Consider the following 54,265-nt stretch of genomic DNA (forward strand, 5'->3'; position numbering starts at 1 on the left):
TTGTTTATAATATACTTCACCGATCTGTCTGTATAAAAGCCCTTTGTAATAAGATTCATCGGTATCTGTCAGTTTCTCTTCTATTTTGAGAAAAAGACGTAATGCTCCAGGTTTATCACCTGTGCGTAATTTAATTCTTCCCCAATAATATAGAGTTTTACACTGGTGACGTAAATCTTTGGGGTAATGTTTATAATATTGCCAAGCCTGGCGGATCAATGAATCGTCAGTAACTTTCATTTGTTTTTTTTCCAAAGCTTCGGAATAGAGCAATGCATATCTGGCCTGTTCAGCCCGGTTGCCTTCTGGTTTGAGTTTTTGTAGTATTGCTAATGCACTATCCGGGTTGTTCTGCATTAGCTTTTCAGCCTCACTAAGGCGAGGGGTCTGTTCCCTGTTATAACAACCTGTAAAATAGAGAATAGCTGATAGTCCAATTATAATCTTACATTTCATATTGCGAATATAATAATGTGTTTTATTTTTTGCATGGGCGATTAGGAATATTTTACCAATATAAATTATTCTTTAACTTATATGATTATCGCTCGCTATTTATATATATTTTTTATTGGGCCTAACAATATATAATTGCTTATTAGCATATTATATAATATGTATAATCGTAATAGTACAAAATAGCAGTAAGTTATTGCTATTCAGAGTAAAAGTATCAGTTCACTCGTTGTTGTTAAAAAATAAACTTGACTACCCTAAAGGTGTAAGTGTAAGTGCTTTTTTGAATTTTATCAAGGGTGTTAGATATGTGTTAGATTATTAATTGAACCATTTTTGCAAACTACTGATTATAAGTAAAATAAAAATCAATGTATTAGATTTATTCTTTTGTCCTACAACTAAAAAGCTCTGCAATCTTTTTACTTTTGCATTCGAAAAAAATAAAACAATAGATTATGAAGAAAATTGCTATTTTATTAGTTTTTACTTTGGGAACATTTATTGTAAATGCCCAATCAGTTGTAGAAGGAACAAAGTTTATGGACAATTGGTCTGTAGGAGTGAATGCAGGAGCAGTTACCCCTCTCACTCACGCCTCTTTCTTTAAAGGGATGCGTCCCGGTTTCGGAGTTGGAATATCCAAACAATTAACTCCTAGTTTTCGGTTTGGAATTTCAGGGAATGGGATATATCAATACAACTCCGAGTAAAACAGCTTTTGATGTTTTAGATGTCAGCTTGTTAAGTAAAATTAACTTAATAAATCTATTTGCAAGCTATCGGGGCAAACCTCGTTTGTTTGAGATAGAAGCTATTGCCGGAATGGGGTGGTTGCATTATTATGTAAATGGTAAAGGAGATGACAATTCATGGTCTACCCGTCTCGGATTGAATCTTAATTTCAACCTCGGTGAAACAAAAGCATGGACATTGGGAATTAAGCCCGCTATCGTATATGATATGCAAGGTGATTTTAATCAGGCAAAGAGTCGTTTCAATGCAAACAATGCAACATTTGAACTGACTGCCGGATTGACTTATCACTTCAAGATGAGTACTGGGAATCATTACTTTACTAAAGTAAAAGTCTACAATCAGAGCGAAATTGATGATTTGAATGTTGCTATTAATGCACTTCGCGAACAGGTGGGCAGTCGTGACAGAGAACTAAACAATGCTAACCAAAGAATTAGCGGTTTGCATAAAGAGTTGGAAGAATGTCGTACAAAGGTCGTTCCCATTGAAACAGTAGTCAAGACTGCCCGCGTTCCGGAATCTATCATTACTTTCAGACAAGGTCGCTCATCAGTGGATGCATCACAGCTACCGAATGTGGAACGTGTAGCCTCCTACATGAAGAAATATCCCGATTCAAAAGTCATTATTAAAGGGTACGCTTCTCCAGAAGGCAATGTTGAGATCAACGCAAAAATTGCTACCGCACGTGCAGAAGCTGTAAAAACAATCCTTGTTAATAAATACAAGATTAATACGTCTCGTATTACTGCCGAAGATCAGGGAGTAGGTGACATGTTTACCGAACCGGATTGGAACCGTGTAAGTGTATGTACTATCGAAGATTGATGTAATAAGAATATTTGGAGTTGTTGAAGGTAAATAAAAAAGGAAGCCCGAAATCTGAGGGCACTGAAAAAGTTCTTTTTCTCCGTTAGCTCCTCTTCTTATGAATTGGCTCCAAAGTTGCATGGCGTATGATAAATTTCATTTGCATGCAACTTTTCCTTATATTGGTAGTGAGTAATCGTCTATTGGTATACATGCACGCTGGCAACGACACTCTCAAAGGAGACTTTGAAAGAATGCAACTTCAGTCCGCTTTTCCCATCTGCTCCGACTACGGCTCGGAGGCTATCGTCCTTCTGATCTTTGACCAAAAGAACTTCTTGGTCTTTGATTTTTTTGCTCATATTACTATGTATTTAATGACGTCAGTAGCGGTTTACAGACAAAAGTAAACAAAAAAAAGTGAGTGCTAGAGATTGTAAATAAGTGAGTATTTGTAGCTTTGATATGATTAGGAGTAGCATATTGAAAGTTATAAATTTCATTTGCTGAATTACCATAAATGGGGAATGGTAAGTAAAAAAATCATCATTTTAAGGTATTGCAACCGAAAAAATATGTGACTAATTTTGCGTTATAAAATAAAGAATTATGTTCTGACCTATGCAAACAACGAAGGATTATATACGTAAGCTATTGCTGGAAACAGCGCAGAAAGCTTTTTTCGAAAAGGGCTTCAAGTCGGTGTCTATGCGTGAGATTTCTAAGTTGTCGGGCATTGGTCTGAGCAATATATACAATTACTATCCCTGTAAGGACGATTTACTGGTTGATGTGTTGCGTCCTCTTTTGGCTGCTATGTACAGGATGCTGGAAGATCACAACCGACCGGAGAATTTCTCCCTTGACATATTTATCTCAGATGAATATCATCGTGCATCTTTGCAGGAGCTTATGGGCATTATAACTCGTTACCGAAGTGAATTAAATTTGCTGTTTTTCTCTACGCAGCATTCTCGCCTCAAAGATTATTTGGAAGAGTGGATTGAGAAGAGTGCCACAATAGGGATGGAATATATGGAAAAGATGAGAAGACTCCATCCGGAACTACATACCGATATTTCTCCGTTCTTCATGCACTTCACCTGCTCTTGGTGGATTAATATGATGAAAGAGGTGGTGCAACATAAGGAACTTTCCTGCGAAGAGATAGAGTGTTTCATCAGTGAGTATATTCGCTTTAGCACGGGAGGATGGAAGAAACTCATGAATGTAAAGAATGAAAGATGAAGGCAGAACTATTGAAACATCCTGTCTGTCAAGAGATAACTAATCAAAACATCCGTTTCTCGTCTTGTCTGCAATGCAAGCCTTGCGGAAATGATTGTACGATTGTAAACAATCGAATCTCTTTTGTATTTGATTCCGAGACAATAGGCATCAGCTACCTTCTGCTCGACTCCACACCTATAGCCTGCATGGACAGATGCTGCAATCTTGTCAGGCAGCGTTTCGTTTGATGCAGGAGTTGGAACGCCGAGTCATTCCAGAAGAATCACTAAATAATAATCAGCATATGAGTATCATCAACATCATCAGCAACGACGAATTAACACTCGTACAAGGAGTCAACGGGCTTTTCTTCTGCGAGGAGTCATGGGTTACGCAAAGCAGGGCAGTCTCCCGTATCGGAAAGGTTTTGCCCAAAGAAATTATTGGGACGAAAGATCAAAGTACCAACATCGTACATCCGCAGACTGACCGAACTAAACTTAGTTGCCAAAAGCATGAAACGTCTTATTTCTAAATCTAACTGTTTCTCCTACCGAGCGAGCCGCCTGCAAAGAGCGGCTCGCTTTGCTTCTGAACAAAACAAACTTTTGTTCTCTTTTGACGCACTAACTTCCAATCCATCATAGCCATGTCTCAACCAGTACTTATAGCATTTTTCCTAACATCGTTTGCCGGTATATCCACAGGGATAGGCAGTGCGATTGCATTTTTTGCTAAGCGCACCAATACTTCATTCCTTTCTCTTTCATTGGGATTTTCAACAGCAGTAATGATTTATATGTCTTTCGCCAATCTGTTTGCCTCTTCTTTGCAGACTCTTGCCAATATACATGGCAAGGACGACGGAACTCTTCATTCCACACTTTCTTTTTTCGGGGGAATCGTATTGATTCTACTTATTGATAAGCTAATTCCTCACTACGAAAATCCACACGAAATGCATCGGGTGGAAGAAATGAGCTTAAAGGAAGAACGAAAGACTGAAATAAAGCCTCAATTATTACGCGTCGATGTAGTGACAGCCTTGGTGCTGGCAATACACAATTTCCCGGAAGGTATGGTTACGTTTCTTGCAGCATTGAAGGATATAAACATTGCTATACCTATTGCCTGTGCCATCGCCATACATAATATACCCGAAGGCATTTCCGTCTCCGTTCCGATCTATTATGCTACAGGTAATCGTAAACGGGCCTTTTGGCTTTCATTTCTATCGGGATTGGCCGAGCCGGTAGGAGCCGTCATCGGCTATCTTATCTTGGCACCATTCCTCAATGACCATGTTTTCGGCGTTATTTTCGGGATGATTGCCGGTATCATGGTATTTATCTCGCTTGATGAGTTACTACCCGCTGCCGAAGAATACGGTAAGCACCATCATACTATCTATGGTTTGGTAGCAGGCATGGCGGTTATGGCACTCAACCTGCTGATGTTGTGTTAGCAAGACTAAGTAATATAAAAAACATAAGTAAAAAAAAGAAAGAATATGAACACTTCTCACTCCTGCCGTTGTCACGTGCATGATGCCCACAAAGAGCATTCTTGTGTCCACGCACATTGTCACCATTATCATATGTAGCCCCAAAGTGGAAAGCTATTTCTCGTCACGCTGCTGAATGTGTTGAAATGAATGAACTTACCAATAACAAACGATATGAAAATAGAAAGAATCAATGACTGGTTTGCCCGTCAGGGCAGATGGATGGTACAAAAACGATGGCTTGTACTAAGCTTGTTTATCCTCGTCTTCGCCATAGGATTTACAGGGTTAAGATATTTCAAGGTGAGTGCTTCGTGGGAAAACTACTTCCTCGAAGACGACCCGATGCTTGTCAAGACCAAAGAATTCAAGGATATATTCGGCAATGACAATTTTGCCGCCGTACTGACCCAATGCGACAATTCGTTTATGAAAGAGAACTTAGAGCTCATCCGCGAACTCACGAACGAAATGATGGATAGCATTTCATACGCCGACAAAATCACTTCGCTCACTGACATCGAATTTATGGTAGGGAATGAAGAAGGAATGACTATCGAGCAGATAGTGCCTGACCTTATTCCCACTGATGCGGCAAGTCTGGAAACGATACGTCGCAAAGCCTATATGAAGCCACATATTGCCGAGCGGCTTGTCTCCAAAGATGGTACGCTCTCGTGGATTATTCTCAAGTTGCGTACCTTTCCTAAAGATTCAGTGTGGAATAAAGGTAAGAATGCCGTTTCTCCTGAAGTGCTAACGGGGAATGAGCTGGAGCATATCATCACTAAAGACAAATACCAAAAGCTCCATCCCAAAGGCACAGGCTTGCCCTACGTTACCGCCATGAAGATGAAATGGATTGGCAAAGAGATGCCCCGTGTGATGGGCATTGCCGCACTCGTTTCCATTCTTATTTTGTTACTCATAACACGCTCCCTACGGGGCGTTGTCGTTCCACTTATCACGGCGGCAGGCTCAATTGTGATTGTGTATGGACTGTTGGGATATGTCGGCATGACGATAGACAGCGGTATGATGATGATACCTATGCTGTTGGCGTTTGCCGTCTCGATAGCCTATAACATACATATCTTTTCCTATTTCAAACGGCAATTCCTTCTACACGGAGAACGTCGACGAGCCGTAGAAGAGACCGTGGGTGAAATGGGCTGGCCTGTGTTGTTCAGTGCACTCACCACCTTTGCCGCCCTGCTGTCGTTTCTCGCTATTCCGATGCAGCCCATGCGGTTCATTGGTATCGCTACCTCCTCGTGCGTGATGCTGGCTTTCTTCATTGCCATTACACTGATGCCCGTGCTGTTGAGTTTTGGCAAGAACGGCAAACCTCATCCCAAAGTGCAGGAAACCGGCGGACGGTGGCTCGACCATCAACTGGGGCGTTTGGGAGAAAGCGTACTCCGGCATGGCACATTGATCCTATGGATTGCAGGGCTGCTTACCGCAGCACTCATTTATCAATTCACCAAGATAGAGACCGCCTTTGACATAGAACGCACCATGGGACGTAAAATAGCCTATGTAAACAATCTGCTGGAAGTAGGTGAAAGCGAACTGGGATCCATCTACACCTACGACGTCATGATAGACCTGCCCGAAGACGGCTTGACAAAATCGCCGGCAATGCTTGTACGCTTAGACTCTCTGGCACAAAAGGCCGAAGGCTATAAGCTAACCAAGCGAACGACTACAGTGCTGAATATCCTAAAAGACCTGAATCAAACCCTGCACGAAGGAGATGCGGCTTATTATCGTATTCCGACGAATCCGGAAGAGGTGGCACAACTGCTGCTCCTTTACGAGAATGCAGGCGGTAGCGAAGCGGAATATTGGATCGATTACGACTATCGACGTTTGCGCCTGATGGTGGAGATCAGCAGTTTTGACTCCGGCGAGGTAGAACGAGAGTTGAACGATATTGCAGCCAATGCCGCCAGGCTCTTCCCCGAAGCTTCTGTCACTACAGTGGGTAGTATTCCGCAATTTACCGTGATGATGCAGTACGTGGCTCGCGGGCAGATGGTTTCATTTGCCATCTCTCTCCTTATTATCGGCATCCTAATGATGTTGGTCTTTGGCAGTGTACGCATCGGGCTTATCGGTTTGATACCCAATATCACTCCGGCTTTGGTGGTCGGCGGACTGATGGGATGGCTGGGCTACCCGTTGGATATGATGACCGCAACCATTATGCCGATGATCCTCGGTTTGGCTGTCGACGACACCATTCACTTCATCAACCACGGGCATTTGGAGTTCGACCGTCGAGGTAATTATCGGGATGCCATTCTCCGCTCGTTCCGTACGATCGGGACACCAATCATTCTGACCAGTGTCGTGATATGTGCGAACTTCGCTATTTACATGACTTCCGAAGGCCTCTCTTTTATACACATGGGTCTGCTCTCCGTAGCGGGTATCGTATCGGCACTCGTGGCCGACCTCTGCGTTACACCCGTGTTATTCCAAAAGTTCCGGTTATTCGGGAAAGAGATAGAAACCAATGAAACAATCAATTAATATGAATACATTAAAGAAACTTCAATTTTACATGGGCAAACGCAAGGTGCTTATGCCCATAGCCCTGACACTGTCGGGATTAAGCGGTCTGCTCTCGCTTATGCCGTTCATCTTCATTTGGCTTATCGTACGCTCGCTACTATTGACTGGCAGCGTTGCCTCAGGAATCCCTATCAACGTCTATGCATGGTGGGCGGTAGGCACAGCCGTTGCCGGCCTTGTCATTTACTTTGCCGGGCTGATGCTTTTGCACTTAGCGGCGTTCCGGGTAGAAACCAATATGCGACGTACGGCTATGAGAAAAATCATGCAGATGCCGCTTGGCTTCTTCGACCGGAATACCAGCGGACAGATGCGTAAGATTATTGATGAAAATGCTTCTGAAACCCACACGTTTGTCGCACATCTCTTGCCCGACCTGGCGGGGAGTTTTATAGCCCCGCTGTCGGTTATAATATTGATCTTCGTCTTCAACTGGCAACTTGGTCTGGCGTGCCTGATCCCCCTCACGGCGGCTGTCTTCATCATGACACGGATGAATACAACTGCTCAGAAGGCGTTCCAAAATGAATACCTCGGAGCACAAGAGCATATGAGCAGCGAAGCGGTGGAATACGTACGTGGTATTTCGGTGGTGAAAGTGTTCCAGCAAACGATATTCTCTTTCAAACGTTTTTACGACAGCATCATCGCCTACCGGGATTTAGTTACCAAATACACGCTGGGTTGGCAAAAGCCGATGTCACTCTACACGGTGGCCATCAATAGCTTTGCTTTCCTACTTGTCCCCGTAGTCATATTGCTTATCGGCAACAAAAGCGAAAACATTGCCCCCATCATCACCGATATGTTCCTGTATGTGCTGATTACTCCGGTGATAGCAACCAATGTGATGAAAGTGATGTATCTGCAACAAGATATGTTTCTGGCAGATCAAGCCATAAGCCGGGTGGAAAACCTGACGAGTAGCGAACCACTCCCAATAGCCGAAAATCCGGAGAAAATCACCGCTTGCGATGTGACATTCGAGAACGTTTCGTTTGCCTATCCCAATGCCGGTCAAAATGCCGTAGACGGTATCAGCTTCCACCTCCCCGAAGGGAAGACTTTTGCCCTTGTGGGGCAATCGGGAGGAGGGAAGACCACCATTGCCCAACTCATTCCCCGCTTTTGGGACGTATCAGCAGGTAGTGTGACGATTGGCGGAATAAATGTGAAAAACATTGCCAAAGACAACCTGATGAACCACATCGCTTTCGTCTTCCAGAATACAAAACTCTTCAAGACCTCTTTGCTGGAGAACATCAAATACGGTAATCCGGCAGCGAGTGATGAAGCCGTGCAACGTGCCATAGACCTTTCCCAAAGTCGGGAGATCATCGACCGGCTACCCAACGGATTGAACACGAAGATAGGAGTAGATGGAACATTCCTTTCGGGAGGGGAACAGCAACGCATTGTCTTGGCCCGGGCCATCTTGAAAGATGCGCCGATTGTTGTCCTGGACGAAGCAACAGCTTTTGCCGACCCCGAAAACGAACACCTGATACAAAAAGCCCTGCACGAGCTGAGAAAAGGAAAGACAGTGTTGATGATCGCCCATCATCTGACTAGCGTACAGGATGCCGACAAGATACTGGTGATAGCACAAGGCAAGATTGCCGAAGAAGGCACACACAGCGAGTTGATAGCCCGAAACGGCATCTATAACAGCATGTGGAATGAATATCAACGAACCGTGACATGGACGGTATAAACCTCAGGAGACAACATTATGAATATTAGTAAATATTTTCAACACAGATTCACCTTATCGGAAGACGGGGCAAAGACCTTTATAAAAGGGGTTATAGCTTCTCTTTTTCTCAACCTGGCACTGATGCTGCCGGTAATCTTCATCTTTCTGTTCATCACCGATTACCTGCACCCTGTTATCCAAGCCGGGAACAGCACGACGCACGGGCTCTGGTACTACGTGCTGACGGCTCTCTGTTTTATGACGGTACTCTTTGTGATTGCGATGATACAGTACAAGAGCACCTACACGAAAATCTATACCGAGAGTGCCAACCGTCGTATTGGCATTGCCGAGAAGCTGCGTAAATTGCCTTTGGCTTTCTTCGGAGAAAAGAATCTTTCGGATCTCACCGCTACGATGATGGAGGATTGTAACATGTTGGAAACCCTCTTCTCTCACACAGTTCCACAACTCTTCGCCTCTGTCATCAGCATTATCTTGATTGCCACCGGGATGTTCTTCTACAACTGGCAACTGGCCCTTGCTCTCTTTGGGGTCGTACCGGTAGCGACAACGGTCATCTTCTTAGGAAAAAGGCTTATGGATAAAGCTAATAAGGAGTACTATCACGTAAGGCGTGATACGACCGAGCAGATACAGGAAGGGCTTGAAGCGGCGCAGGAGATTAAATCGTACAACGGAGAGGCAGCCTATTGCGACCGTTTAGACAAACAGCTCGAGATATATGAAGCCACTCTGCAGCGAGGCGAATTTCTCGGAGCGGGGCTTGTGGGCAGTGCACAGTCTATCCTGAAACTTGGTTTGGCAAGCGTTATCATTGCGGGAGCTTATTTACTTGGTTTGGGCAGCATCGACATGTTCACTTACTTGGTCTTCCTGCTCGTTGTAGCCAGCATCTACAACCCCATCATGGACGTGTTCAACCATATGGCGACACTGATACTACTCGATGTGCGTATCGACCGCATACGTGAGATGAACGACATGCCCGCACAGCAAGGCGATGAGGATTGCACGGTAGAGGGTTACGACATCTGTTTTGACAAGGTCGATTTTGCTTACGAGACAAGCAAGCAGGTGCTGCGCAACGTCTCTTTCACTGCCAAGCAAGGCAAAGTAACGGCACTTGTGGGACCTTCGGGGGGAGGCAAAAGCACTTCGGCAAAATTAGCTGCCCGCTTTTGGGATATTCATGGCGGAAAGATCACACTTGGCGGACGGGACATCTCAAAAATAGATCCCGAAATGCTCTTGAAAAACTATGCCGTAGTCTTTCAGGACGTGTTGCTTTTCAACGCTTCCGTCATGGACAACATCAAAATCGGGAAGAAAGACGCTACCGAGGAAGAGGTGAAAGCGGTAGCACGTCTTGCCCGTTGCGATGAGTTCATCGCCCGGCTGCCCAACGGTTACGACACCTTGATAGGCGAAAACGGAGAATCGCTATCGGGAGGCGAACGCCAACGCATATCCATTGCCCGTGCGCTTCTCAAAGATGCTCCTGTCATCCTCTTGGACGAAGCAACGGCAAGTCTGGACGTAGAGAACGAAACGTTGATACAGGCCGGTATATCGGAGTTGATCAAGAACAAGACCGTCGTCATCATCGCACACCGTATGCGCACCGTTGCCAACGCTCATCATATCGTGGTGCTGAAAGACGGAACCGTCGCAGAACAAGGAGCACCCGACGAACTGCTTGCCCGAAACGGCGAATTTGCCCGCATGGTAGCACGGCAGAAGGAGACCGGAATATAAATCGAATCAATCAGAATCAATTATAAAGAAAAAGGACAAATGAAGAGATCAATCGCAGTAGTAGCCATGCTTGTGGTGGGGTTCGCTGCCACAACATGCGCACAAACGGGCAGAGAGATTGCCCAAAAGGTAAAAGACCGTCCCGACGGCGATACCCGTCGGTCTGAAATGGTTATGACGTTAATCAACAAACGCGGAGCGGTGCGCGAACGCAAGCTCATTTCCTACTCCATCGATGTGGGCAAAGAAAAGAAAGACCGCAAGAGCATCATGTTCTTCCAATATCCCGGCGATGTAAAGGGGACGGGCTTCTTGACGTGGGATTATGATGAGCTAAACAAGGACGATGACAAATGGCTCTATCTGCCCGCCATAAAGAAAACGCGCCGTATCAGCGGTTCGTCTGCCAAGCAAGACTACTTTATGGGTAGCGACTTTACCTACGACGACATGGGCAGCCGCAACGTGGACGAGGATACGCACACGCTCCTGGGCGAAGAAACCGTCGACGGACAGAAGTGCTGGAAACTGGAATCCTTGCCTAAGGACAAGCGTGATATTTACTCCAGGAAAACGGCCCTGATACGTCAGGACTGTCTGATACCTGTCAGGGTGGAATATTACGACAAGATGGGCAAGCTGCACCGTCGTCTCGAGATGTCGGATATTGCCAAGGTAGAGGGCTTCTGGGTAGCCCGGAAGATGCACATGACCAACGTGCAAACCGAGCATCAGACGGTTCTCGAAATCAAGAATCCGACGTACAACATTCCCATGGAGGAGAGCAAGTTTAACGTGACCACGTTAGAGAAAGGCAGGTTCTGATGAAAGCGTTCAATCGTCTTTCCGCGGGGCTTTGCCTCTCGGTCTTTCTGTTTTGCCCCGTGCATGGAGTTTGGGGACAAGGAGCGGGCGAATCGTCGTGGCAGCTCAAAGGCCTTGTCGACACCTACCACGCCTTCCGCTCCGAAAAGCCGAACGATTGGATGTCTTCCCGTACCCGACTCAGGGGCGAGGTCGGCAAAAACTTCGCAGGCTCTTCGCTCTTCGTCTCGTTCAACGCTACCTACAACGCCTTGCTGAAAGAGCGCACCGGCTTTGAACTGCGGGAAGCATACCTTGACCATCGGCAGGAGCACTGGGGCTTTCGTCTCGGGCGACAACTTGTCATCTGGGGTGCGGCCGACGGCGTACGTATCACCGACCTCGTCTCACCCATGGATATGACCGAGTTCTTGGCGCAAGACTACGACGACATCCGCATGCCCGTCAATGCCCTGCGGTTCTTCGTCTTCAACGACAAGATAAAGCTCGAACTGCTTGCCGTTCCCACTTTCGAAGGATACAAGCTGCCCACCGATGCCGCCAATCCGTGGAGCGTGTTGCCTAAAGAAACACCCCGGTCCCTTGTCTGGGACGCGGAGGGAAGCCGCCCCGAGCTACGCCTCTCCAACGTAGAATACGGGGGCAGGCTCTCTTTCGCCCTGCCGGGGGTAGACTTCTCGCTTGCCGCGCTGCATACGTGGAACAAGATGCCCGTCATCGAGTACAAACCATCGGGCTCCCAACTTACGGTTTCGCCCCGATACTACCGCATGGGATTCGTCGGAGGCGATGTCTCAAAGCCCTTGGGACAGTTCGTGCTGCGCGGCGAAGCGGCCTTCAACCTCGGGAAGCATTTCAGCTACATACAGCAAGCCGCCTCCACCCCTCAAAAAGGATTCAACACCATCAATTGGTTGGTGGGGGCCGACTGGTATGCCCCTCATGAATGGACAGTGATGGCTCAGTTCTCTTCCGAGAGTATTTTCAAGTACGAAAGCTACGTCGCACAGCCCCGCCATAATTCGCTCCTTACGCTCTGCGTGTCGAAGAAGTTACTGGACAGCAACTTACAGCTTTCCGACTTCACCTATTTCGACCTCAACCACAAGGGCTGGTTCAGCCGTTTCACGGCTGACTATGCCCTGAACGACCACATCCACCTCTTGGCAGGCTACGACTGGTTCGGAGGAAGCGAGGGTATGTTCGGCCCGTATAAGCACAATTCGGAAGTATGGGCAAAGGCTAAATACTGCTTTTGAGATCCACACCATTTTAATAACCATAAACAAAATTTGAAAAGATTATGAAGAAGACATACGACAGCAGTTAAAGAGAATGCGGACTTAAGCAATCGGAATCGTTTAAGTTAAACGGTGAAAGACGTTCCAATGGAGCGATCAAAGCCGTTTACTGAAGCTGTTTAAGTAGAACAGCAAAATTATTCAAAGTATAACCATCAAAAACATCAAAAGTCATGTTACTATACAACGTAAAAAAAGAAGAGATGCGCATCGGTAAACACAAGGGCAAAACCATGTATTACGCCTCTCCCATTGCACAAGACAAGATTACCACCAAGCAGCTAGAGGATCGGATTGTCAATGCCACAGCCCTGAGCCGTGCCGACGTGCGGTCAGCCATCACCGCCTTGGCGAAAATCGTACGTGAAGAGATGCTCAGCGGCAGAACCGTTGACCTGGCCAACCTCGGGTCATTTAAGGTTGTATCCAACGGGAAACGCGTGGAAACGGAAAAAGCCGTTACCGCCGAAACTCTCAAAACACCACGCATTCAGTTTTTTCCCAAACTCGAAATGCGCAATCAGGCAAAAAACGTACAGCATGTGGTGATACGTGAAAGCGAGGCCGGATCGGCTAAACCGAGTCCGAATCCCGGAGATTTGCCCGAAGCACCCGATTCTGCTCTTTAATATTCATAACAAGAAACAATGAAGCAGCAAGTATTATTTTTCTTTTTCACGCTGATGCTCACAGGTATCAGCGTGTCCGCCCAAACAGGTGGAGGACGGATTGCAGGCGTGGTCATCGACAATGCAGGCGAAGAACCACTGCCCGGCGCAACCATCTTCATCGAAGAGCTGAAAAAGGGCATTGTGACAGACGGGCATGGCGAGTTCTTACTTTCCGATGTTCCCGCAGCCACTTATACGCTTACTGTAAGGTTTATAGGCTACCACACGCAAACCCGCAAGCTCACGGTGGGTAAAGAGAGAGGGAAAAAAATCATCATCCGCCTGAAAGCCGAAGCAAAATCGTTGGACGAGGTGGTAGTGATGGGTAAGAGCGAAGCCCGTAAGTTACGGGAGCAGGCCATGCCCATATCCGTTATCAGCATGAACCAGATACAAGGAACGGTTAACAATGTACAAGACATTCTGGCAAAAACTGCCGGAATCACCGTGCGTGCCACGGGTGGAACGGGCAGTACCTCTCGCATATCGGTGCGCGGACTGGAAGGCAAACGCATCGGGCTTTTCATTGACGGGAATCCGATGAACGACAATTCCGATTTTATCGACATCAATGATATTCCGGTCGAAATGATCGACCGCATCGAGATATACAAAGGAGTTGTCCCTGCCAAGTTCGGAGGTTCTGCCGTAGGTGGTGCGGTCAATATTGTCATCAAAGAGTATCCGCCTAAATATTTGGACGTGAACTATTCTTACGGCAGTTTCAATACGCACAATGCATCCGTTGTGAGCAAGATGAACATTGCCCCAAAAGGAATCGAGTTCGGGCTGGGAGGTTTTTATACCTATGCCGACAACGACTACAAGATGAAGTCTCCTTTTCAAGAGGGGCTTACTATAACCCGCGATCACGACAAGTTTAAAAAAACAGTCATCGGCGGTAGCTTTAAGGCACGGAAGTGGTGGTTTGACTTGGTGGAGTTTGAACCCGTTTTCATACATACTTACAAAGATATACAGGGGATAGAATCGAACATCCGGCATGCACACAGCCATTCCAACGCCTTTATTTTCGCCAATAAGATGGAGAAAGAAAACTTCCTCTTAGACGGCCTGGACTTGGACTGGCAGCTGGGGTATATCTATACCGACTATCATTTTGCCGATACCGCCTCGCACCGCACACATTGGGATGGAACGCATTATCCGGCAGTTTCCGAATTCGGCGGCGAAATCGGCAAATGGGCTTCATTATTGACGAATGAAAAGCATCAATTGCAGCACAAATTGAATCTCAACTATCTTGTCAATGAGAACCATTCGGTAAACTTCAACTCTTTGCTGAAATACGCTCATGCCAACCCTCGTGATGGGATGAAGGACAAGGTCATAGGTTATCGTACCGACTTTCCAAGCAATATGTTCAGTTGGGTGGCAGGCTTGAATTACGACTATCGCACCTCGAACGATAAGTTCCTTAACTCTTTCAACGTCAAGTATTACTACTACTCGATGAAAACGCGGATGGCAAGTGTCCTGGTAAAGACAGCAGAGGATATAGACACACACAAGAATGATTTCGGCATCAGCAATGCACTTCGCTACCGCATCACACCCAGTCTGATGGCAAAAGCTTCGTTCGGATATGATGTAAGGCTTCCATCGGAAGAGGAACTGTTGGGTGATGGATACGTGATAGCTCCTGCCGGCAATCTCACTCCCGAACGCAATATAAGTGTCAACATAGGAATGTTATTCGATTTAACTGGAAAAGCCTCCTCTAACTTACAGATTGAACTGAACGGATACTATATGCATCTCAAAGACATGATTCGCTTTACGGGCGGATTCTTGCAGTCGCAGTATCAGAACTTCGGCGAGATGCGGACTCTTGGTATGGAAGCAGAGGTGAAAGCCGACATGACACGGTGGCTCTATGGCTATGTGAACGCCACTTACCAAGATCTGCGAGATGTGCGTAAGTATGAACAAAATACAACTGTTGCCAACCCTACCAAAGGTAGCCGTATGCCCAATATACCCTATCTGATGGCAAACGCAGGATTGGAGTTTCACAAAGAAAATCTGTTCGGAGGCAGCGGGATGAATACGCGCATATTCACCGATGCTTCATTTGTGGAAGAATATCTGTACGACTTCGAACAAAGCCAATTCCAGCAGCATCGCATACCTCGAGCCCTCTCGTGCAATATAGGCTTTGAGCAAAGCTTTGGCAATGGGCGCTACTTCATTATGGGAAAAATAAACAACCTGACCGATACAAAAATGATCAGCGAGTTTAACCGTCCTTTACCCGGACGTAGCTTCACTATCAGATTCAGATACGTATTTAAGTAACAAATTAACAATCATTAAACAAAAAAAGAAATGAAAAAGAATGTATTTTTTGTAGCAGCGATATTCGCTGCATTGTGCCTTAACTCATGTGACAAGAATGATCCGGACAATCCTATTGCAGGAGGTTCGGGAAAGATTCTCCTAACAACAGCCCTACCCAATGCAACAGGTATGGATGGAACGGTTTATATGCAACTCATTGATGAGCCTGTATTAGGCAAGACGATGGCTACCAATAACAACAATGGTATAAATGTTCCCTTTGGCAGTTCTTATCCTATGATAATAGGTCAGGAAGTCTATGTCTTCCCAAGCTATCATTTGACAATGGACAAAAACGAACTGATTAAATACCGTCGCACGAATGGAATTTTACAAAGAGAGGGAAGCTTGCAATTGCCTGCCAATAACAGTGCCAACAATCTTGTCAAACTATCTTCCACAAAAGCCTATCTATCGCTTGCCGGACTAGGACTGATTTACATATTTAATCCCGAAACGATGCAGAAGACAGGAGAGATCAACCTGACCTCTTTGGGTATTCAAGATAATAATCCGGACATCGGAATCATGATTGAGCGTGACGGATATGTGTTTGCTGGTCTAAGCCAGATGGTGGGAGGTTGGACAAGCCCTGAGAATTACAAACAAGCAGATGTAGCCGTCATTGACACCAAGACGGACAAGTTGGTCAAGATGATTTCAGAGAAAACCAGTGGTTTTTCTCAAGCCACACGTCCGATCGACCCCAAGTCTTTATTCATGGATGAAAAAGGCGATATATACATTTCTTGTCTCGGGAACTTCGGAATGGTGGCAGGTCATAAGGCCGGCATACTTCGGATTAAGAAAGGAGAAACAGACTTTGATCCAACATACCATTGGACGATAACCGGAGCTTCTATCGAAGGAGAAGAGAAAGTAGCTGGTTTTGCCGCTTCAATTTGTTATGCAGCCAATGGCAAAGCCTACGGATACATTGATATTCCCGGTTATTACAAACCAGGAGAAACGGGACATGGCGCTATAGCGAGCCGAGCTGTAGTCTTTGATTTATACAATCAGAAGATGAAGAAAATAGAAGGATTGGATTTGTCCAATGGCTATGGCGTGTTAGTGTCTAAATATAAAGACGGTTTGGCAATCGCCAATGCTTCAACGACAACAAAAGGCATCTATTATCTCAATCCTCAGACAGATAAGATTAATCCTATTCCTATGATAACCACCATAGGAAATCCCATGGCTATAGAGTGGTTCGGCAACTAAACTTATAACGCGAGTTCGGGATAGCCTCCTTCCAAAAATAAAGAGGGTGTCCGACTGATGAAGTGACCCCAAAAATTTGGACTGGTTAAACACTATCCAGTTATAGAAAGAGTTCGGTATTGTACTGGACTCTTTCCTTTTAACCGGGACTTAATTCTTTTATTATTATAATAATCTATATATCCTTCCAAAGCCTTTGTGAAGTCTTCCGGAGACTCGAACTTTTCAGCGTATAGAAGTTCAGATTTCATAATTCTGAAAAAATTCTCCATCATAGAGTTGTCCAGACAGTTTCCCTTTCTCGACATACTTTGAATTATATGATGCTCTTCAAGCCTTTTCCGATATCCGAAGTGTTGGTATTGCTAACCTTGATCAGAATGAAGTACGAGTCCGTCAAGGTTATCACACTTATCAAATGCTTTATCGAGCATGTCATATACTTGTTCAAGATGAAGTGCACCCTCTTACATTTTATTTTTTTAGGAATATCCCCAAATAACTTGATGTCTGCTTTAACGATAGAACCTGTTAGGTGTTTGCAGCGGACATCACCATAACCCATTGCCATTACCACTACTTCTTGCAGTTGTTGTGAGCCCTCTCTTAAGTTGATGAAAAACTTCCGCTAATTGTTTACCGGAACTTCTTGTGTTTGATAACCAATGAATGAAATGACCAAGGTTTCTTCGGAAGATACATTGGCTAATGCAGTCGGTGATACAACCGTTGCTGGTACCTTTTACGAAGACTGACGCACCGGTAACCAGACCGAAATCATCATTCACGGTACCGGAAATGCTTAGCTAGAAATAGCTTGTGAGCTGATTCTATTTTAAAATATAAATGTTAGTTTTATGTTAGATAATTCCGGATACTTTAATCTTAAGAATTTGATTATAATACATATATAAATTTATTTGTTAGATTTAAAGTTTTTTTTATAACTGTAAAATACAGATTTAGCCTTATATTTACAATATGATATTATTGATTTTATCTAGTAAAAAAGCTTTTGCATTATAAGGACATTCAATTCTTCTTCCAGAATTGTAGTATATGTTTTATAATCATACCAATAAGATAAAAAAGATAATGGTCAAAATAAAGCTCTCAAAACAAAATACTTGTTGTTCAATTATCTTATAATAGTAAAAATGAATTTGTTGATTCCGCAAAAGAGTTTGTATCAGATGTTGAGGTTTCAACAATATTAAATATTACTTTTATTTATAGTAACTAATTTGCATTAATATGAGAAAGGTATTTATTCTTTTGTTTATTTCTTTAGCATTGTTATCCTGTCAAAAAGAGGAAAACAATAGAAAAACAGAGTATCAAGTATTAACAAGTAAGGACGCATCCAAACCGTTTAGCTGTCTTGGAGAGAAACGTATTATTACGATTACGATTATAAAAAAAACATTAATAGATGATGTTTTAAGTTCAGAGGTTCCGATTATTCCCAGGGATGTTTCGGTAGAATTTGATAAAACTCTTTTTTCTGATATAGAAACAAAAGTGGAGGGCGATCAGGTAGTATTAAATATAACCTCAAATATTAATAAAGAAGATAAAATTTTGAATGCTGATTTACAGATTTCTTACTCTACTATTAATGGCATAAAAGTAGAAAAAATTCCACTAATTATAGATAAAGGAAAGTTGACATTTGTGTATAAAATCCATTCGGAACAGAATCCTTTTATTCTACCAGCTGAAGGTGGTAGATTTGAGTCACCTTTTACTTGTAAAAAACAGACATATTTGAATGGCCAGTTTATAGAGGAAACTTATTCATCATTAAACGGATTGAGATTTAAAACGATAAGTAGTGGTAATGTCTGGTTCCTTACAGTCAGAAAAGACGGAGAAAAAATTGGTTTTTACAAATTTTCTTTTGTGGGAGAAGGACCATATAACCAAAAAACAGATCCAGAGTGCTATTTTAACATATATACCCATGATGCAGATTTAATTACAGATAATCCTACAGAAATATTCAGACAAGATTTTATACAACCCCAGACCCCGGGTGAGGATTATTATAAACCTTCCCGGTCCTCTTATAAACATGGCACTTTTGACTTTTAACGTATTCAGTATTAACCTTAATTATATTAATTATAAAACAGTATACACGTTTGTTGATTTTGACAATTATGTTTTTAACTTCATATTTCGATGACAGAGAAGTAATGAAACAAGAATCTTCGCCACCATCTTTAGTAAAAAAAACTCGGCTTATCGTAACTAGTGTATATTCACTACTTTCTATATACTAATGCACTTCTTAATGTAGGTTATGTAGTAATTCATTATTTGAAAGCTGATAAAATATTTTTTTTTGAATATTTTATCAGCTTTGTATATTGCATAATATGATATAAATGAGATTTATTTTTGCTGCCTCTTGGCACGCAGCATTTCTGCCGCCTTCATTTCCGTCCAACGCTCGAAGTCCTCCACCTCTTTCCTTATTTTCCGTATCAGTTTCCTGTCCCTGTTCCACTCGAAGCAGTTCTCCAGTATGTCAAGCACCTTAGCGTCCATTCCCCCGTCACAGACAGCTTCCCCAACAAAACCCGTTAAATCATTGTGTTAATATATATTTCATGTATCTTTGCGGCATAGATATCTGTTGTGAAACAGGAATCTGCTTATATTATTCTTGCTTGTGACAAGCCGGAATCTTATAACTTAGTACAAAATAAAAAAATAAAAGAGGAGAGCTTCCGTTCTATGGAGCTCCTCTCACTTTTTATCTCTAGTGCCCGACTGCCTTTTATCTTTCTACTTTCCCAAAAGGAGTATCCTTCCCGCCAGCATACAGCACAGCGAAAACAGTATAGCCACTAAATTCTTCTCATTTGTGCAACCCCTTCTGTATTCATCTTCCAACCTTGTATATCGCTACCGAGATAGAAAATGGACAGATGCACAGCTGGTACGTCAATTATCAATACCAATATATACCAGTTCATACGTTCTCCCCAATAAAAAGATCCCCTAATTTATTTCTAGTTCACAGTCCAAATTTATACTTTCCTGTAAAATACAGGATATAGTCAAGTCTTCAAAGTTTTTCCCCTAAAGACACAGAAATATTACAAAAATCAATTATCACATTATATCTTATTTCTGATGATACAAAAGGAGATGGCAATCTATTTTTTAATTCTTTAGATGACATAAAGAATGCCTTTAAAATTAATTATTCAGAATCTAATTTGGGACTTCCTATTTTTTGTAAGGGATATTACAAAAAACAATTCCGTTTTTACTTTAACTATAAGTTCTGGTAGGGACCATCCAAACATGTTACCAGACCAACAAGACCAAGGGGAAGAGTTTAGAAGGATGTATTACAGCTACTAAAGATGATAAATGCCAAAACCAAATTCATTGCAATTGGAATTGGGGTAACAGTTATTTTTTATTTTTAGTTCAATCAAGCCGGGAAGAATGATTAATAATAAAAGAATCAAGTCTTTAAAGGAAGATATCAATAAATAACTCTTGCAACATGCAGTTTCTTTCTGGCTGAATTTGCGACTCTGGAGCTATATTCTGAGGAACGGTTTGGCGGCGGAATATGCCGTTAAACCGTCCGGTTTTCGTTAAACGAAAACACAACTTGCTGTCCCCTCTACGGGGACAACGTTTTTAAGTAGAACTGTAGATTGCCCCGACTGGTGCCTCCCTCCCGATGGCAACCTCTCCCGATTTCGGTCTGCTTCTTCAGGAAAGTTGGCGTTTTTTACCAATATTCCGGAGGCGGAATAGGCTGTAGCTTCCTGTAATAGTAGAGCATTCTACGATTATCCGACACATCAGATGGCTTCTTTTTCGTGATAATTGAATATTCAGAGAACTGAATATTTTGATAATCGGATAATCCGAATACTATTATATCTGTAGTCTCTTGGAATGTTACACAGTGACAACTGAATAATTGGCGTTTTGGATATTGCTATATTTGTATAATGGATAAGCAATTATAAAAGGCTACAATTATAATAGGCTGTTATTATACATTCCCCATCAGAGAGAAAGTTCCTTGAGCCTGCTGCCGTCCAGCCGGTGAACGGATACCGTACCGTCACAGTAAATAGCGAATGTTGGCATGTTCCCGTCCTTCGGGAAAGTGATGGAGCCGGTATTGCAGACCGCTGTATGCTCAGTCCGTTCAAGTTTCCACCGGTGGGTGTGACCATAAAAAAGACAATCGAACCTTCCCTTCGGCAGTCTGTCCTCATTGTAGATATGTCCGTGGGTGAGAAAGAAACGTTTTCCATTATCCACCAACAGGGTGTAATCGGACAGGATGGGAAAGTCCAGCAGCATCTGGTCCACCTCCGAATCACAGTTTCCACGGATGGCGACAATCTCACCGGCCATCGCATTGAGACGTTCTGCGATCCCTTTCGGGTCAAGTCCTTGAGGTATCCCGTTCCGGGGACCATAATTCAGGATATCTCCCAAAATACAAAGCATTCCGCATTGCTGCTCCCTGTAAAATGCCAGCACTTGTTCCAGTGCCGGTAACGAGCCATGTATGTCGGACACAATCAGGTATTTCATCATAATCTATTCGTTACGGGTTAAGTTTTCAATGCACAAAAATAAGCATAATTATCTAATCTCCCTAACCGGGGAAACGATGAGAAAAAAAGACAGGTTCCCTGAACTGTAGATTGCTGTATTGCTGTCCTTGTAGATTGCTGCAATGTTATAATCGGATACATAAAATAAGGGTATTTAGCCTTAGCTAAACTAAGCTAACAGTCTGACAATAAGGCTTCTAATACTATGACATGTGGGTTTATTATGCTACCTTAGTGGTATAATAATAAAGGATAAAAAGCTATGAACGAACAAGTTAGAAATATCTTAGAACAGAGTACCACCAAGACGAGCAAGATTGAGCAGCTGCTCCGTCTGGGCCTGATGCGCAGGGAAATTGCCGATTTGGTGACACGTGGCAACTATGGTTTTGTATATAATGTTGAGAAGAAAATGCTTGAAAGAGAAGGTGGAGTCTTGCTGAACAGGGCAGCAACCACCCTGATGGATTACACCTTCACCCACAAGTTCGGTATTGAGATTGAAGCCTATAACTGTAATATGGAAAGACTGGCACGCGAATTGAGGGAGGCCGGTATCCATGTTGCCGTTGAGGGTTATAACCACACGACCAAGGATCATTGGAAGCTGGTGACGGACAGCAGCCTGCAGGGAAATAATACTTTCGAGCTGGTCAGCCCGATACTGGTGGGTGAGAATGGCCTGAAAGAGCTGGAAACGGTATGCTGGGTGCTTGACATCTGTAATGCAAAAGTGAATGACAGTTGCGGGTTCCATGTCCATATGGATGCGGCTGGTTTCAATCTGGACACCTGGAAGAATCTGACTTTGACCTACAAGCATCTCGAACACCTGATTGATGCCTTTATGCCAAGGACACGCCGGAACAATACCTACTGCAAAACCCTCTCCGGTGTTTCCGACGAGAGAATCAAATCGGTAAGGACGATAGACGGCCTGCGGGAGGTCTTTAATAATGACCGATACCACAAGGTCAATTTTGAGGCTTATTCTAGGCACCGGACCGTTGAGTTCCGCCAGCATTCCGGTACGACCAATTTCACAAAGATGGAGAATTGGATCCGGTTCTTGAACGGATTAATTACCTTTGCGAAAAGATCCAGCCTTCCCAGCCGGATGACATTGGAGGAGTTACCCTTCCTGGACGGGAAACAGAAATTATTTTTTAAACTTAGAACTAAAAAGTTAGCGGTATGATACAGACTTATCATTTGCTGGATGGCGGTCAGATAACCGCCGCCAGCCCGGAAGAGTTCGTCCGGCTGCTCCGTGAGGGGAGCCGGTTCGACTATGATTGCACGGATCAGGAGTATATGGAGAACTTTGCCCGGCGTTACGGGGAGCTGCATGGCGTGTCAGTTGCCACCGATACCCCTGAACATTTCCTGACGGACTTGCAAGCCGCCGGTTACGTCCGGTAACCGGTATCGCTCCTTTATTATTAGTCCCTGCTTCAAAGATGAGGCAGGGATTTTTCTTTTTTCATTGCAACCTTTCCTGTCTGCCTGACGGCGTTTCCTCCTGTCAATTCCTGACTATCCATGACTATCCGTGACAGGGTATTTCATCTTTTCCCGGCATTCCTTTCTTTTGCAGTGTAGAACGATATACAATTATAAGCATTACAGTTTTACAGCATTATATTTTTATCTGATTATATAAAGAAAGCGTATGAAAAAAGAACCGTTATTAATTGCCTTTGCCAGCCAGAAAGGAGGAGTCGGAAAGTCTGCCTTCACAGTTCTGGTGGCCAGTATCCTTCACTACCAGAAAGGTTTGAAGGTGGGTGTCGTGGATTGCGACTCCCCCCAGCACAGCATCTCCCGGATGCGTGACCGGGACATAGAAAGCGTGCAGGAAAGTGATTTTCTCAAAGTGGTCCTCTACCGGCAGCATGAACAAATCCGGAAACGTTCCTATCCGGTAATCAAAAGCAATCCGGAGAAAGCGATAGAAGACCTGTACCGCTACATCGAAGAGCAGGATGCCGTCTTTGATGTCGTACTGTTCGACCTTCCGGGAACCCTCCGCAGCGAAGGGGTTGTCCATACCATTTCCGCAATAGATTACATTTTCATCCCCCTAAAGGCCGATAATGTCGTCATGCAGAGTTCCCTCCAGTTTGCCGAGGTGGTGGAGGAAGAACTGATTGCCAGGCACAACTGTAACCTGAAAGGCATCTATCTTTTCTGGAACATGGTCGACAAGCGTGAACGGACAGAAAGCTACGAGTCCTGGAACCGTGTCATACAAAAAGCGGAGTTACACCTGCTGGAGTCACGGATACCGGATACCAAACGCTATAACAAGGAGTTGAGCTCCCTGAAGAACAGTATCTTCCGTTCCACACTGTTCCCTCCCGACAACCGCCAGATAAAAGGTTCGGGTCTCTGTGAACTGATAGAGGAGTTATGTGCCGTAACACATCTGGATGCCTCCCATACCTTATAATAAAAGGAATTATGGACAGCGGAAAAAAGAAATTTGACCCTCGGAGCATTGATGAGAAGGCCATATTGGATATTGTCGCCAGGAAAGGGACGATACGACCGGACTCCCCTGCAACGAGTGTATCCCCTAAGCCGGAGGATACGGCAGAGGAGATTGCCGGGAGTAGCGAAGCTCCGGTCTTTACCACCGGGGAAATCGACGCTTACAGGGCATCCTTCCTGAATACGGTCAGGACCAAATCCCGTAAATCATTGCATATCGATGCCGACCTGCATCGCCGCATCTCTTCCTTGGTATGGGCGGTGGGACGTGGCGAGGTGACCGTAGCCGGTTTTGTAAACCAGGTGCTGGCACATCATTTCGAAGAGAACGGCGGATTGATAAACGCTGTGCTGGAGAAGTATTACCAATCACTAAAATCATAAGGACATGGAATACCTTTTTATTATCCTGTTCATCTATGCCTCTTACCTGAGCATTGAAAAGTATGTGCATACAGGCAGCATTTTCACATGGAGAGGCAGAAAGGACAAGAAGGAACGTCGGACTGCACCTGCCGCCATCCATCCGGCAATTGCTCCGTCTCAGGCGGGAATAATAGGCAAAAGCCGATACCAAATGCGACATTCACTGACAATAGATGACAATAGCGGACAGCCTGAATCAGGCATAGAAAAGAGTGATACCTTTACTCCCGAAAAGAAAACAGAGCCGGTTCTCCGAGTACACGAACCCCTTGATAAGAATACGAAATTCCCGGAAGTTCCGGCTCTTTTTCAAAAACTGAATTATCCTGAAATTGATTATATGCAGGAGCCCTCTCCTTCTTCCGGTGAAGAAAAAGAGGAGATTCCCGAACGCTACGAGATTACGGGATACGTACAGCGGAGCAATCCCCACCGGGCAACCGGTGTCACCTTTGACGATATGGATATGATTGAGAAAGCAATGGCATCGGACGAACTTACGGAAGCGGAACAGGAACAGGCCCGGCAGACTTTCCAAAAGCTGGAAGGCACGAACATGGAAAGGGTACTGCAGGCGAGCGTCTTGGGAAGCAGCGATAAACTGAAACGCTATATGCGTTTGTATGTAGACCGGGGTGAACCCCATTTATTGACTGGAAAGAATAGGGACGACATTCTCCGGGAATTTGATATTACGGAGCATGTGCCCCAATAAAATAGAACAAGTAAGGAATATGAGACAGTATTATGATTCCGGTTGATCCGGGTGCAGCGAGTTTTAAAACAGAATGTATAACCTAAAAAGACGAAAAAGCATGATAGATTTCTTTGACTCCGGTTGATCCGGGCAGGACGGGTTCTTGAAACGTAGTGTATAACCTGTTAAAAGGAAGATATAGATATATGAGAGGCTTCTATGATTCCGGTTGATCCTTACCCTTTACCGGAGCGAACATTAAAAGAGTGATTAACCCCTTAAAAACGGAGGTATCTATGATTGGTTACTATGACTCAGGTTGATCCTAAAAAGACATCGTGGTTGCAAGGACAAATCCGCAGGCAGGAAACTTCCTGCGGTTTGTTTGAAACAAGGTTTTTATTCACATTAAAAAATTAGATTGTATATGAAAAGACATTTTAAAAAGACGGTTGCTCTTATCGCATGAATAGCTGTTTCCACCCTGAGTGCCTATGCCGAAGGGGACGGAAGTGCCGGTATAACAAAGGCCACATCCATGCTTACCGGTTATTTTGACCCCGCCACCAAGTTGATATATGCGGCAGGGGCTATTGTGGGGCTGATAGGTGCCATTAAGGTATATTCGAAGTTCAGTAGCGGCGACCCCGACACCGGTAAAACCGCCGGGAGCTGGTTTGGAGCCTGCGTCTTCCTCATCGTCGCGGCGACAGTCCTTCGTTCCTTCTTCCTGTAATATAGCAGGCTATGGAATACAATATCAACAAGGGAATCGGACGCAACGTGGAATTCAACGGCTTGCAGGCACAATACCTGTACTTTTTTGTCGGGGGCTTGCTGGCCATTTTCCTGCTGTTCGTCATCTTCTATATGATAGGTATTGACCGGTGGTTCTGTATCGGTTTCGGTGTCCTCTCCGCTTTCTCTCTGATCTTCGGGGTGTTCCACCTGAACAAGAAGTATGGTCCCAACGGCTTGATGAAGCTGGCCGCAGTCAAGTACCACCCGTCCTATATCATCAATCGCAAACGTATATCTTCCTTATTTAAAAAACGCATTCATGAGAAATATATTAAAAGCCGCAACGCTGGAAAGTAAGTTTCCAATCCTGTCCGTGGAGGAAGGGTGCATTCTCTCCAAAGACGCGGACGTGACCATCGGCTTCAAGGTCTTTCTTCCGGAGCTGTTCACGGTCACTTCCGCAGATTATGCATCCATGCACGGCACATGAACAAAGGCAGTCAAGGTACTGCCGAATTATACGATAGTACACCGCCAGGACTGGTTTCTGAAAGAAAATTACAAGGCCGACACGCAGAAAGACGGGATGAGTTTTTTGGACCGTTCTTTCGAACTTCATTTTAATGAACGGCCTTTCCTAAATCATTTCTCTTACCTGTTTATCACCAAGACGACTAAGGAACGCAGCCGCAGCCAGAGCAATTTCTCCATCCTCTGCCGGGGGAATATAATTCCGAAGGAAGTCCGGGACAAAGAAACGGTCAGCCTGTTTTTGGAGAGTGTCGACCAGTTCGAGCGCATCCTGAATGACTCGGCCTTTATCCGTCTGGAGCGGTTGACCACCGATGAGATAGTCGGCACACCGCAGCAGGCCGGATTGATTGAAAAGTATTTTTCTCTTTCGCAGCAGGACACGACCACACTGAAGGATATACAGATGAGCGCGTCGGAGATGCGCATCGGGGATGATATCCTCTGCGTACATACGCTTTCCGATGTGGATGATCTTCCCGGTTCCGTCCAGACGGATACCCGGTATGAGAAATACTCCACCGACCGCAGCGACTGCCGTCTAAGTTTTGCCGCTCCGGTGGGGCTAATGCTCTCCTGTAACCATATTTACAACCAGTTCCTGTTCATCGATGATTCGGCAGAAATCCTGCAACGCTTTGAGAAGACGGCACGCAACATGCACTCGCTTTCCAAATACAGCCGAGCCAACCAACTTAACAAGCAGTGGATTGATGCCTACCTGGACGAGGCGCATTCCTTCGGGCTGACCGCCATCCGTTGCCATTGCAATGTCATGGCATGGTCGGACAGCCGGGAGAAGCTCAAGGTGATAAAGAACGATACCGGTTCTGCTCTGGCCCTGATGGGATGCAAGCCCCGTTATAATACCATTGACGCACCTGCCTTGTATTGGGCAGGTATTCCGGGAGGCGAGGGCGATTTCCCTTCCGAGGAGTCCTTTTTCACTTTCGTCGAACAGGGAGTCTGCTTCTTTACGGAAGAGACGAACTATGCGGATTCCCTGTCGCCATTCGGTATCAAGATGGCAGACCGGACAAACGGGAAGCCCCTGCATCTAGATATTTCGGACGAACCGATGCGTCGTGGTATTACAACCAACCGTAACAAGCTGGTCATCGGGCCTTCCGGTTCGGGCAAGTCATTTTTTATGAACCATCTTGTGAGACAGTATTGGGAACAGAATACCCACATTATATTGATCGACATCGGTAACAGTTACAAGGGATTATGTGACCTGATTCACCAGCGCACAAACGGTGAGGATGGCATATATTATACGTATAGTGAAAAACATCCGATAGCTTTTAATCCATTTTTCACCGAAGACAAGGTCTTTGACCTGGAAAAGAAAGAGTCCATTAAAACGCTGATCATGTCGCTCTGGAAAAGGGATACGGAAGTCATTACCCGTGCCGAGGAAGTAGCACTCTCAATGGCGGTTAACCTGTTCCTTGAAAAGATAAAGGAGGACAATGAGCTGGTTCCTTCCTTTAATACTTTCTACGAGTTCGTACAGGGAGAGTTCCGTGGAATACTGGAGGAGAAGCATTACCGCGAGAAGGATTTCGATCTCACTAACTTTCTGAATGTATTGGCTCCTTATTATCGTGGTGGAGAGTACGATTATCTGCTGAACTCCGACGAGCAGCTCGACCTCTTGAACAAGCGTTTTGTGGTATTTGAAATTGACGAAATTAAGGAGCATAAAATTCTTTTTCCGGTAGTCACTGTCATCATTATGGAGGCTTTCATAAACAAAATGAGACGTTTGCATGGGGTGCGAAAGATGATAGTTGTAGAGGAGGCTTGGAAGGCAATCGCACGTGAAGGCATGGCTGACTATATAAAGTTTTTATGTGCGCCCGTAAAGGTTGCATCGTAAATATCTCTTTGGCAAGAGATTAGGAAAGTGTTCTTTGAAAATGACCTATCATCAGCCGACTTATCTGTTTCGGGAAAACTTAACCGAGCAGGGAGTGTAGCATGTCGGAAAAGTCATAAGTCAGTTAGTTACCAAACTGCGACTGAATGGCGAGATGAAAAGATAGATATGAGGATAAAGTCCGAATTGATTGAACGATAGTCCGAATGGTCCCCCTTGAGGCTATGGCGTAAGGTAACTATCAATCGCCATATCGTGATACTACTTCAGTGTATAGGAATGAAGGTAGCAAGAACTTATCACGACACAACCGCAGTAAGCGAGTAAAGGACGGAAGTCGTATCCGACAATCTATCATGCCAACAGTTACGATGTAATAAACGGGGATTACCTATCCCGAAGTGCCGAAAGGCTATTAGGTTCGACCTATGAAAATTCGGAGTGGTAACGGAGCTTCCATAGTAGTTTGAGCAAGGTAACGCCTTGTACATGGCGAAGGGAAGCAGCTAATTATTAATACAATTAACGGAAAATGTGAGAGACATTATGAGAAGTCCAGAAAGAGTATTAAACAGTCTATCAGAACACAGTAAGGATGCAAGCTATAAGTTTGAACGTCTTTACAGAATTTTGTTCAATGAGGAAATGTTCTACGTTGCCTATCAGCGTATCTACGCTAAAGAGGGTAACATGACTAAAGGTTCAGACGGTCAGACCATTGACAACATGAGCCTGAAACGAATTGAAAAGTTGATTGATACGTTAAAAGATGAAACGTACCAGCCCCAACCGTCAAAGAGGGTGTACATACCGAAGAAAAACGGTAAGAAAAGACCTCTTGGCGTGCCGACTTTCAATGACAAGTTGATACAAGAAGTAGTAAGAATGGTACTGGAAGCCATATACGAGGGAAATTTTGAATACACCTCGCATGGTTTCCGTCCCAATCGAAGCTGCCATACTGCATTAACTCATATCCAAAAGGAGTTTAATGGTGCAAAATGGTTTGTGGAGGGAGACATAAAAGGCTTCTTTGATAATATAAACCATGATGTATTGATAAACATTCTCTTGGAGCGTATTGCGGATGAACGCTTCATCCGATTGATACGCAAGTTTATGAAAGCGGGATATATCGAAGACTGGCAATTCCACAATACTTACAGTGGCACACCGCAAGGGGGTATCATCAGCCCGATATTGGCTAATATATACCTTGACAAGCTGGATAAGTATATAAAGGAATACACAGCCAAATTCGACAAAGGGAAGAAACGAAAATTCAGTAGAGAAAGTATGGACTTTGGCAATGCAAGAAAACGTATTGTGCGAAGATTGAAGTTCGTAAAAGACGAAAGGCAAAGGACAAAGCTAATCCTTGAACTGAAAGCAATAGAACAAGGACGGGCTAAATATCCCAACGGCGAAGAAATGGATGCCGATTACAGAAGAATGAAATATGCAAGATATGCAGATGATTTTCTTGTGGGAATTATCGGAAGCAAGCAGGATGCGCAACAGATAAAAGAAGATATTAAAAACTTCCTTGCTGACAGACTGGCATTGGAGCTGTCCGATGAAAAGACACTTGTCACTCACACGGAAAGACCGGCCAAGTTTCTCGGATATGAAATCACTGTAAGAAAGTCCAATGACCAAAGACGGGATAAACGGGGTAGATTGAGAAGAACCTATGGTAAAAGGGTCTGCTTGAATGTCAGTACGGAAACAGTCCGTAAAAAACTTTTCGATTGGGGAGTATTGGAACTGACAAACCGTAACGGAAAGGAAATATGGAAACCGAAATGTAAATCGGGACTGATATTCAATGACGACCTTGAAATCCTTGATAGTTATAATCGGGAAATCGTGGGGTTCTATAATTACTACTCCATAGCCAACAACTGCGCCCATGCCTTGAATAATTTCAAGTACATCATGGAATACAGCATGTACAAAACGTTTGCAGGCAAATATAAGTGCCGAACACGTAAGGTAAACAAGAAATATCGTAAGAACGGTAGGTTTATCGTAACGCACATGACTAAAACTGGTGTAAAGGAAAGATACTTTTACGACGGTGGCTTCAAACGAAAGAAGCCCACCTATAAATCGGAATGTGACATTATGCCACGAACAATTTATACTGCGGGGCGGACAAGCCTTGTTGAAAGGCTGAAAGCCCGTGAGTGTGAATTATGTGGAGCGACAGACGACCTTGTTATGCACCATGTAAGGAAACTAAAGAACTTGCAGGGAAAGGAAAGCTGGGAACGACACATGATTGCCCGTAAACGCAAGACGATTGCCGTGTGCAGGAGTTGTCACAAGAAGATACATGACGGAAAGATAGACTGAAATTAGTGGAGAGCCGGATACGCTGAGAGGTGTAAGTCCGGTTCGGGGGCGAGCATTTGGAAACCTACCATAGAAATATGATAAGGCGCTGGGTGCTTAGCCTACACAAAACGGTTAGAAAGTATTTTGGTGAGGCCGTTGTCGTCACTCAAGAACTGGACGATATTGTATCAAGTCCCATTATCAAAGACACCATTATCAACAATGCCGATTGTAAGATTCTGCTGGATCAGCGAAAGTATATTAACAAGTTTGACTCCGTACAGTCCCTGCTCGGATTGACCGACAAAGAGAAAGGGCAGATATTGTCTATCAATCAGTCCAACGATCCGGCACGGAAGTATAAGGAGGTTTGAATAGGCTTGGGAGGTGTCCGGTCCGCTGTCTATGCCACAGAAACCTCTGTCGAGGAGTATCTCACCTATACCACGGAAGAAACCGAAAAACTGGAAGTCACACAAATGACAGAGAAGCTGGGCGGCAATATGGAGCAGGCTATCCGAATGTTGGCAAGTGAGAAGAAAAAGAAAAAATAAACGATTAAAATAAAGAAGCAATGAGAAAGAGAATTATAAGCATGTTGTTTGTCCTGTCGGCCTTTATAGTACCGGCAAGCGTACAGGCACAGTGGGTGGTGTCCGATCCGGGCAACCTCGTCCAGGGTATCGTGAACAGTGTCAACGAAATAGTGGAGACCTCGGAAACGGCGCAGAATGCCCTCTCCACATGGAAGGAGACCTCAAAGATTTTCGAGCAGGGGCGTGAGTATTACGACAAGCTGCGCAAAGTGAACGACCTGATCAGCGGCAGCGAGAAAGTCAAGGAGTCCGTCCTGATGCTCGGTGATATCTCCGAGATTTACGTGAACAATTTCGGCAAGATGCTAACCGACAAGAATTTCAGCCAGCGGGAGCTGAATGCGATAGCTGCCGGTTATAACACCATCATGAAGAAGAGCAGCCGCAGCATTACCGAGCTGAAGAATATCATCAATCCCACCGGCATGTCCATGAACGACAAGGAACGCATTGACCTGGTGAACCGGGTATACAGGGAAATGACACATTACAAGGAATTGGCCAACTACTACACCCGCAAGAACCTGCATGTATCCTACCTGCGTGCCAAGGAGAAGAACGAGCAGCAACAGGTATTTGACCTGTACGGCAAGGATGAGCGTTATTGGTAGTCTACAATTTTAAAAGAATCAATTATGGTATTATTATCCATTTCATTTGAAAATATGCACCAGATTCTTCGGAATCTCTATGATACGATGACCAAACTCTGCCACCCGATGATGGACATGGCGATGGCACTCGCTGCATTAGGAGCTTTGTTCTATATCGCTTACCGTGTCTGGCAGTCGCTCTCCCGTGCGGAGCCCATCGATGTCTTTTCGATGTTACGGCCTTTTGTCCTGGGCATGTGTATCCTTTTCTTTGACGTGATGGTGCTGGGAACTCTCAACGGTATCTTTAGCCCCATCGTTCAGGGAACCGGAATGCTGCTCCGTGACCAGACCTTCGACTTGCAGAAGTACCAGCAGGAGAAGGACAAGCTCCGTGCGGACATGATGGCTAAGACGATGATGACCGGACGTGTCTTTGCTTCCAATGAGGAGCTGGATGCGGAACTGGATAACATGGGCTGGAGTGAGGAGGAGCATACGGCCTTGCAGACCATGTATGAGGTTTCGTATGCCTTCTCCCTGCAAGGTATTGTCCAGATGGTCATGCGCAAATTGCTGGAGATTCTCTTCCAGTCCGCTTCGCTGGTCATCGACACGATCCGTACCTTTTTCCTGATAGTCCTAAGCATTTTGGGACCGATAGCCTTTGCCCTGAGTGTTTTTGACGGACTGCAGAACACGCTTGTCCAATGGCTGGCACGCTATATCAGTGTCTATCTCTGGCTACCGGTGGCTGATCTCTTCGGGGCGATGCTTGCCAAGATACAGACGCTAATCCTGCAGGAAGAGATGAACCTGATGGCCGATCCGATGAGTGTCATTGACGTGGACGGTTCCTCGGCCATCTATCTGATATTCATGGTCATCGGCATTATCGGATATTTTTGTGTGCCCACTGTTTCGAACTGGATTGTCCAAGCGGGAGGTATGAGTGCCTATAACCGGAATGTCAACAATACGACATCCAAGGTGACCAATGTAGCCGGTGCTGCGGCGGGTGCTTCGACGGGAAATGTCGGTGCCGTATTATTGAAAAAGTAGAAATTGAAAAAACATAAAATTATGGAATTTAAAAGTTTTAAAAACATCGAATCCTCGTTCAGGCAGATCCGCCTGTTCACGTTGGTCTTTCTGGGTATTTGTGCCTCACTGACTACGTATGCCATCTGAAAGTCCTACCTCTTTGCTAACCAGCAACGGGAGAAAGTATATGTATTGGATCAGGGCAAGTCACTCATAGTGGCGTTATCCCAAGATGCGGCATTGAACCGTCCGGTGGAGGCCCGCGAGCATGTGCGCCGCATGCATGAACTGTTCTTTACGCTGGCTCCCGATAAGGCCGCTATCGAATCCAATATCAACCGGGCCATGTATCTGGCGGACAAGAGTCTTTATAGTTATTACCGGGATTGGAACGAGAAAGGCTATTATAATCGTCTGATCAGCGGTAATATTAACCAGACTGTCCTGGTAGACAGCATGCAGTGTGATTTCGATAACTATCCGTACCGGATCACCACCTTTGCCCGGCAGATGATTATCCGAAACAGCAATATCACCGAGCGTTCCCTGGTCACCCGTTGCTTCCTGCAGAGTACGGTCAGGTCGGATAATAATCCGCAAGGCTTCATGGCGGAACGCTTTGAGATTTTGGAAAACAGGGATATAAGGACCGTTGAACGCTAATATATTAAGGTAATGAAAAGCAGGAAGATAAAGACAGAGATCAGCGAAAAACTGAAGAACGTTTGCGAGGAGCTGTCCGAAAAAGAGCGTAAGGGAGTGCTTGTGGGCATGCTGGTTACCAGTACCGTTCTATGTGGTATCACCGTAGCACGCGCTTTCGGGCGTTTTCTCTCTCACGGCACACAAAAGGAGTTGCCGTTTGTCCATCCGGTGGACTCCCTCCACCGGGCGGATAAAGACAGTATAATGTATCACCCTAAAACCAACGAGTAATGGAAGATAAAGATTTGGAAAAGCCCGAAGCGGCAGAAGAAACGGCGGTACAGCCGGAAAACGGCAGAGCCTTGAAGGAAGAACCTGAAAAAGAGAAGAAGGTGCTCACACCGGAAGAGATGGAAAAAAGAAGGAAGTTCATTGTGATTCCGGCCTTTGTGCTGGTCTTCCTGGGAGTCATGTACTGAATATTTGCCCCCTCCGGCAAGGAAAACGAGACGGAAGCCCCCGGAAATTCAGGATTCAATGTGAACGTACCCGAACCTACCACTGCCAAACTGGTGGATAAGAAGACCGCTGCCTATGAGAAGCAACAGGCGGAAGTGGAGGAAGAAAGCCGGATGAAGTCGTTGGAGCAGCTTGCCGGGACATTAATGAACGAAGGAAAGGGGGCATCCGATACCGGTGAAAAAGAAAAGGACGGAGACCGGTTGCAACAGTCCGTTAATACCTACGAGCAAATCTCCGGGCAGTTGAATGACTTCTATGAGACTCCCAAAGAGACGGCAAACAGCGATTTGGAAAGAAAAGTAGATGAACTGAACAAAAAGCTGGAAGAGGCGGAAAAGGAGAAGAACAAGGCGGCTACCCGAGAAGAACTGATGGAGCGGTCCTACAAGATGGCGGCAAAGTATCTGAACCCGGATAAGGATACGGTCCAGGAGAAAGCTGTCGGAAAAGAACCCACGGAAACTGTTCCGGTTCAGCGGGCGGAGTATCAGACGACCTCCGGCCTTTCACAACCTGTTACGGATTCCGCCTATATCGCTTCGCTTACTGTCGAGAGGAATTACGGTTTTAATACTGCTGTCGGGAACAGCTACCAAATGGGGACGAATACCATCGCCGCCTGCATTTCGGAGAACCAGATCATTGAACAGGGAGGCAGGGTAAAACTCCGGTTGCTGCAACCTCTACAAGCCGGCAACATTACCGTTCCGGAGAACAGTCTGGTAACAGGTGCGGCGGTCATACAGGGAGAGCGTCTGGATATCCTGATCAGCAGCATCGAGTATGCCGGGAATATCATTCCTGTTCAGTTGGCGACTTACGATATAGACGGGCAGAAAGGTATTTTCGTTCCCGGATCGGAAACCCGCAATGCGGCAAAGGATGCGGCTGGAACGGTCAGCGAGAGCATGGGAAACAGCGTTTCGTTTGCACGTTCTGCCGGACAGCAGGTGGTCATGGACCTGACGCGCGGAGTCATGCAGGGCGGCACGCGGTTGATCGCCGGACGGGTTCGCGCGGTCAAGGTGACACTGAAAGCCGGATATAAGGTGCTGCTGGTCACAAAGAGACAATAACGGATTATTCACTTTAATAAAAAAGACAAGACAATGAAAATAGTTATAGCATTCTTGATGGCTGTTCTGGCCTCGGTATCCGGTTTTTCACAGGAGGAAAGGCCGGTAAATCCCGTCAGGATTCTGACGGCGGGCCAGCATATCATCCCTTATAAAATAGAGGTCACTTTTGGGAAGACGGTGCATATCCTCTTCCCTTCGGAAGTGCGCTACGTGGATTTGGGCAGTAACAATATCATCGCAGGCAAGGCTGACGGAGTCGAGAACGTGGTACGTGTCAAAGCGGCGGTGAAGGAGTTTCCGGGAGAGACGAACTTCTCCGTGATTACAGGAGACGGCTCTTTCTTTTCCTTCAATGTCGTTTATAAGGAAGAGCCTTCCACACTGAATATCAATATGGACCAGTGGATGAACCCGGACGAGGGAGAAAAGAAAGGAGGCAGCTCCATCCGTGTCACGGAACTGGGCGAGGAAGATCCGACGGTCATTGCCAGCGTGATGTACACCATCCACCGGCTGGACCGTAGGGACGTGAAGCATATCGGATGCAGGCAGTTCGGGATGCAGGCTCTTTTAAAGGGCATTTATGTGCATAAGGACCTGATCTTCTTCCATGTTTCCCTGACGAACAATTCCAATGTGCCTTTCGATGTGGATTTCGTGCGATTTAAGATAGTGGATAAGAAGATAGCCAAAAGGACGGCTCAGCAGGAAACTTATATTGAACCGGTACGCACGCTCAATGCCCTGACACGCATCGAAGGAAAGAGCACGGGACGGATCGTGTATGCCTTTCCGAAAATTGTCATTCCTGACGACAAGTTGCTGGAAGTGGAAATTTACGAGAAAGGGGGAGGCCGTCACCAGCGGTTCTATATTGAGAACAGTGACCTGGTGGACGCGCGTATTGTGAATGAATTAATCGGTGAGTAATCATGAAAAGAGTTTTATTTATTTTGTTATGCATTTGTCTGCCCTTTGTGGCAGGCAAATCTTTTGCCCAGCGTTACCTGCCGGGGCAGAAAGGTATCCAGCTTACGTTAGGCGGTGTAGACGACTTCGGTTCAAATGTGAAGCATCTGCATGGTAATTTCCAGGTCGGACTGGCTCTGAGTCGGTATAACCGGAACCATTCCCGCTGGCTGTTCGGGGCGGATTATGTGAAAAAGCACTATTCCTATAAGGATGTTGCGATCCCCAAAGCGCAGTTTACCGGGGAGGTAGGTTATTTCGTGCCGTTCATCTCGGACCGTGGTAAGAACGTGTTCTTCTCTGCCGGTCTTTCCGCTCTGGCGGGTTATGAGACGACCAACTGGAACTGCAAGCTGCTCTATGACGGGGCGACTTTAAAGAATGACGGATGCTTCATTTATGGTTTTGCCCCGGCTTTCGAGATGGAGGCGTTCCTTTCCGACAGGCTGGTTTTTCTTTTCAATGTCCGCCAGAGGATATTCTTCGGATCATCCGTGGGGAATTTCCACACGGTGGCAGCTGTCGGTGTCAAGTACATTTTCAATTAGCAGCAACAGTATGGAACAAGGCAATTGGAACGTGGATGAGATGCTTCATTGGCTGGATATGAAAATAAACCGGGAAGACCGGAACATACGTGAACAAAGCAAGAAGATGAATGAGAATTTCCTACACTTTTTCGAATGGAATGCGGAGAGCCTGTATAAGTCTCATTTTATGTCCGGGTGTTATAAGATACTCCGGCAGGCGGTGGACGGGGCAAAGGGCATGGATACGGTTTGGAATATTGTTGAGGACAACATTGCTTACTGTGAGAACAAACTGTTGAACGGTCAGGTGGATTGTAACAGTTCCAGCCGGACAACGAATGTTGCCCATTTCCTGAAGTTGGAGTGTATGCAGCAGTTAGTTAGGGATTACCGGGAATTCGCGAATATCCTTGCGCAAACGCCTCCCGAAGAGAATTTGCAACAGACGGCTAATAAAACAGAAAAGAAGAGAGAAGAGCCGCCTGAAAGAAAGATAAAAACGGGCATCAGGCGTTAGCCGACAACGGACTCAATCAAGTAAATTATTCATTTAGTAATACGTAAAATCATGAAGATGAAATTAATAATAAGTGGTATCATGCTCACATTGCTTTGCCTGCTGGGTGGCTGTGATGATAAATTGGAAGTACAGCAGGCTTATGATTTCTCGCTAACGTCCTGGTATCTCCAGAAGACCATTTCCCCGGATGAGACCGTGGAGATTCGTCTGACACTCAATCGTAGCGGAAACTATGAGGAAGCCGGCTATCAAATCGGTTATATACAGATGGAGGGTAGCGGCGAGGTGTACGACAAGAAGAAGGTCTATCTGGTGAACCGGGAGATGCAACCGTTGGATTCGATAGCGGAGTTGGATGACAGCGATCCCTGCCGCCAGGTATTCACGCTCTTCTATCATAACCGAAGCAGCAAGAATGCGGAAATTAAATTCGTGATAGCGGATAATTTCCATCAGGAAAGAGAACTGGATATATCCTTTCAGAGCGAAACTGAAACGGACATGGAACTATAAATCGGACAACAATGGATAAAAGTGATTTAAGGATCGAACAATTGCAGCAATATCTTGACAAGAAGAAAGGGGTTGTGGAAAGCGATATAAAAGAGTATAACCAGCAACTGGGAAAAAACTATCTTCATTTCTTTGACTGGCATGCCGATGACTTGTATAAGGCCTGTTATATGGATAAGAATTATAAGGCCATTCAGGAGGCGATTGATACCGCTGAAACGCCGAAGGACATTGAAGGCTATTTGAAGCGTTGTACCCTGTATATAGAAGAAGATCTCCTGAACGGTCCGCTTGTCAAGAAAAGTACCAACCCGATGTCGAATATGGCCCATTCCCTGGAGATGGAATGCAAACAGGAGTTACTGAAGGACCTCCGGTATTTAAACAGGCTTCTTCAGAGTGAGACTGTAAGTGAAAGAATAAGGCCGCAAGAAGCACCCCGACAAGAAATTGTGCCTGTGAAAGAAAAGAAGAAAACGGGACCACGGTTGAGATAGTATCAATTGAAAGCAATAAAAAAGCTACTGAATTTTTGTTTCAGTAGCTTTTTTATTTATCCCGGTCTTATATTCCGGCTATACCAGATAAGCCTCAAAAAGATAATGTATGAATAACCGGCCCTTTTCCGTCCAGACCGTCAACATGGCCGTGCCTGTTTCTCCTGTGCGGCTTTCCCATACATGGGTCCGGGTTGCTGTATAGCCTTGATTCTGGTAAGGAGCTTTGAGCAGCCACTGACCGGATTGACGGAACTGGATGCCTGCCCATCGGAGCCGCTTGTTCAACATTCCGGCAGTCATTCCCAATTCTTTCGCTATCTGTGTGGTCGTGTAGGTGCTTTGGGATTGCAGGACTTTGTCGTAATACTGAACTTTTGGGGCCTGTAGCTTGAGTTTCAGGATAGCATAGTTGTTCTCCTTCTCCAATGCTGAAATACGGCTGTCTCGCTCTTTTATACGGTTCTGTGCGAGCAATATGGCACGCGCAAGCAGTTCATTATCCGTTTCGCCATTCTTCTTAAGAAGATAGCCACCGTTCTTTAGTGTTTCGGGAACCAGTTCATCAAATATCCAGCTTTCGAATTTCTCAGCGGAAGGCAGCTTGCTACCGGCAATCAGCCGGTATACGTTTCCTTCGCTGATGTACTTGATTTTCTGGACGGCACTGCGTGTAGGGGTGTCGTAAACCACGACACCCATTGGTTTACAATGTCTTACGACGGCATCTCTCGGATTGGAGTAGCCAAGTGCGGCGGCAACATCCGAGGCGCAGAACCATATTTTCCCGTCAATTTCCAGTGTCCGGATGCGTCCGAACTCGGGATGTTCAAATATCGATACTTTATTCATGACTGTTTAATTTATAGGTTTCTTCTATTGCTTTAAATATCTCGTAGACTACCTGGGGGACGATAGCGTTCCCGTATCCTTTAATGGATGCCTGTCTTCACCGAGAAAAGGAGATACCGTCCAATCGGGTGGAAAGCCCATCATCTCGGCTACAAACAGGGGATTGAGTTGGAAACTCTTTCCAGTCCGGGCGAAGAAATCCGGAAGGCTGTTCTTCTGTGGTATCTTTCCCCGTTTCTTCAGGTTCTCCAGTGAAGGTGCGCCTTTCCAATCCCGCGCTGTCGGTGTCGGCATCACTTGTCCTTCTGCCAGCCATTGTAGGATCGATTCTTCCAGATTGTTCCCGTCCGTGTTTTCCAGCTCAGTATTGTCCGGTATCGGTTCCGGTAGTATCCCGTAAAAGTCCAGAAAATCCGTCAGGCCGTTGGGATTCTTCTCTCCGGCTATCTGGGCATGGGGTGAGGATAAATTCATCGATTTCCATTTCCTGACTCTTTCGGCATGGTGTATCTCTGTTGCCACTGGCGTTGGCAGAAGCATTCCATGGATTATCTCCGGTAGTCCCTGCTGCCTGCTGCCCGGCCCCCTGCGCTTGTAGTCCTGTGCCGTCACGGTGGGCAATAAACCAAACTCTATCCCGTCTGTGAGGTGCACCGACGGAACAAGCCGGTATAAGTACCGGCTGGACGGAATATCCTTCGCGTTCAAGATCACGGCAAATGGTTTCAACAACATATTGCTGTCGTCTTTTAAATACAGGCTCACTCTCTCCGAATAGAGTGGATTGACTTCCCACTTCAGTCTCCTGACCGGGCTGTACCATCGTGAGGATGCCAGCAACGTTCTCACCAATGACCCAATCGGGCCTGATCTCATGTATGGCCCTGAGCATGTGAGGCCAGAGATAGCGGTTATCATCCGCTCCCTTTCTTTGGCCTGCGACGGAGAATGGTTGACAAGGAAAACCTCCTGTAAGGACATTGATTTTTCCTCTCCATTCCCTGAAATCTGTCGTTGTGACATCTGTATAACTTTTCGCATCTTTAAACCAGTAATTTAGAATGGTATTACAAAAATCGTCTATCTCGCAATGGAAGGCATTCTGCCATCCCATTCATTCGGCAGCCAGGTCTGGGGCGCCGAATCCACTAAACAGGGAAGCGTGTACCAGACGCTTCCGCTGTTTCTTGTCTTGCTCTTCTTCTTTCATTGTTTATTCATTATTTAGAGGTTCGAGGTTCATTACTTTTTTGTCGATCTTACGATAGATGCTCCCCATCTCCAGCATATTTTCCAATCGGAGCAGGTCCGTGATTTCATAGACGGTCATCCCTTTCTGTGTCGTGAAGCGGATATATCCTTTCTGTCGCTGTATCTCCACTTCTTCGGGAGTCATGTGCAGGACTTCACAGATTTCCTGCAAGGTCAGGGTAAGGCTTACTTCCTTAACTGTGTAGATGTAAGTCAGGATGTTCAGCATCTGGAGGCATTTGCGGTGTGATTTGACGAGTGCTGCGAATTTGTTTCGTTCTATGACGATTACTTTACTTTGATTTTCCATGTGAATTTTTATTTATGAGTTAATAGAATCGGATATGAAATCTTCGTTTAGACATTCTTCTCTCAGGAATTTATATACGTCAGAAGCCCAGAAGTAAATCTTGCCGCTGAGTTTGAAAAATGGGAGTTTCCCGGAATTACGCCAGCGGATCAGTGTCCGGTCGCATACTTTCAGCATCAGGCGCATATCCCGGCTGTCCAGCATTTGCTTACCGTTGAAACTGGTTACTGCTTCCAGAGCCGTTTCCAGCTTGGCAATCAGTTTTCGTTGTTCCTCAAAGTTGTCCTTTATCATTGCTTTGAGTATCTCAATATCATTTCTGTTCTCTTCCATACAATATTCCTTTGTTCTAATGGGTTATTTTTCTTTCTTCGGTTGCAAAGTTTTCAAAATTAGGCATGAAAAAATAGGGCTGACGGTAACCGCCAGCCCCACATTTTCCTTGTAACTCACTTGGTATCAATGTGAATTTTCAGAATATTTTTTCTTCATCAGGATAGAAAGGGGAATACACGCAATTCTCCTTCTTAAAAAAGAGACTGATAGAATGACAGAGGATATCGGATAAAAAAAGGGCTGACAATTAATTGTCAACCCTTCTATAAATATGCTATGATTAACTTGGAAGCATCAAAAACATTGCTTACCTTTGTGTTACAGAGATATTTGAAATTATGCAGAGCAATGCAATGTGTAGCTGAACTTCCACTACTATATCGTTACCTGCATCTTTATAAAAACACTTTTAATCGCTGATTTATAAAAGATTAAAACGAACTACACTCTTTTAAGTAGCAAAACAGTATATCCCGTTTTCACCTGCTGATGCAAACGGGATATACTTATCATAAATAATCCACCTATAAGGAGACTACAGATCTCTATATACTTATACTTCCCTGAACAATCTATTATTCGTCAATGACCGGTTTATTTTCCGTCAGTCTTTTCAGACGGAGAAGTGCCTCCATATAATAATAATCAGCATAAATGATGGATGCATCAATCTCTGATCCGGCAGGCAAGTGTCCTGTGGAATGAAGCAGGAAAGCAGGTTTACTTTTACCACACTGGTATTTGTCGGAACTCAGGCTGGCCAGCATTTTTACAGCCGCCTGTTTATATTCCAATGCTTTTTCAGCAGTGACAAAGAATATAACTATTAACATTGTATTTATGCCCACTATCAGATAAGCCATAAGAGGTTATCTTAAAAAAAGAACTTGAAACAGCCTCTTATTTTTGTAAAACAAAAAAGCCTGCTACAGAAATTAATGTGCAACAGATTTTGGTTTTACACACAAAATCAGCAGGATTTCTACCGATATTTATAAATGTAGAAACATTCCACATCAAACCACATTATATGAGGATTTTTTCCATTTTCTATACAATTGGGGAAATACTAACCAGCTGATAATTAGAAGTAATATTCTTTTGGCATAGGAATTGTCATATCATTATCATAAAATAATTACTGTTAAAAATATAAGATTATGAAAAAAAAATTTGTTGCAATAGCATTGGTAATGGGATTAGGAACAACAGTGGCATTTGCCGGAAATTTGACATCAGGTGTTGAAACTGTCATGGCAGTAAATGACTTCACCCTCATTAAAGTGAAAGATCTTCCGACAGCGGTAACGGAAGCAATCGCCAAAAATTTTGCGGAATCAATCGTCAAAGAAGCAGCGGTGGAAGCGACAGAGGATGGTAGCAAGACCTATCAGGTTGTCCTGACAGACAAGGAAGGAACTGAAAATACAGTGTTCTTCAATGAAAAAGGTGAAATACTGAAATAATACATTTTGCATCTTTCTTGATAAAGGACAGAATTTGCCTCACAAAAAGAGGACTGTTCTTATTAAAAGATACAGGATTTTCATAAATAATTTCATTCATGAAGATTGTCATTTTTTACTAATATTGAACCGTTTTACAGGAGCCGCTGTCCGAGATGGACAGTTGCTCTTTTTAATTTTTATATCACTGTTCATAAAACTACCAGTACATTGTGAAAATCTATTTTAGAAAAACTTTTTTTCATCAAGATAAATATCAAAACGGTCAGCACTCTTGTCGAAATTGACAATATCAAAGTTGTCTATAAGCACATCCGGAAGAATGGCACGAAGGAGTTGTCCGGGTTTCATAAAACAAAGGTAAGCAAAGATAGCTAATTTTAAAAGTTACCAACCAGAAATTTCCGCTGACCCCAAAATCCCTCAGGTTGTTACGTTGACCCGTGATTCTATATGAAAAGAAAAATAAGTCCAATATAAATAAAAGATAAACAAGATATCCATGAAACAAATTCATAAATACCTTGTTTTGTGTAGCGGGACCCGGGATTGAACCGGGGACCTCATGATTATGAATCATGCGCTCTAACCAGCTGAGCTATCCCGCCATCGTTTTTTAAAAAGACCGCCAAGAGTGGAAGCCTCTCAACAGTCTAAAATTGTTCATTGTAGCGGGACCCAGGATTGAACTGGGGACCTCATGATTATGAATCATGCGCTCTAACCAGCTGAGCTATCCCGCCATCATTTCTCAATTGCGGGTGCAAAGATAGAAAGTTATTTTGAATTTTGCAACATTTCAGAGAACTTTTTCTTGTAAAATTCGTTTTTAAAGAGAAAAACAGCTTAGTATATGGCTAATAAATATTTCAAAAAACATAGCATTTATTATGGCAAATAAGAAAATTTGGCTTAATTTGCCACCGAAACTTTAAAAAGCTAACCTATGAGAAAAGAAAAAATTCGCTTGGAGTACATGTTGAAAGCCGGATCCGGTAACATCGTATGGTCTATTATCAGTACTCCATCCGGCCTGGAAACATGGTTTGCAGACAAGGTGACATTCAAAGACAAAGTATTCACCTTTTATTGGGGAAAAACAGAAACACGGCAAGCTGAAGTTACAAACTTCCGGGTTAACAGTTTTATACGCTTTCGATGGCTGGATGATGAAGATCCTAAAGCCTATTTTGAATTGAAAATGGTCTATAACGAACTAACCTCTGACTATATGCTGGAAGTGATTGACTGGGCAGCCCCCGATGAAGTAGAAGATACGAAAGAACTTTGGGATTCCGAAATAGAGAAGCTAAAAAGGGTAAGTGGACTGTAATTCTATAAAAATATGCAAAACTTGTCTTTGCTCTCCGTTTTTTATGCTATTTTTGTGCCTTGATAGTTGCACAAAATGAAATAATGCTACGCATAAAAAAATTAGATATATTTATCCTAAAGAGCTTTTTGATGCTCTTTATAGGTACTTTTTTCATCTGTCTCTTCATCTTCATGATGCAATTTTTATGGAGATATGTAGACGAGTTGGTTGGAAAAGGATTGGAAATGAGTGTTTTAGCACAATTTTTCTTTTATTCTGCTCTGACCTTAATACCTTTGTCCCTACCTTTGGCAATTTTATTAGCTGCCTTAATGACATTCGGTAACTTTGGTGAAAGATATGAATTGCTGTCAATGAAAGCAGCGGGTATTCCCTTATTGAGGATCATACGTCCACTGATTATTTTTTGTACTTTCCTGTGTTGTACCTCGTTTTATTTTCAAAATGTCATAGCTCCCAAAGCGCAGATCAAACTGCTTACTTTACTTGTATCCATGAAGCAAACTTCACCAGAACTGGATATTCCGGAAGGTGTATTTTACGACGAAATTGAGGGGTATAATATATATGTAAAACAGAAAGACCGTGAAACAGGAATGCTAAAAGATGTACTGATCTACAACTTTTCAGATGGGTTTGAAAACGCTCACATTATATGGGCTTCCGAAGGAAAAATGGAGATGACAGCAGACAAACAACATCTTTATCTACATCTGTATAACGGAGAGCAGTTCGAAAATCTGAAATCGCAGACCATTTCATCCAATAATGTCCCCTATCGACGTGAAACCTTCAGAGAGAAACATACCATTATCGAATTTGACGGCGGATTCAACATGGTAGATGGAAGCTTTTTAAGTGACCGTTCGGACAGCAAAAACATGATTGAAATCAGCCAGTCCATCGACTCACTGAACCACCGTGCCGACAGCTTGGGAAGAAGTATGTATAATGAAATAAAAGCCTCGACTTATCGCAATATCGTATTATCGAAAACAGACTCCGCAAAAATAGTTGAAACAAACAACAAAATCAATGTGGACAGCCTGTTCAATTCCTATACTTTAGCTGAAAAAGATAAGACACTGGGTAGTGCGGCGGATCGTACCGAGGCACTGGCCAGCGAATGGAGCATGAAAAGCTATCAAACTACAGATGCGGACAACAATATCCGGAAACACGAAGCCGACTGGCACAAAAAAATCACCCTCTCTCTCAGTTGTTTGATTTTCTTTTTCATCGGTGCGCCTTTGGGAGCCATCATCCGCAAAGGAGGTTTAGGAATGCCCGTAGTGGTATCCGTCTTAATTTTCGTAATTTATTATATCATTGATTCCGGAGCTACCCGAGTAGCAAAAAGCGGTGAAATGAATATGGTATTGGGCGTGTGGATGAGTACCATTGTATTGGCACCTATCGGAGCCTTCTTTACTTATAAGTCAAATAATGACTCTGTGGTATTCAATGCCGAAGTGTATATCAATTTCTTCCGTATGCTGCTAGGTCTGCGCCCCTCGCGCCATGTATTCAAAAAAGAAGTTATTATAGAAGATCCGGACTATCCACGTATACAAACGGAATTGGAGAAACTATGCAACATCTGTAACGAATATGCCATCAAGCATAGACTGGCCGATGCACCTAATTATATCCGCATCTTCACCAATAAAGGACATGACGACGTCATAGCCGATATCAGTGCCAAAATGGAACTACTCATAGAAGAATTATCCAACAGCAAAGATGGAGTATTACTGGAATACTTAAATAAATATCCCATTTTGTCCACCAAAGCTCACAAAAGTCCGTTTGACAACCAATGGCTTAATTTACTTGCAGGAATCATTGTACCAATAGGCCTGTTCTTCTATTTCCGCATTTGGCGGTTCAGTATCCGGCTGGATAAAGATTTAAAAAACATAATCAAGACCAACCGTGAAATTCAAGAAAGAATAAACAATAAATCATTTATAATTTGACTATGGAAGAATTAAAACTAAATACCATCGAAGAAGCGATAGCTGACTTCCGTGAAGGTAAGTTTGTCATTGTAGTGGACGACGAAGATCGTGAAAATGAAGGCGATTTAATTGTTGCTGCGGAAAAAATTACTCCCGAACAAGTCAATTTCATGTTGAAACATGCACGTGGCGTGCTTTGTGCACCTATTACCATTTCTCGTTGCAAAGAATTGGAATTACCTCATCAAGTAGATACAAACACGTCAGTTCTAGGTACTCCTTTCACTGTAACTGTAGATAAGCTGGAAGGTTGCAGTACCGGAGTTTCTATCCACGACCGGGCCGCTACCATCCGTGCTCTTGCCGATCCCACCTCCACTCCCGAAACATTCGGACGTCCGGGGCATGTCAATCCATTATATGCACAAGACAAAGGGGTGCTGAGACGTGCAGGCCATACAGAAGCCTGTATCGACATGGCGCGTCTGGCAGGGCTATACCCTGCCGCCGCACTGATGGAAATCATGAGTGAGGACGGAACCATGGCACGTCTGCCCGAACTAAGAAAAATGGCCGATGAATGGGGGCTGAAACTAATTTCAATCCGTGACTTGATCGCCTATCGTCTGAAGCAAGAGTCATTAGTAGAAAAAGGGGTGGAAGTGGACATGCCGACTGAATACGGCCATTTCCGTCTGATACCTTTCCGCCAGAAAAGCAATGGTTTAGAACATATCGCTATTATAAAAGGTGACATAAAAGAAGGAGAACCCGTTTTGGTACGCGTACATTCTTCTTGCGCCACCGGTGATATTTTCGGATCCATGCGTTGTGACTGTGGAGAACAACTGCACAAAGCATTGCAAATGATCGAAAAAGAAGGAAAAGGTGCTGTTGTTTACTTAAACCAAGAAGGAAGAGGCATAGGACTAATGGAAAAGATGAAAGCCTACAAATTGCAAGAAAATGGTGTGGATACTGTAGAAGCAAATATCCTTTTAGGGCATCAGGCAGATGAACGTGATTACGGAGTCGGAGCACAGATACTACGCAGTATAGGCGTCACCCAAATGCGTTTGCTGACAAATAATCCTGTCAAACGTGTAGGATTGGAATCATACGGTTTGTCCATAGTTGAAAACGTTCCCATTGAAATCACGCCTAACAAATATAACGAGCGTTATTTAAAAACCAAAAAAGACAGAATGGGACACACATTGCACTTTAACAAATAAAAAAGCTATAACTCAGACGAAATCACATCATTTTTTATGCGATTTCGTCTGTTTTACTTTCATAATTAAGATATTATCCTTTATTTTGCAGCAAGTAAACTTAAACACATTAAAAAATAATAGCAATGAATCAATTATCAGATCGTCTGAATCGTTTGTCTCCTTCAGCAACATTGGCCATGTCCCAAAAAAGTAATGAGTTAAAAGCCCAAGGAGTTGATGTCATTAATTTAAGCGTAGGTGAACCGGACTTCAATACCCCGGACCACATCAAAGAAGCAGCAAAAAAGGCAGTAGATGATAACTTTTCCAGATATTCTCCAGTTCCGGGATATCCTGCACTTCGCAATGCAATCGTAGCCAAACTGAAGAATGAAAACGGATTAGACTATACAGCTGCACAAATCTCCTGTGCAAACGGTGCCAAGCAATCTGTTTGTAATACGATTATGGCTCTAGTTAACGACGGTGACGAAGTAATAGTCCCTGCTCCCTATTGGGTAAGCTATCCTGAAATGGTAAAACTAGCAGACGGAACTCCTGTTATTATCACTGCGGGTATTGATCAGGATTTCAAAATCACCCCTGCACAACTAGAAGCAGCGATTACTCCTAAAACCAAAGCATTGATTCTTTGCTCACCGTCAAATCCCACCGGTTCCGTTTATACCAAAGAAGAGTTGGCCGGCTTGGCCGCTGTTTTGGCAAAGCACCCGCAAGTATATGTTATAGCCGATGAGATTTACGAACATATCACATACAGTGGCAAACATGAAAGCATTGCCCAATTCCCTGAGATTCATGACAATGTAATTATTGTAAACGGAGTTTCAAAAGCATATGCTATGACAGGATGGAGAATCGGGTTCATTGCCGGTCCGGAATGGATTGTAAAAGCTGTAAATAAGCTGCAAGGACAATATACCTCAGGTCCGTGCTCTGTTTCTCAGAAAGCTGCCGAAGCTGCCTATACAGGTACTCAGGCTCCCGTAGAGGAAATGCGCCAAGCATTCCAGCGCCGCCGTGACCTTATTGTAAAATTAGCAAAAGAAATTCCAGGATTTGAAGTAAACAATCCTCAAGGAGCATTCTATTTATTCCCGAAATGTGATTCCTTTTTTGGCAAATCAGCAGGTGACCGCAACATCAATAACGCTGACGATTTAGCAATGTATCTGCTTGAAATAGGTCATGTGGCATGTGTAGGTGGTACTTCATTCGGTTCCCCCGAATGCATCCGTATGAGTTATGCAACTTCCGATGAGAATATTATAGAAGCTATGCGCCGCATCAAAGAAGCATTAGCCCTATTAAAATAAAATATTCTTTCTCTATAAAAAGAACAGGCATCCGTTTTTTTCTGTGATGCCTGTTTTTTTTATTCATAAAGCAGACATACGAGCTTCCAATCAAAACAAAATTTAGATAAACAAAAAAACGACCGTTTCCATCAACGGAAACGATCGTTATTAACTTTAAAGAACAAAATTGTACTGCTTAGCCAAGGTGAATAGCTTCAGAAGGACAAGCATCAGCACAAGTTCCGCACTCTGTACACAGATCCGGATTGATAGAATACTTATCGCCTTCAGAAATTGCTTCTACCGGGCATTCATCGATACAAGTACCGCAAGCGATACAATCGTCACTAATTACGTAAGCCATTTTCGTTAATTATTAAATTATTAGTACTAATTGATGGAGCAAATATACAGCTTTTCTCTATTAGTTGTCACATAGAGATTACAAAAATGCACTAATTTGTATTTAATCTAAATATGATCATTTCATCAAAGCCTGATACATAACCTGTTGCATACGAGGACGGATATTTAACCGCATCAACTGTTTATGGTCAAAAGGACGCGGATAAATCCGATTACTCAGAAAAACAAAAACCAAATGATTTTTCGGATCTGCCCAAGCGCAAGTTCCGGTAAAACCAGTATGTCCTACCACCTCTTCGGGCGCTTCCTCCGCACACGGACTTTTCACACTATTATTCACATCCGGTTTGTCAAATCCCAATCCTCTCCTACTGATTTTTGAGGTATGGGTTAAAAATAAATCACAAGTTTCCCTACTCAGATAACGCTTTCCATTATAAACCCCTCCATCAATCAATAACTGATACACTTTTGCCACATCACGAGCCGTGGAAAATAAACCGGCATTTCCTGATACCCCTCCCATGAAAGCAGCTGATTCATCGTGTACATAACCCTGCAACACTTTTCCTTTACGCAAATAATCCGCTTTCACTGTAGGAACAATTTCCTCCTTTTTGAACTGCCGAAGCGGCAAATAAGCCGTACGGTTCATCTCCATCGGTTTATAGAATTCCTTATCTAAAAAAAGATTCATAGGCATTTTACTGATATTCTCTACCATTTCCTTCAATAACATAAAGTTCAGGCAACTGTAACGATATCTCCTGTCTTTTAATGGAATACGTCCTATTTGTACCATAATGGAATCACGAAAAGAACGATGAAGAAACATACTGTCAGCTACCTGTAAAGGATAATCAGCAGAGAAAGTTTTTGCCATCAACTCTTTTCTATAATCAAACTTATCAATGACATACAGCCGTGTATCTATTTGCGTATGATGACTAGCGTCCGGTCTTGCTCTGTAAAAACTCCCCTTATAACTGTCTTTATCTATAGTCTCCTTATAAAAAGGCCAAAAAGCAGGAATGCCCGACTGATGTAAAAGTAACTCCTCAATAGTGACACGTTCCTTGTCCGTACCTTTTAAAGCTGGAATGTATTGAGATATGCGATCGGTCAAACCAAATTTTCCTTCATCGTAAAGTTTCATAACAGCCAACAGCGTCGCCGTGGTCTTGGTTAACGAAGCCAAATCATACAAATCATCCTTTTCCACCTTTCGGTCACTTTCATAAGTGAAAGTGCCGAAAGACTTATCATATACTGGTTTCCCATCTTTTAAAATTAGAATCTGACAACCAGGATAAGCCTTCGCCTTGATTCCTTCCATGGCTATCCTGTCTATCTTTTCCAGTATTTTGGAATCCATACCATAATCCTCAGGTCTATAAATACGAGACACTTTAGGAGTTATAGTCACTCCATCACCCGGTTTGAACAAATCGGCGACAGCCACCGACAAACGCCCGTCTGCCACTGCCTTTCCTACCAAGACATCAGCCACATACTCCTGAATAACAGATTCATCAGTATGCCCCAATACTACAGCCGTTGCTTTCTTCCAATAGCCCTCCATATCCAACATAGACTTTAATGGCATCAGAAACACATAAATAACAGGCAAATCAGCCGGAAGCGAATCAAGCATTGTTTTATACTTTTTGTAATCATCCGAAGTAACCACCACAATTACACGCTGACTACCCAACAATCGTTTTCTGATAGCTTCCATCGAATCCGGACGAGCAACAACACGTGTGAGAGAAAGTGTATTTTGCAAACGATTATAAAAAGCAAGCCCAGCACCGGGAGTTTTCCCAATATTCAGAACCACCGTTCCCCTCAATTTTGAATCCAAGGGCAAGGTTCCATTTACATTGGCAGGAACCGTTATAGCAGCTTTCTGCAAGCGGAGAATCAACTCCTTCGTTTCCGGACGGTTCAATCGTTTCTCCAGCCCGGAAAGTTGGATGTGAGGTTTATTCTTCAACCCTAAAACATATTTATAAGTCAATACCTTACGACATTTTTCCGTAATCAGTTCTTCTGATAGTTTTCCACTTTTTACAGCATTTAAAACACCATCCAATTCTCTCTTCAAATTACGGGGAGCCAATAATAAATCATTACCTGCTATCAAGGCTTGAGCGCATATATTCTCATTTTGCGAAATACCTTTCATCTCCAAAGCATCTGTAAAAACCAAGCCTTGAAAGCCCAATTCCCGACAAAGCAGATTATAAATAATATGTGAAGAAATCGAAGCCGGATTTTTACCCAATTCAGGTACCTCCAAATGTCCTACCATCATACCTCCCAATCCTGCTTTAACAGCCTCTTTAAACGGAAAAAGTTCAATGCTGTCCAAACGCGCACGATCAAAATTCAAAACCGGTAACGCCTTATGAGAATCCACTTCCGTATCTCCATGTCCCGGAAAATGTTTACAGACAGACAATACCCCTCCATCCTCCAAACCACGAGCATAAGCTACCACTTTTTGAGCCACATTCCGAGGATCACCACCAAAAGAACGGGTATTAATAACCGGATTCCGAGGATTAACATCTACATCGGCCACCGGAGCAAAATTGATCTGCACACCTATCTCCTTACATTGCCGGGCTACTTCCTTACCATATTCATAAAGCAGTTCATTATCCTGTATACATCCCAAGACTCTGTTTCTTGGAAAACGAGGGGTTCCCTTCAAGCGCATAGCCAGCCCCCATTCACCATCAAAAGTTATGAGCAAAGGCACTTCCGCCAGACTCTGCGCATAATTAGTCAATAAAACCTGATCAGACAACTGACCGCCCGAAAAAAGTAATCCTCCTACTTTATATTCTTTTATAGCTGCATATATATTGTTTTTATTTCGCTGTGTCTGAAGAGGAGCCACTGTGTGTATAAACAGTTGTCCTATCTTTTCCTTCAAACTCATTTCAGAAAGCTGTTCATCCACCCATGCCTTACAATCCTGAGTATCCGCCTTCCCCTTTTGTAACAGCCCAGGCATCTGCTGTGCATACGTCATCACACATCCGACGACACATAAACTTATAAATAACAATACGTTTCTCTTCATCTAATTTCTTCAATTATATCAGATTTCCTTATACAACAGCAACTATCAGTTCTTTTCCATCCTTACTTTCATTTTTCCCACATAAACAGCATTTTTTCCCATTTGTTGCAATGGAATCTCCTTGCCATCCAAATTCTTATAAAACAAAGTCTTATCAAAATAAGAATGCGAATGACCTCCCAAGACAATATCAATATTACGAGTATTAAGAATCAAAGTTTCATCAGAATAAGGTTTTCCTTGCCACCCTAAATGAGACAAACAAACCACTAAATCACATTTTTCCCGATTCTTCAATATATCCGCCACACGCTGAGCAGCCTCTATTGGATTTTCAAAAACCACTCCTTCACAGTTTTTTGCCTGTACTAGCCCCTCCAATGCAGGACTCAGTCCGAACACACCTACCTTTATCCCCTTACGTTCCAAAATAACATACGGTTTGACAAGCCCCTCCAAAACAGTTCCCTGTACACCATAATTAGCACAAACAACAGGAAAATCCGCCATTTTAAAAAGACGTGCCATATTATCCAAGCCCAAATCAAACTCATGATTTCCAATAATCCCGGCATCATATCCCATTTCATTCATCAGCTTCACTTCAACTTCACCACCAAACATATTATAAAAAGGAGAGCCTTGTGAAAAGTCACCACAATCAAACAACAACAAATCCTTATCCTGTTTCCGTATTTCTTTTATTAAGGTAACACGACGTACAAAACCCGCTTTTCCTGCAAACTCCGGATTCGGATCAGTAATGGGGATAGGTTCCACACGGCTGTGGGTATCATTAGTATGAAGTATCAAAAGTTCTTTGATATCCTGTGCTGCCAGCGCACAACATACACACAAAGCAGTAAATAATACATATATTCGTTTCATAACGGTTCAGTTTATTCTTTAACGGTAATTCTTCCTTCTATCTTTGAGTCTATTTTCTTCCCTGCTTTAGTCTGCTCATTCACATAGTTCAGAAACAACTGACGCACTGTGGCCTTTTCAGGCAGCAATTTATCCGCATCGCCCACTTTGGCAAAAGCAGTCATATGGTCATTTCCCTCAGCCAAATAATCCAAGGTGGCTACTTTATACTCTTTGGAGTCTTCAATTTCTTTTCCGGCCACTGTAGCATCCAATAATTTTCCATCTCCAGAAATTTCAAGACAAGCGCCACTTAATCCCTCACCATGCACAGCTGCTATATTTTCAAAAAGTTCACGCAGCAAAGCCCCATTCATAGTAACAATGCACAATGTATTTTCAAAGGGAGTTATTTCATAAATATTACCGTAAGTTATATCCCCCTCGGGCAAAGCCGTACGTAGTCCCCCCATATTCGTCACCCCCACGTCGGCCATACGGCCTATATATGCAGAAGCAGAATAACGTAAAATATCCGCTACCAAGTTGGATAACTCACTTTCAGGACGAAAGCGATCCATAAAACGAGCGCTTTGTCCTATGACCGGTGACATAATACTATCAACCGTTTTTTGATACGGAGCCAAAACAGCGATTGCAGCGGAATCCGGATTAGCATCCAAAGCTGCTGTCACTTCTATCCTGCTTCCCTCAACTGATGCCAGAGAATAGCCTGAATGACAGCTTGAAAACATAAAAATCCCGGCTACTATTCCTGCCGGAATGATACACATAATTCGGTTTGGTTTCATGTTTATTAGTTGTTTATTGCCCAAATGTAGTTAAAAAAGAAGTTGCAACCAACGATATCAGATGAAAAATAGTTGAATTTAATTTGGCTGTATGACAAAAATCTAGTAATTTTGCACCGCTTTCGCGCAATCGCTGTCAAAGAAGAGTTACTTGATATGTTGCGTTGGTAACGATAAACAATTTAAAATCAAAAAAAATGGATTTAATTAAAATTGCTGAAGAAGCATTTGCTACTGGCAAACAGCATCCTTCATTCAAAGCTGGTGATACTATTACAGTGGCATACCGTATCGTTGAAGGTAGCAAGGAACGTGTACAGTTGTACCGTGGTGTTGTTATCAAAATCGCTGGACATGGTGACAAAAAACGTTTCACCGTTCGTAAAATGTCTGGAACTGTAGGTGTTGAACGTATTTTCCCTATCGAATCTCCGGCTATCGACAGTATCACTGTTAATAAAGTTGGTAAAGTTCGTCGTGCTAAATTGTACTATTTACGTGCTCTTACTGGCAAGAAAGCTAGAATTCAGGAAAAAAGAGTTAATCAGTAAGATTTATCATTCCTACATAAAAAGAAGGTGTGTCAAAATGCACACCTTCTGTTTTTTACGCACAAAGCCCCGACTTTCACAAGCTGGGGCTTTGTTA

General features: G+C 43.8%; 47 protein-coding genes, 2 tRNA genes and 8 pseudogenes. 40 read left to right on the forward strand and 17 right to left on the reverse strand.

Annotated features, from left to right (window positions below):
• Positions 1–456 (reverse strand): annotated as a pseudogene (locus AB5062_RS16865) (hypothetical protein); the annotation flags it as partial.
• Positions 457–914: 458 nt separating this feature from the next.
• Here AB5062_RS16865 and AB5062_RS16870 point away from each other — a divergent pair.
• The 12 genes and pseudogenes from AB5062_RS16870 to AB5062_RS16925 all read left to right on the forward strand — a co-directional run bounded on the left by AB5062_RS16870 (position 915) and on the right by AB5062_RS16925 (position 17,202).
• A pseudogene (locus AB5062_RS16870) lies at positions 915–2,043 on the forward strand (OmpA family protein).
• Between the two features lie 603 nt (positions 2,044–2,646).
• Positions 2,647–3,273, forward strand: coding sequence for a TetR/AcrR family transcriptional regulator (locus tag AB5062_RS16875; RefSeq protein ID WP_004309917.1), 627 nt, complete (start codon positions 2,647–2,649; stop codon positions 3,271–3,273).
• Positions 3,270–3,503, forward strand: a complete 234-nt coding sequence (locus AB5062_RS16880) for a hypothetical protein (RefSeq protein ID WP_004318707.1) — start codon at positions 3,270–3,272, stop codon at positions 3,501–3,503. The genes AB5062_RS16875 and AB5062_RS16880 overlap by 4 nt, the downstream gene beginning before the upstream one ends.
• Positions 3,504–3,904: 401 nt before the next feature.
• The gene (gene zupT, locus AB5062_RS16885; protein WP_004309915.1) at positions 3,905–4,720 is read left to right on the forward strand and encodes a zinc transporter ZupT; all 816 of its coding nucleotides are present in this window, start codon (positions 3,905–3,907) and stop codon (positions 4,718–4,720) included.
• A 213-nt stretch (positions 4,721–4,933) separates the two neighbouring features.
• Positions 4,934–7,300 carry an RND family transporter gene (locus AB5062_RS16890; RefSeq protein ID WP_004309914.1) on the forward strand — a complete coding sequence of 789 codons (2,367 nt, stop codon included), beginning with the start codon at positions 4,934–4,936 and terminating at the stop codon, positions 7,298–7,300.
• A gap of 1 nt (position 7,301) precedes the next feature.
• A complete protein-coding gene (locus AB5062_RS16895; protein WP_004309913.1) occupies positions 7,302–9,056 on the forward strand; it encodes an ABC transporter ATP-binding protein in 1,755 nt (584 codons plus the stop codon).
• Between the two features lie 18 nt (positions 9,057–9,074).
• The gene (locus tag AB5062_RS16900; protein ID WP_004309912.1) at positions 9,075–10,817 is read left to right on the forward strand and encodes an ABC transporter ATP-binding protein; all 1,743 of its coding nucleotides are present in this window, start codon (positions 9,075–9,077) and stop codon (positions 10,815–10,817) included.
• 39 nt (positions 10,818–10,856) lie between these two features.
• Positions 10,857–11,642 carry an outer membrane lipoprotein-sorting protein gene (locus AB5062_RS16905; RefSeq protein ID WP_004309911.1) on the forward strand — a complete coding sequence of 262 codons (786 nt, stop codon included), beginning with the start codon at positions 10,857–10,859 and terminating at the stop codon, positions 11,640–11,642.
• A complete protein-coding gene (locus AB5062_RS16910; protein WP_004309910.1) occupies positions 11,642–12,901 on the forward strand; it encodes a DUF1302 family protein in 1,260 nt (419 codons plus the stop codon). Before AB5062_RS16905 ends, AB5062_RS16910 begins: the two co-directional genes overlap by 1 nt.
• Before the next feature lie 215 nt (positions 12,902–13,116).
• The gene (locus tag AB5062_RS16915) at positions 13,117–13,572 is read left to right on the forward strand and encodes an HU family DNA-binding protein (RefSeq protein WP_004318713.1); all 456 of its coding nucleotides are present in this window, start codon (positions 13,117–13,119) and stop codon (positions 13,570–13,572) included.
• A gap of 18 nt (positions 13,573–13,590) precedes the next feature.
• Positions 13,591–15,933, forward strand: a complete 2,343-nt coding sequence (locus AB5062_RS16920; RefSeq protein ID WP_004309908.1) for a TonB-dependent receptor — start codon at positions 13,591–13,593, stop codon at positions 15,931–15,933.
• Between the two features lie 30 nt (positions 15,934–15,963).
• Positions 15,964–17,202, forward strand: a complete 1,239-nt coding sequence (locus AB5062_RS16925; protein ID WP_004309907.1) for a DUF5074 domain-containing protein — start codon at positions 15,964–15,966, stop codon at positions 17,200–17,202.
• A 92-nt stretch (positions 17,203–17,294) separates the two neighbouring features.
• Here AB5062_RS16925 and AB5062_RS16930 read toward each other — a convergent pair.
• Positions 17,295–17,594 (reverse strand): annotated as a pseudogene (locus AB5062_RS16930) (IS3 family transposase); the annotation flags it as partial.
• Positions 17,595–18,456: 862 nt separating this feature from the next.
• Between AB5062_RS16930 and AB5062_RS16935 the strand changes: the two are divergent.
• Positions 18,457–19,296 carry a hypothetical protein gene (locus AB5062_RS16935; protein ID WP_004309905.1) on the forward strand — a complete coding sequence of 280 codons (840 nt, stop codon included), beginning with the start codon at positions 18,457–18,459 and terminating at the stop codon, positions 19,294–19,296.
• A 303-nt stretch (positions 19,297–19,599) separates the two neighbouring features.
• Here the strand turns inward: AB5062_RS16935 and AB5062_RS16940 are convergent, their stop codons facing one another.
• Both AB5062_RS16940 and yfcE read right to left on the reverse strand, forming a co-directional pair.
• The gene (locus tag AB5062_RS16940) at positions 19,600–19,755 is read right to left on the reverse strand and encodes a hypothetical protein (protein WP_004309904.1); all 156 of its coding nucleotides are present in this window, start codon (positions 19,753–19,755) and stop codon (positions 19,600–19,602) included.
• Positions 19,756–21,246: 1,491 nt separating this feature from the next.
• Positions 21,247–21,786 (reverse strand): phosphodiesterase, encoded by a 540-nt coding sequence (yfcE, locus tag AB5062_RS16945; RefSeq protein ID WP_004309903.1) that lies wholly within the window; start codon positions 21,784–21,786, stop codon positions 21,247–21,249.
• Between the two features lie 285 nt (positions 21,787–22,071).
• On the opposite strand from yfcE, the gene AB5062_RS16950 reads away from it, so the two are divergent.
• The 21 genes and pseudogenes from AB5062_RS16950 (at position 22,072) to AB5062_RS17050 (ending at position 38,430) form a co-directional block, all read left to right on the forward strand.
• On the forward strand, positions 22,072–23,007 hold the full coding sequence (locus AB5062_RS16950; RefSeq protein ID WP_004309902.1) for an amidoligase family protein: 936 nt from the start codon (positions 22,072–22,074) through the stop codon (positions 23,005–23,007).
• Positions 23,004–23,231 (forward strand): hypothetical protein, encoded by a 228-nt coding sequence (locus tag AB5062_RS16955; RefSeq protein WP_004309901.1) that lies wholly within the window; start codon positions 23,004–23,006, stop codon positions 23,229–23,231. The genes AB5062_RS16950 and AB5062_RS16955 overlap by 4 nt, the downstream gene beginning before the upstream one ends.
• Positions 23,232–23,481: 250 nt before the next feature.
• Positions 23,482–24,261 (forward strand): ParA family protein, encoded by a 780-nt coding sequence (locus tag AB5062_RS16960; RefSeq protein WP_004309900.1) that lies wholly within the window; start codon positions 23,482–23,484, stop codon positions 24,259–24,261.
• An 11-nt stretch (positions 24,262–24,272) separates the two neighbouring features.
• Positions 24,273–24,686, forward strand: coding sequence for a DUF3408 domain-containing protein (locus tag AB5062_RS16965; RefSeq protein ID WP_004309899.1), 414 nt, complete (start codon positions 24,273–24,275; stop codon positions 24,684–24,686).
• A 4-nt stretch (positions 24,687–24,690) separates the two neighbouring features.
• Complete coding sequence (locus tag AB5062_RS16970; RefSeq protein WP_004309898.1) at positions 24,691–25,443, forward strand: hypothetical protein; 753 nt, start codon at positions 24,691–24,693, stop codon at positions 25,441–25,443.
• A 451-nt stretch (positions 25,444–25,894) separates the two neighbouring features.
• Complete coding sequence (locus tag AB5062_RS16975; protein WP_029425492.1) at positions 25,895–26,161, forward strand: DUF4134 domain-containing protein; 267 nt, start codon at positions 25,895–25,897, stop codon at positions 26,159–26,161.
• An 11-nt stretch (positions 26,162–26,172) separates the two neighbouring features.
• Entirely contained in the window at positions 26,173–26,523 is a 351-nt protein-coding gene (locus AB5062_RS16980) for a DUF4133 domain-containing protein (protein WP_004309896.1), read from the forward strand.
• Positions 26,486–28,555 (forward strand): annotated as a pseudogene (locus tag AB5062_RS16985) (TraG family conjugative transposon ATPase); the annotation flags it as partial. The gene AB5062_RS16980 and the pseudogene AB5062_RS16985, both read left to right, overlap by 38 nt.
• 573 nt (positions 28,556–29,128) lie before the next feature.
• Complete coding sequence (locus AB5062_RS16990; RefSeq protein WP_004318718.1) at positions 29,129–30,940, forward strand: reverse transcriptase/maturase family protein; 1,812 nt, start codon at positions 29,129–29,131, stop codon at positions 30,938–30,940.
• 92 nt (positions 30,941–31,032) lie between these two features.
• A pseudogene (locus AB5062_RS16995) lies at positions 31,033–31,476 on the forward strand (conjugal transfer protein TraG).
• A gap of 20 nt (positions 31,477–31,496) precedes the next feature.
• A complete protein-coding gene (locus AB5062_RS17000) occupies positions 31,497–32,129 on the forward strand; it encodes a DUF4141 domain-containing protein (RefSeq protein WP_004318720.1) in 633 nt (210 codons plus the stop codon).
• Between the two features lie 24 nt (positions 32,130–32,153).
• On the forward strand, positions 32,154–33,173 hold the full coding sequence (traJ, locus tag AB5062_RS17005) for a conjugative transposon protein TraJ (RefSeq protein ID WP_004308042.1): 1,020 nt from the start codon (positions 32,154–32,156) through the stop codon (positions 33,171–33,173).
• 21 nt (positions 33,174–33,194) lie between these two features.
• Positions 33,195–33,818: pseudogene (traK, locus tag AB5062_RS17010) on the forward strand (conjugative transposon protein TraK).
• A gap of 12 nt (positions 33,819–33,830) precedes the next feature.
• Positions 33,831–34,091, forward strand: a complete 261-nt coding sequence (locus AB5062_RS17015; protein ID WP_004318726.1) for a hypothetical protein — start codon at positions 33,831–33,833, stop codon at positions 34,089–34,091.
• Positions 34,091–34,279 carry a hypothetical protein gene (locus tag AB5062_RS17020; protein WP_004308045.1) on the forward strand — a complete coding sequence of 63 codons (189 nt, stop codon included), beginning with the start codon at positions 34,091–34,093 and terminating at the stop codon, positions 34,277–34,279. The genes AB5062_RS17015 and AB5062_RS17020 overlap by 1 nt, the downstream gene beginning before the upstream one ends.
• Positions 34,280–35,398: a conjugative transposon protein TraM gene (traM, locus tag AB5062_RS17025; RefSeq protein ID WP_072067469.1), complete on the forward strand. Its 1,119-nt coding sequence runs from the start codon at positions 34,280–34,282 to the stop codon at positions 35,396–35,398.
• A 33-nt stretch (positions 35,399–35,431) separates the two neighbouring features.
• Positions 35,432–36,331 carry a conjugative transposon protein TraN gene (gene traN / locus AB5062_RS17030; protein WP_004308047.1) on the forward strand — a complete coding sequence of 300 codons (900 nt, stop codon included), beginning with the start codon at positions 35,432–35,434 and terminating at the stop codon, positions 36,329–36,331.
• A 2-nt stretch (positions 36,332–36,333) separates the two neighbouring features.
• The gene (locus AB5062_RS17035; RefSeq protein ID WP_004308048.1) at positions 36,334–36,918 is read left to right on the forward strand and encodes a conjugal transfer protein TraO; all 585 of its coding nucleotides are present in this window, start codon (positions 36,334–36,336) and stop codon (positions 36,916–36,918) included.
• A gap of 10 nt (positions 36,919–36,928) precedes the next feature.
• On the forward strand, positions 36,929–37,417 hold the full coding sequence (locus tag AB5062_RS17040; RefSeq protein WP_004308049.1) for a hypothetical protein: 489 nt from the start codon (positions 36,929–36,931) through the stop codon (positions 37,415–37,417).
• Between the two features lie 51 nt (positions 37,418–37,468).
• Positions 37,469–37,933, forward strand: a complete 465-nt coding sequence (locus AB5062_RS17045; protein WP_004308050.1) for a TraQ conjugal transfer family protein — start codon at positions 37,469–37,471, stop codon at positions 37,931–37,933.
• An 11-nt stretch (positions 37,934–37,944) separates the two neighbouring features.
• Positions 37,945–38,430 (forward strand): hypothetical protein, encoded by a 486-nt coding sequence (locus AB5062_RS17050; protein WP_004318733.1) that lies wholly within the window; start codon positions 37,945–37,947, stop codon positions 38,428–38,430.
• Between the two features lie 78 nt (positions 38,431–38,508).
• Here AB5062_RS17050 and AB5062_RS17055 read toward each other — a convergent pair whose 3' ends face one another.
• The 6 genes and pseudogenes from AB5062_RS17055 to AB5062_RS17080 all read right to left on the reverse strand — a co-directional run.
• Positions 38,509–39,282, reverse strand: coding sequence for a phage antirepressor KilAC domain-containing protein (locus AB5062_RS17055; RefSeq protein ID WP_004308051.1), 774 nt, complete (start codon positions 39,280–39,282; stop codon positions 38,509–38,511).
• 48 nt (positions 39,283–39,330) lie between these two features.
• Positions 39,331–39,576, reverse strand: a complete 246-nt coding sequence (locus AB5062_RS17060; RefSeq protein ID WP_004313785.1) for a hypothetical protein — start codon at positions 39,574–39,576, stop codon at positions 39,331–39,333.
• Positions 39,577–39,643: 67 nt separating this feature from the next.
• On the reverse strand, positions 39,644–40,396 hold the full coding sequence (locus tag AB5062_RS17065; RefSeq protein ID WP_008776848.1) for a DNA cytosine methyltransferase: 753 nt from the start codon (positions 40,394–40,396) through the stop codon (positions 39,644–39,646).
• A 99-nt stretch (positions 40,397–40,495) separates the two neighbouring features.
• Entirely contained in the window at positions 40,496–40,843 is a 348-nt protein-coding gene (locus tag AB5062_RS17070; protein ID WP_004313787.1) for a hypothetical protein, read from the reverse strand.
• A 12-nt stretch (positions 40,844–40,855) separates the two neighbouring features.
• Positions 40,856–41,176 carry a helix-turn-helix domain-containing protein gene (locus AB5062_RS17075; protein WP_004308054.1) on the reverse strand — a complete coding sequence of 107 codons (321 nt, stop codon included), beginning with the start codon at positions 41,174–41,176 and terminating at the stop codon, positions 40,856–40,858.
• Between the two features lie 578 nt (positions 41,177–41,754).
• Positions 41,755–41,994: pseudogene (locus AB5062_RS17080) on the reverse strand (glucuronyl hydrolase); the annotation flags it as partial.
• A 345-nt stretch (positions 41,995–42,339) separates the two neighbouring features.
• Between AB5062_RS17080 and AB5062_RS17085 the strand changes: the two are divergent.
• Positions 42,340–42,645 carry a hypothetical protein gene (locus AB5062_RS17085; RefSeq protein ID WP_032952742.1) on the forward strand — a complete coding sequence of 102 codons (306 nt, stop codon included), beginning with the start codon at positions 42,340–42,342 and terminating at the stop codon, positions 42,643–42,645.
• 234 nt (positions 42,646–42,879) lie between these two features.
• On the opposite strand, the pseudogene AB5062_RS17090 reads toward AB5062_RS17085, so the two are convergent.
• The 3 genes and pseudogenes from AB5062_RS17090 to AB5062_RS17100 form a co-directional block, all read right to left on the reverse strand.
• Positions 42,880–42,996 (reverse strand): annotated as a pseudogene (locus AB5062_RS17090) (transposase family protein); the annotation flags it as partial.
• Between the two features lie 183 nt (positions 42,997–43,179).
• A tRNA-Met gene (locus AB5062_RS17095) sits at positions 43,180–43,253 on the reverse strand.
• A 61-nt stretch (positions 43,254–43,314) separates the two neighbouring features.
• Positions 43,315–43,388 (reverse strand) — tRNA-Met (locus AB5062_RS17100).
• Positions 43,389–43,591: 203 nt separating this feature from the next.
• Here AB5062_RS17100 and AB5062_RS17105 point away from each other — a divergent pair.
• From AB5062_RS17105 to AB5062_RS17120, 4 genes are all read left to right on the forward strand, one after another.
• Positions 43,592–43,978, forward strand: a complete 387-nt coding sequence (locus AB5062_RS17105; RefSeq protein ID WP_005853490.1) for an START-like domain-containing protein — start codon at positions 43,592–43,594, stop codon at positions 43,976–43,978.
• An 83-nt stretch (positions 43,979–44,061) separates the two neighbouring features.
• Positions 44,062–45,960 carry an LptF/LptG family permease gene (locus tag AB5062_RS17110; RefSeq protein WP_008782269.1) on the forward strand — a complete coding sequence of 633 codons (1,899 nt, stop codon included), beginning with the start codon at positions 44,062–44,064 and terminating at the stop codon, positions 45,958–45,960.
• A gap of 2 nt (positions 45,961–45,962) precedes the next feature.
• Positions 45,963–47,177: a bifunctional 3,4-dihydroxy-2-butanone-4-phosphate synthase/GTP cyclohydrolase II gene (locus AB5062_RS17115; RefSeq protein WP_005841905.1), complete on the forward strand. Its 1,215-nt coding sequence runs from the start codon at positions 45,963–45,965 to the stop codon at positions 47,175–47,177.
• 125 nt (positions 47,178–47,302) lie between these two features.
• Entirely contained in the window at positions 47,303–48,496 is a 1,194-nt protein-coding gene (locus tag AB5062_RS17120) for a pyridoxal phosphate-dependent aminotransferase (protein ID WP_005841907.1), read from the forward strand.
• 178 nt (positions 48,497–48,674) lie between these two features.
• On the opposite strand, the gene AB5062_RS17125 is transcribed toward AB5062_RS17120, so the two are convergent.
• The 4 genes from AB5062_RS17125 to AB5062_RS17140 all read right to left on the reverse strand — a co-directional run bounded on the left by AB5062_RS17125 (position 48,675) and on the right by AB5062_RS17140 (position 53,617).
• Positions 48,675–48,842 carry a 4Fe-4S binding protein gene (locus AB5062_RS17125; protein WP_005841910.1) on the reverse strand — a complete coding sequence of 56 codons (168 nt, stop codon included), beginning with the start codon at positions 48,840–48,842 and terminating at the stop codon, positions 48,675–48,677.
• A 117-nt stretch (positions 48,843–48,959) separates the two neighbouring features.
• Positions 48,960–51,938, reverse strand: coding sequence for a glycoside hydrolase family 3 N-terminal domain-containing protein (locus AB5062_RS17130; protein WP_217755094.1), 2,979 nt, complete (start codon positions 51,936–51,938; stop codon positions 48,960–48,962).
• A gap of 45 nt (positions 51,939–51,983) precedes the next feature.
• A complete protein-coding gene (locus AB5062_RS17135; protein WP_005841915.1) occupies positions 51,984–52,826 on the reverse strand; it encodes a bifunctional UDP-sugar hydrolase/5'-nucleotidase in 843 nt (280 codons plus the stop codon).
• An 11-nt stretch (positions 52,827–52,837) separates the two neighbouring features.
• Positions 52,838–53,617 carry a 5'-nucleotidase C-terminal domain-containing protein gene (locus AB5062_RS17140; protein ID WP_050540958.1) on the reverse strand — a complete coding sequence of 260 codons (780 nt, stop codon included), beginning with the start codon at positions 53,615–53,617 and terminating at the stop codon, positions 52,838–52,840.
• Positions 53,618–53,814: 197 nt separating this feature from the next.
• Here AB5062_RS17140 and rplS point away from each other — a divergent pair, with 197 nt between their 5' ends.
• Positions 53,815–54,168: a 50S ribosomal protein L19 gene (gene rplS / locus AB5062_RS17145; protein ID WP_005841919.1), complete on the forward strand. Its 354-nt coding sequence runs from the start codon at positions 53,815–53,817 to the stop codon at positions 54,166–54,168.
• The last annotated feature ends 97 nt before the right edge of the window (positions 54,169–54,265 follow it).

It is taken from the genome of Phocaeicola sp. RTP21359st1_B8_RTP21360_211022 (assembly GCF_040911965.1).
Classification (GTDB): Bacteria; Bacteroidota; Bacteroidia; order Bacteroidales; family Bacteroidaceae; genus Phocaeicola; species Phocaeicola vulgatus.

Coding starts and splice junctions, on each gene's coding strand:
- AB5062_RS16875 (WP_004309917.1), top strand. CDS start 2,647: ATGCAAACAACGAAGGATTATATACGTAAGCTATTGCTGGAAACAGCG.
- AB5062_RS16880 (WP_004318707.1), top strand. CDS start 3,270: ATGAAGGCAGAACTATTGAAACATCCTGTCTGTCAAGAGATAACTAAT.
- zupT (WP_004309915.1), top strand. CDS start 3,905: ATGTCTCAACCAGTACTTATAGCATTTTTCCTAACATCGTTTGCCGGT.
- AB5062_RS16890 (WP_004309914.1), top strand. CDS start 4,934: ATGAAAATAGAAAGAATCAATGACTGGTTTGCCCGTCAGGGCAGATGG.
- AB5062_RS16895 (WP_004309913.1), top strand. CDS start 7,302: ATGAATACATTAAAGAAACTTCAATTTTACATGGGCAAACGCAAGGTG.
- AB5062_RS16900 (WP_004309912.1), top strand. CDS start 9,075: ATGAATATTAGTAAATATTTTCAACACAGATTCACCTTATCGGAAGAC.
- AB5062_RS16905 (WP_004309911.1), top strand. CDS start 10,857: ATGAAGAGATCAATCGCAGTAGTAGCCATGCTTGTGGTGGGGTTCGCT.
- AB5062_RS16910 (WP_004309910.1), top strand. CDS start 11,642: ATGAAAGCGTTCAATCGTCTTTCCGCGGGGCTTTGCCTCTCGGTCTTT.
- AB5062_RS16915 (WP_004318713.1), top strand. CDS start 13,117: ATGTTACTATACAACGTAAAAAAAGAAGAGATGCGCATCGGTAAACAC.
- AB5062_RS16920 (WP_004309908.1), top strand. CDS start 13,591: ATGAAGCAGCAAGTATTATTTTTCTTTTTCACGCTGATGCTCACAGGT.
- AB5062_RS16925 (WP_004309907.1), top strand. CDS start 15,964: ATGAAAAAGAATGTATTTTTTGTAGCAGCGATATTCGCTGCATTGTGC.
- AB5062_RS16935 (WP_004309905.1), top strand. CDS start 18,457: ATGAGAAAGGTATTTATTCTTTTGTTTATTTCTTTAGCATTGTTATCC.
- AB5062_RS16940 (WP_004309904.1), bottom strand. CDS start 19,755: ATGGACGCTAAGGTGCTTGACATACTGGAGAACTGCTTCGAGTGGAAC.
- yfcE (WP_004309903.1), bottom strand. CDS start 21,786: ATGAAATACCTGATTGTGTCCGACATACATGGCTCGTTACCGGCACTG.
- AB5062_RS16950 (WP_004309902.1), top strand. CDS start 22,072: ATGAACGAACAAGTTAGAAATATCTTAGAACAGAGTACCACCAAGACG.
- AB5062_RS16955 (WP_004309901.1), top strand. CDS start 23,004: ATGATACAGACTTATCATTTGCTGGATGGCGGTCAGATAACCGCCGCC.
- AB5062_RS16960 (WP_004309900.1), top strand. CDS start 23,482: ATGAAAAAAGAACCGTTATTAATTGCCTTTGCCAGCCAGAAAGGAGGA.
- AB5062_RS16965 (WP_004309899.1), top strand. CDS start 24,273: ATGGACAGCGGAAAAAAGAAATTTGACCCTCGGAGCATTGATGAGAAG.
- AB5062_RS16970 (WP_004309898.1), top strand. CDS start 24,691: ATGGAATACCTTTTTATTATCCTGTTCATCTATGCCTCTTACCTGAGC.
- AB5062_RS16980 (WP_004309896.1), top strand. CDS start 26,173: ATGGAATACAATATCAACAAGGGAATCGGACGCAACGTGGAATTCAAC.
- AB5062_RS16990 (WP_004318718.1), top strand. CDS start 29,129: ATGAGAAGTCCAGAAAGAGTATTAAACAGTCTATCAGAACACAGTAAG.
- AB5062_RS17000 (WP_004318720.1), top strand. CDS start 31,497: ATGAGAAAGAGAATTATAAGCATGTTGTTTGTCCTGTCGGCCTTTATA.
- traJ (WP_004308042.1), top strand. CDS start 32,154: ATGGTATTATTATCCATTTCATTTGAAAATATGCACCAGATTCTTCGG.
- AB5062_RS17015 (WP_004318726.1), top strand. CDS start 33,831: ATGAAAAGCAGGAAGATAAAGACAGAGATCAGCGAAAAACTGAAGAAC.
- AB5062_RS17020 (WP_004308045.1), top strand. CDS start 34,091: ATGGAAGATAAAGATTTGGAAAAGCCCGAAGCGGCAGAAGAAACGGCG.
- traN (WP_004308047.1), top strand. CDS start 35,432: ATGAAAATAGTTATAGCATTCTTGATGGCTGTTCTGGCCTCGGTATCC.
- AB5062_RS17035 (WP_004308048.1), top strand. CDS start 36,334: ATGAAAAGAGTTTTATTTATTTTGTTATGCATTTGTCTGCCCTTTGTG.
- AB5062_RS17040 (WP_004308049.1), top strand. CDS start 36,929: ATGGAACAAGGCAATTGGAACGTGGATGAGATGCTTCATTGGCTGGAT.
- AB5062_RS17045 (WP_004308050.1), top strand. CDS start 37,469: ATGAAGATGAAATTAATAATAAGTGGTATCATGCTCACATTGCTTTGC.
- AB5062_RS17050 (WP_004318733.1), top strand. CDS start 37,945: ATGGATAAAAGTGATTTAAGGATCGAACAATTGCAGCAATATCTTGAC.
- AB5062_RS17055 (WP_004308051.1), bottom strand. CDS start 39,282: ATGAATAAAGTATCGATATTTGAACATCCCGAGTTCGGACGCATCCGG.
- AB5062_RS17060 (WP_004313785.1), bottom strand. CDS start 39,576: ATGCCGACACCGACAGCGCGGGATTGGAAAGGCGCACCTTCACTGGAG.
- AB5062_RS17065 (WP_008776848.1), bottom strand. CDS start 40,396: ATGGGATGGCAGAATGCCTTCCATTGCGAGATAGACGATTTTTGTAAT.
- AB5062_RS17070 (WP_004313787.1), bottom strand. CDS start 40,843: ATGGAAAATCAAAGTAAAGTAATCGTCATAGAACGAAACAAATTCGCA.
- AB5062_RS17075 (WP_004308054.1), bottom strand. CDS start 41,176: ATGGAAGAGAACAGAAATGATATTGAGATACTCAAAGCAATGATAAAG.
- AB5062_RS17085 (WP_032952742.1), top strand. CDS start 42,340: ATGAAAAAAAAATTTGTTGCAATAGCATTGGTAATGGGATTAGGAACA.
- AB5062_RS17105 (WP_005853490.1), top strand. CDS start 43,592: ATGAGAAAAGAAAAAATTCGCTTGGAGTACATGTTGAAAGCCGGATCC.
- AB5062_RS17110 (WP_008782269.1), top strand. CDS start 44,062: ATGCTACGCATAAAAAAATTAGATATATTTATCCTAAAGAGCTTTTTG.
- AB5062_RS17115 (WP_005841905.1), top strand. CDS start 45,963: ATGGAAGAATTAAAACTAAATACCATCGAAGAAGCGATAGCTGACTTC.
- AB5062_RS17120 (WP_005841907.1), top strand. CDS start 47,303: ATGAATCAATTATCAGATCGTCTGAATCGTTTGTCTCCTTCAGCAACA.
- AB5062_RS17125 (WP_005841910.1), bottom strand. CDS start 48,842: ATGGCTTACGTAATTAGTGACGATTGTATCGCTTGCGGTACTTGTATC.
- AB5062_RS17130 (WP_217755094.1), bottom strand. CDS start 51,938: ATGAAGAGAAACGTATTGTTATTTATAAGTTTATGTGTCGTCGGATGT.
- AB5062_RS17135 (WP_005841915.1), bottom strand. CDS start 52,826: ATGAAACGAATATATGTATTATTTACTGCTTTGTGTGTATGTTGTGCG.
- AB5062_RS17140 (WP_050540958.1), bottom strand. CDS start 53,617: ATGAAACCAAACCGAATTATGTGTATCATTCCGGCAGGAATAGTAGCC.
- rplS (WP_005841919.1), top strand. CDS start 53,815: ATGGATTTAATTAAAATTGCTGAAGAAGCATTTGCTACTGGCAAACAG.